We start from the raw sequence: 56,489 nt of genomic DNA, 5'->3' as shown, positions 1-56,489 counted from the left end.
GGGTCGAAGGCGTCGTGAGCGAGATCAAGCTTGTACTTGCGGACATGCCCTCCCCTAGCCCCTCCCGCAAGCGGGAGGGGGACTGGTGACCCTCACCCCGCAATGGCTCGATGAACTCCGCTCGCGCATCACGCTGTCGACGCTCATCGGCCGCACGGTGAAGGTCACCCGCGCCGGCCGCGAATATAAGGCGTGCTGTCCGTTCCATAACGAGAAGACGCCGAGCTTCACGATCAACGACGAAAAGGGCTTCTACCATTGCTTCGGGTGCAGCGCCCACGGCGATGCGATCCGCTGGATGACCGACCAGCGCGGGCTGTCATTCATGGACGCGGTGAAGGAACTCGCCGCCGAGGCGGGCATGGAGGTCCCCGCCCCCGACCCGCGCGCCGCGAAAAAGGCCGAGGAGCAGGCGAGCTTGCGCGATGTGACGCAGGCGGCGGCCGACTGGTTCGTGCAGCAGCTCGGCAGCAGCAACGGCGCGCCCGCGCGCGAATATCTGACCAAACGCGGGATTTCGGAGGCGACGCGCAAGGCGTTCGGCTTCGGCCTGGCGCCCGAGAGCCGCAGCGCGCTGAAGGAAGCGCTCAAGAAATTCCCGACCGCGATGCTCGTCGAGGCGGGCATGCTGATCGCGGTCGACGATAAGGAGCCCTATGACCGCTTCCGCGGCCGGCTGATGATCCCGATCCGCGACGCGCGCGGGCGGGTGATAGCGTTTGGCGGGCGCATATTGGGCGACGGCGAGCCCAAATATCTGAACTCGCCCGACACGCCGCTCTTCGACAAAGGGCGCACGCTCTACAATCTCGACAAGGCCTCGCCCGCGTCGCGGCAGACGAACAGGATCATCGTCGTCGAAGGCTACATGGACGTCATCGCGCTCGCCGAGGCGGGGATCGCCGATGCCGTCGCGCCGCTCGGCACCGCGCTCACCGAGAATCAGCTCTCGATGCTGTGGCGCATGGTGCCGGTGCCCGTCCTCTGCTTCGACGGCGACAGCGCGGGGCAAAAGGCGTCGATGCGCGCCGCGATGCGAGCGCTCCCCCTGCTCCGCCCCGGATTCAGCCTGTCCTTCGCGACGCTGCCCGCGGGGCAGGACCCCGACGATATCGTTCGCGCGCGCGGCGCGGCGGGGTTCGCCGAAATCCTGGGCGAAGCGCAGCCGCTCGTCGAACGCCTCTGGGCGCACGAAGTCGCCGCCGGCCCGCTCGCAACGCCCGAGGAACGCGCCGCGCTCAAGACCCGCCTCCTCGCGCACGCCGATGCGATCGAAGATGCCGACGTGCGGCACCATTATCGCGAGGCCTTCCGCGAACGGCTCGACGCGCTCTTCGCGCGGGCGCGCCCCGAGCGCGGGCCGCGCCAGCCGTGGACCCAGAACGTGCCGCGCGGCGGTTTCGGCGGAAGCGGGCGCCGCTTCGCCCCCGATCCGCGATTGCAACCTCCGGCGGACGAAACGCGTTCCATCGGGCAAGCCGGGATCGCGGCGCCGCTGATCGCGGCGCTCATCGGCGGGTTGCTGCGCTATCCGGCGGTTATCCGGCGCCACGACGAGGAACTGGCGCGCCTGTCGATCGGCGATCCCGCCGACGCCGAATTGCTCGACGCGATGCTTGACATCGCGATGCGGCAGGAAGGGCTTGATTGCGAGGGGTTGCTTGCCATATTGGAGCCAATGAAAGTGTATAATAGGGCGACGACATTGCTCCGAGCCGATGGAATGCACTTCTCATTCAATCGCTCGCCGAAGAAGAATGAGGCCATCGATCATAATCGGGCGCAGAGGGAACTTTCGGAGTTCATCTCTCTGGTGAACACGCAGGCAGAGCTGAAAATGCGCCGCTTGCAGGCCGATGAGATCGCCAGGGCCAGACTCGACGACCAATCTATCGCGGAGCAGAACCGGCTGCGGGCGATGGATGAAGACCTGATGCACCGGCTCCAGGCGCTGCGCGAAAGCGGCGCCTAGAACCGAAACCCCTTATTGCCCCAAGGCAAGGAACAAGAATGGCCACCAAGAACACCGCCGCCGAAACCGATACCGACGCCCCGCTGATCGACCTCAATGAGGCCGACGTCAAAAAGCTGATCGCGCGCGGCAAGAAGCGCGGTTACCTGACCTATGACGAGCTGAATGCGGCGTTGCCGCAGGACGAGATGTCGTCCGAGCAGATCGAGGATATCATGTCGGCAATCTCCGACATGGGCATCAACATCGTCGAAAGCGACGAGGATGTGCAGGAAGAAGCCGAGCAGGAAAGCGACGACGAAGTCGATGTTTCGGCCGGCACGGGTTCGGTGTCGAACCCCGCGATCGAGAAGAAGAAGGAAACGGTCGATCGCACCGACGATCCCGTTCGCATGTACCTGCGCGAAATGGGCGCAGTCGAGCTGCTCAGCCGCGAAGGCGAAATCGCGATCGCGAAGCGCATCGAGGCGGGCCGCGACACGATGATTCTCGGGCTTTGCGAAAGCCCGCTGACTTTCAACGCGATCATCGACTGGTCGAACGCGCTCAACAATGGCGACATGCAGCTGCGCGAGATCGTCGATCTCGAAGCAATGTTGTCGAAGGACCCGGCGCCGGAAAACCTCGACGAGGAAGGTGCCGAGGATGATGGCGAGATCAGCGAGAAGACCGCCGGCGTCTCGTTCAAGGACGAGGACGAGGTCGAGGAAGAACCCTCGGCCGACGGCGACGACGAGGACGGCGAGGGCTCGTCGGGCAAGCGCGAGAATTTCGAGGAAGACGAGGAAGACAACACGCTCAGCCTCGCCGCGATGGAAGAGCTGCTGAAGCCCGACGCGCTCGAAAAATTCGCGAACATCACCAAGAGCTTCAAGGCCTTTTCGAAGCTGCAGGAAGCGCGCCTCGAATCGCTCTCGGGCGGCGAGGAATTTCCCGCGGCGTCGGAGAAGAAATATCACAAGCTGCGCGAGGAGCTCACCGCGCAGGTCGAAAGCGTGCAGTTCCACGGCACCAAAATCGAATATCTGGTCGACCAGCTCTACAGCTACAACCGGCGCCTGACCGCGCTCGGCGGCCAGATGCTGCGCCTTGCCGAGCGCCACAAGGTGCCGCGCAAGTCGTTCCTCGACAATTATGTCGGACGCGAGCTTGAGGAAAACTGGCTCGATCAGGTGTCGGGGCTCGACAAGAAATGGGCGGCTTTCGCAGAGAATGAGGCGAGCGCGGTCGATCGCATCCGCATCGAGATCAGCGAAATCGCGCAGGCGGCGGGCATGAGCCTCGTCGAATTCCGCCGCGTCGTGAACATGGTCCAGAAGGGCGAGCGCGAGGCGCGCATCGCCAAGAAGGAAATGGTCGAGGCGAACCTGCGCCTCGTGATCTCGATCGCCAAGAAATATACGAACCGCGGGCTGCAGTTCCTCGACCTCATCCAGGAAGGCAATATCGGCCTGATGAAGGCGGTCGATAAGTTCGAATATCGCCGCGGCTACAAGTTCAGCACCTATGCGACCTGGTGGATCCGCCAGGCGATCACCCGCTCGATCGCCGATCAGGCACGCACGATCCGCATCCCGGTCCATATGATCGAGACGATCAACAAGCTGGTGCGCTGCAGCCGCCAGTTCCTCCACGAGAGCGGCCGCGAGCCGACGCCCGAGGAAATGGCCGAGCGTCTGTCGATGCCGCTCGAAAAGGTCCGCAAGGTGATGAAGATCGCCAAGGAACCGATCAGCCTCGAAACGCCGATCGGCGACGAGGAAGACAGCCACCTCGGCGATTTCATCGAGGACAAGAATGCCGTCATCCCGGTCGACGCCGCGGTGCAGTCGAACCTCAAGGAAACGGTCACCCGCGTGCTGGCGTCGCTCACCCCGCGCGAGGAACGCGTGCTACGCATGCGTTTCGGCATCGGCATGAACACCGACCACACGCTGGAGGAAGTCGGCCAACAGTTCAGCGTGACGCGCGAGCGTATCCGCCAGATCGAGGCGAAGGCGCTCCGCAAGCTGAAGCACCCGAGCCGCAGCCGCAAGATGCGCAGCTTCCTCGACCAATAACCCTTCGGGCCTTTTGAAACGTCAAACGCCCCGCCTTCACCGGCGGGGCGTTTCCTTTTGCATCTGGGATCATAGCCTTAACCCGATGGTGCGCTGCACAATTTTTTGCGGCACCTTCTTTGAATCGTCATCAAGGCGCCCCAGATAGCCGTGCCTTCGCGAGACAGAGGGCTTCATGATCGGCTCAGGCACAACCCATTAAATGACAACCATGCCCACTCGTTGGGAAAAATTTCACGAAAACTAACGGGAAGCCTGTCGGGGCAAGGCAGGAAAAGGCCGGAAATTCGAGGGACTGCGCGAATTGGCACGACCTTTGCGATGCATCCGGCATCGGCACGGGGCCAGGCCCGCAGCCAAAGGGAAAGACGAAAAGATGGAAAACGAAACCACCAACCTCTTCCGCCGCCGTGACACCTTTTTCGGAATCTGCGAGGCCGTTGGCCAGGATTTTGGCTTCAACCCCCTGTGGCTCCGCCTCGCCTTCATCGCGCCGCTCTTCTTCTTCCCGGTGCAGACCTTCATGGCCTATTTCGCACTTGGCCTCGTCGTGCTCGCGTCGCGGCTGATCTTCCCCGCGAAGAGCGCGGCACCAGCCCAGCCCGCGCTAAACGCGGTCGAAGCCGAAGCGCCGAAGGCCGAAAAGGCCGAGGAACTCGCGCTCGCAGCTTGAGCGGTACCGGCCGGGCACCCTCTCCCCGTCTGGCCCCTCCGCTCCGATGGCGCCCCGGCGCCATAGATGGGGCCGGCAAGCTCTCCCCGGTGCTTGCCGGCCTCCTTGCTTCCAGTGCAATTGTCCCTGACTGGAACAGGCAAAAATCAAATCGATCCGTCGCTTATAAACGCGACGTTTACGACGTTGCCCTATGATCGATCGCTGACATTCCATCGGCTTGGGCGCGGGTGCCCCTGCCCCAGCGAGGATCGAGCGTTGAGCCCATCGACACAGCCCCAGCTGCCGACGCGCGGCGTCGCCGAAATGCTCGATTCGCTGGTCGCCGGCGACGGCACCGGCGCGCATCCGCACGTCCGCTCCGGCGCGCTGTCGACCGGCGCCGAAGCGATGCGAAACCTCGCCGACGCGGTGCATTTCCTCTGCCTCCTCCACGGCCGCCATCCGGGCGTGATCGACAATGCCGCGCGCAAGGCGGTGGACCCCGCCTCGCGGCAATGGATGAACGAAGCGGCTGACGCCTTCGTCGTCGAACGCGCCTTTCTGTCGAAAATCGCCTCGGCGGTCGGTCCGGTCCCGAGCACGCAGGGCCAGGCCCAATGCGAGGCCGCGGTCGCCGCGCAGCGCAAGGCGATCGACATGCTCGCCGAATCGGATCGCCATGGCTGCGCGGTCGGCGCCGCAATCGCACTAACCCTCGACTGGCGCACGATTCGCGTCCTACTCGATATCAGCGCGCAGCGGCTCGACATCGCGCCGCCGACGTGCACCTTGCCCGACCTGCGCGACACTGCCCGGCTTGCGGGCACGGTGGCCGACGGCAACCCCGCCGTTGAGCGCGCGATGGTGTTCGGCGCGCAGCAACTGATTACCCAGCACAGCGGCCTGTGGGACCTGATGTCGGTCCGCGCCGCGAGCCGCGTCCACCCCTGATCCGCTCGGCGTGCGGTTCCCGCGCGCCCGAGTCCGCTTGCACCGCTTCCCCGCCGCCGCTATGCCCGCTTGACGTTCACGTTAAGGGAAAGGCTGCGACGCATGCGTTTCGAAGGTACCAGCGCCTACATCGCCACCGACGACCTGAAGGTCGCGGTCAACGCGGCGACCTTGTTGCGCCGCCCGCTGCTCGTGAAGGGCGAACCCGGTACCGGCAAGACCGTGCTGGCCGAGGAGATTGCGAAGGCGTTCGACGCGCCACTGATCACCTGGAACATCAAATCGACGACCAAGGCGCAGCAGGGCCTCTATGAATATGATGCCGTGGCGCGCCTGCGCGACGGCCAACTCGGCGAGGAACGCGTCCACGATATTCGCAACTATATCCGCAAGGGCAAATTGTGGGAGGCGTTCACCTCGCCCAAACTCCCCGTGCTGCTGATCGACGAGATCGACAAGGCCGACATCGAATTCCCGAACGACCTGCTGCAGGAACTCGATCGCATGGCGTTCCACGTCTATGAGACCGACGAGACGATCGTCGCCAAGGAACGCCCGATCGTCGTCATCACGTCGAACAATGAAAAGGAACTGCCCGACGCCTTCCTGCGCCGCTGTTTCTTCCACTATATCAAATTCCCCGACCGCGACACGATGGCCGAAATCGTCGAGGTTCACTTTCCCGGCATCCAGAAAACGCTGGTCAGCCGCGCGATGGATATCTTCTACGAGGTTCGCGAAGTGCCGGGGCTCAAGAAGAAGCCCTCGACGAGCGAGCTGATCGACTGGCTGAAGTTGCTGCTCAACGAGGACATGCCGCTCGAAGTCCTCCAGAACCGCGACGTCGGAAAGGCGATCCCGCCGCTCCACGGCGCGCTGCTCAAGAATGAGCAGGATGTAATGCTCTTCGAAAAGCTTGCGTTTATGGCGCGCCGTCAGGGTAGCTGAGACAGCTCGACCAAACCCAGAGTCCGCGCGTGTTGAGCGAAGTCGAGACACGCAACCGCGGCGCCAGACGTATCTCGACTTCGCTCGATACGAACGTGTGAGTGCTGATTAAAGCTGGTACGCCACCTCGACGTCGCCCCAGCGGCGGCCGCCGATCACTGCGGGCATATAGACGTTCCGCACGGTCAGGTAATTGATGCCGTCGCCCTCCTGGCGATAGACCGTCATGAAGAACGGCGCGCTGCTGCGCTTCGCCGCGGCGTCGGTCTCGTCATAGAGGATGCGGCCGTTGCGGCAGTGCGCGGTATCATGCTCGATGTCGCCGGTCGGCGCGCGCGAGCATTCGGTGATATGTGTCGGCAGGAATCCGTTCATGTCGCCCGCCGACGACATCTTGATTTCGGGATGGCTCGCGACGATGCGGTCGAACAGCGGACGCCAATTGGCATCGGCCCAGTCGCAAAGGCTGGTGCGGAAGCGTTCGGGATTCGAATTCGGCACGCGAACATAATCGGTGTCGAAAAGCTGCTCCATCGTCAGTTCACCGCGCGCGAGGGCTGCTTCGGCCAACCCGACGAATTCGTCGCGCACCTTCGCAGCGAGTTCGACGATCGCCGAATCCTGCGGGCTGACTCCCGCCGAGATGACCGCGTTGAACATGCGGTTCGACACATGCTCCATCGACAGGATCGAATCGCGCGTGCCGTCAAGGGTCGCGCTGTTGTCGCGTACGGAGGCGACAACGCTGTCGAGCGCCTCGCGCACCTTCGCGCCATTCGCATGGACCATCGCGCTCGACTGCGCGATGCGGTCGCTCTGGTCGTCGAGCAGGGCGACAAGGTGCGTCGCGTCGTGCAGTGCGTCGGTGATCGTTTCGAACTGCGCCTCGGCGCGGCTCGACTGTTCGACGCCGGTCTGGATCTCTGCGACGAGCCCGCTCGCTTCGGCCGCAAGGCTGCCGATGCTGCGGCGGATTTCGTCGGTGGCGCCGCGCGTATTCTGGGCGAGCTTCTTCACCTCGGCCGCGACAACGGCGAAGGTGCGCCCCGCATCACCCGCGCGCTCGGCCTCGATCGCGGCATTGAGGGCGAGCATGTTGGTGGTCTTCGCAATCGACTCGATCGATTGGCTGACCTGCTGCACCTGCTCCATCACGGCAGCGAAATTGGTGACGTGCGTGCCGAGCCGCGCGATGAGATCGATGACCGAGCGGAATTCGGTGACCGCCAGGTTGACGCGCTCGGCGCCCGCATCGAGCTGTTCGCACGCGCGCGCCGAAAGCAATTTCGCCTCGTCGGTCGAATCGGCGATCTGGCGCTGGTCGGCCTCGAGGCTGACGACATATTCCTCGAGCCGGCCAAGCTCGCCGATCTGCCGCTCCATCTGCTCGGTCGCACGCTTGATCCGCCCCGCGGCGTCGCTGCACCCGACGGCCAGCTCCCCGCAGTCGCTGGCAACCGACTGGTCGAGGATCTGCGCGCCCGGATTGATCGGATCATATTTCATTGGCTTGCCCACGTCCCTGCATAATCGAGGAGATATGACGGGCAATGGTTAACGGGGCGTCAATCGATAGGTCGACGTTCGACTATTTCGGTGGACGCGTCTTCCTCCGATCGCCCATCGGCCCCTTTGGTTGTCAGCTTGGTCGTTTTCGTCCGGCGCCATAGGACGGAGTCTGTATCGAACATGATCGAAATCGTGCCGGAAACCTCTTGCTTCGACCGCTTGGCAAATGCCGGACAGCTTTCCGTTTACGTAAAGCAGTTGCGCCCGACACCGCGACGCGATACGCCTCGCCCATGTTTTTCGGCTTTCTCGACGAGCTTCGCGCCGCGGGTATTCCCGCCAGCCTGAAAGAGCATCTGATGCTGCTCGAGGCGCTCGACCGCGAGGTGATCGATCGCAGTCCCGAGCAATTCTATTATCTGTCGCGCGCGATCTATGTGAAGGACGAAGGCCTGCTCGACCGCTTCGACCAGGTGTTCAACAAGGTCTTCAAGGGTATTATTTCGGATTACGGCCAGAACCCGGTCGACGTCCCCGCCGACTGGCTGAAAGCCGTCGCGGAGAAATTCCTGACGCCCGAGGAGATGGCGGCGATCGAATCGCTCGGCGACTGGGACAAGATCATGGAGACGCTGAAAGAGCGGCTCGAGGAACAGCAGAAGCGCCACGAGGGCGGCAGCAAGTGGATCGGCACCGGCGGCACCTCGCCCTTCGGCAACTCGGGCTATAATCCCGAAGGCGTGCGCATCGGCGGCGAGAGCAAGCACAAGCGCGCGCTGAAGGTCTGGGAAAAGCGCGAGTTCCAGAACCTCGACAACACCAAGGAACTCGGCACGCGCAACATCAAGATCGCGCTGCGCCGCCTGCGCAAATTCGCGCGCGAGGGTGCGGCCGACGAGCTCGACATTCCGGGCACGATCGACGGGACGGCAAGGCAGGGCTGGCTCGACATCCAGATGCGCCCCGAACGGCGCAACGCGGTCAAGCTGCTGCTCTTCCTCGACGTCGGCGGATCGATGGACCCGTTCATCAAGCTGTGCGAGGAGCTCTTCAGCGCGGCGACCACCGAATTCAAGAATCTCGAATTCTTCTATTTCCACAATTGTCCGTACGAGGGCGTGTGGAAGGACAATAAGCGCCGCTGGTCGGAACGCCACCAGATGTGGGACATCCTTCACAAATATGGCCATGATTACAAGGTGATCTTCGTCGGCGACGCATCAATGTCGGCCTATGAAATCACCCATCCGGGCGGCAGCGTCGAACATTTTAACGAGGAATCGGGCGCGGTCTGGCTCCAGCGCATCACCCACGTCTATCCCGCCGCGGTGTGGCTGAACCCGGTGCCCGAGGCGCATTGGGGCTACACCCAATCGGTGAAGCTGATCAAACAGCTGATGAACGACCGCATGTATCCGCTGACGCTCGCCGGGCTCGACGACGCGATGCGCGAACTGACCCGCAAGCATTGAGCCTCCCTTGGCCGGTTTCAGGGACAGGTTGCGCGGCTGGTTCGGAAAATACCGGATCGAAGATCCGCGCCCGATAGCCGCCGACGCGCCCTATACCTTCTACCTTCCGTCCGAAAACGAGTTGCTTTCGGTTGCGCCGGGCGATCGCGTCAAGATCATCTTCGAATCGATTCCGCCGAGTGCCGAATGGGGCGCCGAGCGAATGTGGGTCATCGTGACCGGGGTCGATGGCGACGAGCTGACCGGCACGCTCGACAATGAACCGGCTGACATGCCGCAATTGAAACCTGGCGACATCGTGCAGTTCAAGCGCGGGCACATCATCGATATCGATTGGGCGGACGATCGCGCGGTTCCCTCGCCAACCGTACCCGAACGGCGCTGGTACTGGGAGCGCTGCTTCGTCGACGACCAGATTCTCGATGGCCGGCTCAAGGTTGAATATCTTTATCGCCAAGAGCCCGACCCGCCAGCCGAAGACGATTCCTACCCCGACAGCGGCTGGCGCTTTCGGTGCGACACGCGCGGCCTGACCGACGCCGAGTATGACAATCCGAGCTTCAGCTACATCGCCCTCGGCAAGGTGCTGAACCGCGACGACAGCTGGCTTCATCTGATCGATGCGCCAGCTGGCAGCGCGTTTCTCCGCGATTGGGCCACGGGCGAATTTGTGCCGACCGAATTCACCGCCACCGAGTGAAATCTCTCGAATTCGCTCGGCCCTCGGGCTAGTCCCCGACGATGATCGATCTCCCCCTCGTCACCATCCTGTTGCTGACCGGTTTCATCAACCTGATCGGCGCGCTCGCCTATGCCGCGCGCATCGCCGGCGTCCGCACGCGGCGCATCGCGATGTCCTTCGCGCTGTTCAACATCCTCGTGCTCTTTTCGCGCACCTCGAACAGCTTTCTGGGGCCGTTCCTCGCCAAGCGCATTGAGACGCGCATCCACGACGGCAGCGGCGGGCATCTGTTCCTCGACATGCAACTGGTGCTCGCCGCGGCGAGCGTCACTACGCTGATCGGCATATTGCTCGTGCCCACCGGGCAGCGCATGTTCGCCGCCGCCATCGGCTGGTATCAGGACAACCGGTCGACGACGAAACTCGCGATCAAGGCTGCCAGCCCCAGCGGCCTCAGGACCTTGGGCCGGTCGCTGACGCTCCCAAGCCTGTCGCACCTCAAAAGCTGGACGATGCCGAAGGGCATCGGTTGGGGCGTGCTGATCGCCAACTGCCTTGCGCAATCCTTGCTCGCCGTCGGCGTCGTCGCGTCGCTTTATGCCGGCTATCTGGCGCCCGAATTTCGCGTCACCGCGTCGCAGCTGTCGGCGCTGATCAACGGCTTTGCGACGATCCTGCTGTTCGCTTTCATCGACCCGCAATTGTCGGTGATGACCGACGATGCGGTCGAGGGCAAGGTCGACGAGGCCGACTTCCGCCGGGCAATCACCTTCATCTCGTTGAGCCGCCTCGCGGGTACGGTGCTCGCGCAGGCGCTGCTGCTACCCGCCGCGCTGCTGATCGCGTGGGTCGCCGTCTATGTCTGACGCACCGCGCGGTCAGTCGCGTTTCCACACCGTTCGGATGCGGCTGGAGGCGATGGCGGTCGAACCGGGGCCGCGCGGCTGGTTCCTCGAATTTCTGGTGTTCGGGTTCAAGCAGGGGTGGGCGTGCCTGTTCGGCGGGCTGATGCTCGCGCTGCTGCTCGGCACACATCTGTTCTGGCCCGACGACGCGCCGCTGCACCGCTATGACGCGATCACCATCGGCGCAGTGCTGATCCAGCTTGGCATGCTCGCCTTCCGGCTCGAGTCGCCCAGAGAAGCGCTGGTCATCCTGATCTTCCACATCGTCGGCACGGTGATGGAGCTGTTCAAGACCGCCGCGGGGTCGTGGCAATATCCCGAGGCGAGCCTGTTCCACATCGGCGCGGTCCCGCTCTTCTCGGGCTTCATGTATGCCGCGGTCGGCAGCTATATCGCGCGCGTCTGGCGCATCTTCGATTTCCGCTACACGGGCTACCCGCCGGTGTGGACCAGCTATGCGCTCGCCGCCGCGATCTATGTCAATTTCTTCGCGCACCATTGGTTGTACGACGTCCGCTGGTTCCTGTTCGCGGCGACCGCGTTGCTGTTCTGGCGCTGTCAGGTGTGGTTCCGCCCGCTCCACGTCCACCGCCGCATGCCCTTGCTCGTCGGCTGGGGGCTGGTCGCGCTGTTCATCTGGTTTGCCGAGAATATCGGGACGTTTGCGCGCGCGTGGACCTATCCCAGCCAGGACGACGGGTGGCATATGGTGGGGCTGGAGAAGCTCGGCAGCTGGTATCTGCTGATGATCATCTCGTTCGTGCTGGTGAGTTTGGTGCAGCGACCGAGGGGGCCGGGTCACACATAGCGCGGTCGCCTTACTCTCCCCTCCCTGAAGAAGGGAGGGGAACTTACCCGAACGGCTTGTCGATGGACGGCGGCGGCTCGCTGAAATATTTCGGCCCGCTTTCGGTCATATAGAAACAATCCTCCAGCCGGATCCCGAACTCGCCGGGTATATAGATGCCGGGTTCATTCGAGAAACACATGCCGGGTGCCAGTTTTGTCGTTTCGCCGCGCACCAGATTGACCGGCTCATGCCCGTCGAGCCCGATGCCATGACCGGTACGGTGCGAGGTGCCGGGCAGCTTGTAGCCCGGCCCCCAGCCTAGGCTTTCGTAATAAGCGCGCACCGCATCGTCGACCTTGCCCGCGGGCGTCCCAAGCTTCGCCGCCGCGAAGGCGACGTCCTGCCCCTTGCGCATCTGGTCCCACACCTGTCGCTGGCGCGGGGTGGCTTTGCCATAAACGAAGGTCCGCGAGATATCGGATTGATAGCCGTGAACGGTGGCGCCGCAGTCCATCAGCACGACCTCGCCGTTCTTCACCGCCTGCGGCTTGCCGCTGCCGTGCGGATAGGCGCTCGCTTCGCCGAGCAGGATCAGCTCGAACTCGCTGCGCCCGCCGAGCGCGGTCGTCGCCGCGGCCATAATTGCGCCGATGTCGGCAGGGGTCATCCCCGCCTCGACGCGCGGGGCGGTGTGACGATAGGCGGCGAGCGTGATGTCGCTCGCGATCTGCATCAGCGCGATTTCGGCGGGCGATTTGTGCATCCGGCAGCCGCGTACCACCGGCGCGCCGTTGACGACCGTTGCGTTCGGCATCGCTTTCTCGAGCCCGTCGACCGCGAAATAGCGCACCGTTTCCTCGACGCCGATGCGGCCCTTGGTCAGCCCGCGCTTGCCCAGCCAGGCGGCGACTGCGGCGAGCGGATTGTCGTCCTCGTTCCATGTCAGCACCTCGGCTTCGACCCCCAGGCTTTCGCGTACCGAAGGTTCCTCAAAGAAAGGCGTGACGACCGCCAGCTCACCCTCGCGCGTCAGCACCGCAGCGGTCAGCCGCTCGCTGCGCGACCAGCGCACTCCGGTGAAATAGATCAGGCTCGACCCGGGTTCGATCAGGAGAGCGCCGATATCGTTCGCCGCCATCAACTCCTTCGCCTTCGCGATTCGCGCCAGACGTTCTTCGCCCCCGATCGGCACGGCCTTCGCCGCGAGATTGGGCAGACCGGCGGTATCGGCGGCCAGCACCATCACGGGCAAAGTCGCTGCCAACCCGCCGATTGCCGCGGCGCCGAGAAATTGCCGTCGGTGCATCATCGTCCCCTTCGTCAATAAATAAGCAGGTCGGCGACCTCAGCACGCCACCCCGCTTCGTCGGGCAGCGCCAGCGCGTCGAGGTCGCCCGGCGCCGCGCCCGCGTCATCGACCCACTCACGCAGGCCCGGCCCGCCGTTGATCACGTCGATCGCGAGCACATCGTCGGTATATTCATATTTGAAATCCTTGCCGCGCCAGATCGGATAGTCGGGGTAGAGCGAACGGATCGCCTTGAACCCCAGCGCCTGTACGCGCCACGGGCGGAAAGCCGCATGGTCGTACCACGCCCCCTCGGCATGGATATGGATTCCACTGTTGAGCCGCTTCATATGCTTGTGGAAGGTGGGTTCGAACCAGATGTCGCGCAGCTTGCATCCCGCCAGCCATTCGGGCGCGAGCCGGCGCATTTCGGCGATCACGGCCTTGGCGTCGATGTCGGGGGCGCCGAAGAGTTCGAGCGGGCGCGTCGTGCCGCGGCCCTCGCTGAGCGTCGCGCCCTCGACCATCACGGTGCCTGCATAAGCGCGCGCCATGTTCAGGTTCGCGGCATTGGGGCTCGGGTTGATCCAGACGCGCTCCATAGGCCAGCCGAAGCCGGGCCCCTCGGGCTGCCACCCGTCCATCGGGATGACTCGATAGTCGACGTCGAGCCCGAAGTGGCGGATAAACCAATGCCCCATCTCACCCATCGTGAGGCCATGTCGCATTACCATCGGGCCCGCGCCGACGAAGCTTTCCCAGCCAAGTAAAAGTCGTGTGCCTTCGACGGGGCGGCCCGCAGGGTTCGGGCGATCAAGCACCCACACCGCCTTCCCATGCTGCGCCGCGGCTTCGAGGATGTAGAGCAGGGTCGTAACGTACGTATAGATGCGGCAGCCAAGGTCCTGCAGATCGACGAGCATCACGTCAAAAGTGTGCATCGACTGGCCGCTCGGTCGCCGCACCTCGCCATAGAGGCTGAACACCGGCATGCCATAGGTCGGATCGGTGAAGTCGGGCGACTCCATCATATTGTCCTGAAGGTCGCCGCGCACGCCATGCTGCGGCCCGAACACCGCAGTGATGTCGATCCCCGCTGCGACGAGCGCGTCGAGGCTGTGCATCAGGTCCGCTGTTACCGAGGCGGGATGCGCGAGCAGCGCGACGCGCTTGCCTTCGAGCGGTTTGCGGAGCGCCGGGTCGGCGAGCAGGCGATCGATACCGAAAAGCGTCGTCATGCCCGCCCGCGTGCCTCAAGCGTGACCGCAAAGCAATCGGGATGGTGGAAGTCGGGCTTGCCCGGCGGGTGGGCGAGCGCCCAATAGCTTTTGGTGCCGTCGAGTTCCTCTATCACCGCCGAGAGCGCGAGCTTTGCACCGACATCGGGGAAGATGCCGGGTTCGACCCGCAGCGCATAGGCCTGCTCATCGCGCTCGGCGGTCATTTCCCACGGCGCGAGCTCGTCGGTGCGCAACAGCGAGCGATAATCGTCGAACTGGTAACAAGCCCAGCGCCCGTCGGGGCCGTAGTTGAACTCGGTATAGTCGGGCTGGCCTTCCTCGGTCAGGAACGCCTCGAAACAGGTGTTTTCCCACAATCCGTCGGTGGCGCCGTCGGCGATGACGAGTTCGCCTTCGCCAAGGGGGAGCACGAGATCGGCGATCGCGCCATCGACAATATAGCGAAGCGCGAACCCCTCCTCGAACGACAGGCTGACCTCGACCGCGACCGACCGCACCGCCTTGCCCGGCGTATCGGGGTGGCAGATCAGTTCCTTGCGCATGCTATCCAAATATCAAACCCCATGTTATGCGCCCGCCCGCTATGACCAGTTACAAATCCGACCTGCTGCGCCTTCTCGACGAGCGAGGCTATATCCATCAGACGACCGACGCGGAAGGGCTCGATGCGCTCGCGGTCGGACAGGTCGTCCCCGGATATATCGGTTTCGACGCAACCGCGCCGTCGCTGCACGTCGGGAGCCTTGTCCAGATCATGATGTTGCGCCGCCTGCAACAGACGGGGCACAAGCCCGTCGTGCTGATGGGCGGCGGGACGACGCGGATCGGTGACCCCACGGGCCGCGACGAGAGCCGCAAGATGCTGTCGGACGAGACGATCGCCGCGAACATCGCGTCGATCTTCAGCATCTTCCAGCAGTTTCTCATCTTCGGCGATGGTCCGACCGACGCGGTGATGGTCGACAATCAGGACTGGCTCGGCAAGCTCGGCTATATCGAGCTGCTGCAGGAAGTCGGCACGCACTTCACGATCAATCGCATGATGACCTTCGATTCGGTCAAGCTGCGGCTCGAGCGCGAACAGCCGATGACCTTCCTGGAATTCAATTACATGATCCTGCAGGGCTATGATTTCCGTCACCTGTCGAAGGCGATGGGCGTCCGGCTGCAAATGGGCGGGTCGGACCAGTGGGGCAATATCGTCAACGGCATGGAACTCGGTCGCCGCATGGACGGCGCCGATCTTTATGGCCTCACGACTCCGCTGCTCACCACCGCCGCGGGAGCAAAAATGGGCAAAACCGCCGCTGGCGCGGTGTGGCTCAACCCCGAACAACTGTCCCATTTTGACTATTGGCAATATTGGCGCAACTGCGACGACCGCGATGTCGGCAAGTTCCTGAAGCTCTTCACCGACCTGCCGCTCGCCGAGATCGCGCGATTGGAAGCGCTCGGGGGCGCCGAGATCAACGAGGCGAAGAAAATCCTTGCGAACGAGGCGACCGCGATGTGCCGCGGTGCCGAGGCTGCGAAGATCGCGGCGGAGACCGCGGCGCAAACCTTTGAAAAGGGGCAGATTGGCGGCGACCTTCCGCAAGCCGTCGCGCCCGCCGAAGGGATCAGCGTCGTCGATGCCCTGCGCGAGCTCGGCTTTGCCGGTTCGAACAAGGAGGCGCGCCGCAAGCTCGAAGAGGGCGCGGTGAAGGTCGACGGAACCGTCGTCCGTGACCCGCAACACCGGATCCAGCCCGGCGAGAATGCCGTTCCGCTGAGCCTTGGATCAAAAAAACATGGCCTTGTTGTTCGGTAGGCCGCAAAAAAGCGTTTACCACTTCTTCAGCAATCGGATGGATCGTCATGCCCAAATCAACAAGGTCCACGAATATGCGCAAGATCGACACCAGCAAGGCCCATTATGTCGGCCTCGACCAGCGGATCGCTCCGCGTAGCGACGTCTATTGCCGCCTGCCCTTCGTCATGCCCGACGGACGGCAGGAAATGTGCACCTGCGTCAACATCAGCGCCGACGGTATGTTGATGCGCTTTGAACGCGGGCTGGAGATCGGCGACCTCGTCGTGTTTCGCATGCCGATCGTCGGCCGCATCGCGGCAAAGGTCGTCTGGTCGATCGGCGGCAAGACGGGTGTCCAGTTCGACAAGTCGATCTCGGTCGAGGATTATCTGCCGATGATTCGCGCCATGGGTGCCAGAGGCGACGTCAACTAACCGCTCCTGAGCAACGGCACCGCCGCGTCGCGTTCGAACAGATAGAGGCAGAGGCGCACCGCTTCGGCCCGCGCGCCTTCCATCCCGCCATCGCGCTCGACGAACAGCCGCGCGTCGTCGTGCGCGACGGGCAATAGCCGCACCAGCTGTTCGGGCGTCGCGAGGCGGTAGTCGGCGTCGCCCGATTGTTTGAGCCCGAGCAGTTCGCCACCGCCGCGCAGCTCCAGATCCTTCTCGGCAATCACGAAACCATCGTTGGTGTCGCGCATCAGCGCGAGCCGCTCGCGCGCGGTTTCGGACAGATTCTGCGACCGGAGCAGCAGGCATACCGACTTGGCCGCGCCGCGCCCAACACGGCCACGCAGCTGGTGGAGCTGAGCGAGCCCGAAATTCTCGGCATGCTCGACGATCATCAGGCTCGCCGCCGGCACGTCGACCCCGACCTCGATCACCGTCGTTGCGACCAGGACGCCGATTTCGCCCGCCTGGAAGCGCGCCATGACCTCGTCCTTCTCGGGCCCCTTCATCCGGCCGTGGACAAGCCCGACGCGCGCCTCACCCAGCCGCTCGCGAAGCAACGCCGCGCGATCCTCGGCCGCCGCCAGTTCGCTCCCTTCGCTCTCGGCGACAAGTGGACAGACCCAATAGGCCTGCGCGCCGGTGGCGAGGTGGCGATCGAGCGAGTCCACCACATCGTCGAGCCGGTCGAGCGAGATGACGCGCGTATCGACCGGGGTCCGCCCGGGCGGCATTTCGTCGATCTGCGACACATCCATTTCGCCATGATTGGCGAGTTGCAACGTGCGCGGGATCGGGGTCGCGGTCATAACGAGCAGGTGCGGCGGGCGCGCCGCCTTTTGCGTGAGCATCAGCCGCTGTGCGACGCCGAAGCGATGCTGTTCGTCGACGACGACGAGCGCGAGATTCTTGTACGTCACCGCCTGCTGGAAGATCGCGTGGGTGCCGACGAGGATGTCGATGCTGCCGTCGGCGAGCCCCATCAGCGTCGATTCGCGGGCCTTGCCCTTGTCGCGCCCGGTCAGGATCGCGATATTGACGGGAAGGCTAGCAAGCATGCGCTGCAAGGTCGCAAAATGCTGGCGCGCGAGAATTTCGGTCGGCGCGAGCAGCGCCGCCTGCGTCCCCGCCTCGACCGCCGCCAGCATCGCCCGCAGCGCGACGAGCGTCTTGCCCGACCCCACATCGCCCTGCAGCATCCGCAGCATCGGCGTGTCCCGCGCCATGTCGCCTGCGATCTCGCGCCCGACGCGTTCCTGCGCCCCGGTCAGCCCGAAGGGCAGCTTGAGCGCGTCGGTCAGCCGCCCATCGCCAATGATCGCCCTGCCCTTTCGCGTGCGAAGCCCCTGCCGGATCAGCATCAGCGCGACCTGACTCGCGAAGATTTCGTCATAGGCGAGGCGATCGCGGGCGGCCTCGTCGCGCGGACTCGCATGCGCGCGCTCCATTGCTTCGCGCCATGCGGGCCAGTTCCGGTTCGCCAGCAACGGTGCGTCGACCCATTCGGCGAGTTCGGGGCGCCGTTCGAGTGCGATTTGCGCGAGTTGCGACAGCCGCGCGTTGGTGAGCCCTTCGGTCAGCGGATAGACCGGCTCATGTTCGGCGATCCCCGCCTCGTCGCCCGGTTCGACGACCTGGTCGGGATGCACGATCTGGCGCATCTCGCCATAAAGGTCGAGCCGGCCCGACACGCGGCGTTTTTCGCCGAGCGGAAACAGCTTGCGCGCCAGCCCCGAGGTCCGCCCGAAATAGACGAGCCGGACGTGGTCGCCGGCGCTGTCAAACGCTTCGACACCGAACGGCGCACGCGGGCTACGGCCGGCGCGGTAATCCTGCGCGGTGAGTTCAACAATGATCGTTTGTCCGGCCTGCGCTTGATCGAGCCGCTCAACCGGAAAACGCGAGATCAGCCCCGTCGGCAGGTGGAACAGCACATCGACGACACGCTCCAGCCCCAGCCGGGTCAGCGGCTTGGCAAGCTGCGGTCCGACGCCTTTCAGGTCGGTGAGCGCGGCAAAGAGCGGATTGAGTATCTCGGGTCGCATGGCTACTGCGGCTATCTAGCGCGAGCCTTTCCAACTTGCACCATTCCTCTCCCCTTGCGGGAGAGGAAGCGAGACTTGCTCCGGGTCTGCCCGGAGCTTAGTCGCAGCTGGAGAGGGGTATGCGCTCGCCATGCGAGCGCGCACCCTCTTCCAACTTCGCCTAACCGCTGCCGCGGCAAGGCTTCGTATCCTTCTCCCGTTGAGGGAGAAGGACTAGAGAGAAACCGATGCAAGACCGCCTGAAACGCCTGAAATTTCGTGCCTGGCACCGTGGCACGCGCGAGGCCGATTATATGATCGGCGGCTTTTTCGATCGCTACGCGAGCGAATGGGGCAACGAGGAACTCGCCTGGTTCGAAATCGTCGTCGAGGAAGACGACGTCGACATCATGGCGTGGGCACTCGGCACCGGCCAGCCGCCTGCTCATCTCGACCACCCAACGCTCATCGCGGCGATGCGCCGTCTGGACTATATCCCACTGCCATGACGATGCCCGCCGCCGACATTTTTGCAACAATTGGATCGGCATCGGCGCCGCTGACGCTGGCGCGCGCCGCCGACGGCTTCCTGCCGCTGCTGCTCGCCGACCTTGCGCGCGCGAGCGACAAAAGGCTCGTCTATGTCGCGACCGACGATGCGGCGATGCAGGCGATCGCCGACGCCGCGCCCTTCTTTGCGCCCGACCTGATCGTCCACCGCTTTCCTGCTTGGGATTGCCTGCCCTATGACCGCGCGGGGCCTTCGATGCGCGTCAGCGCCGACCGGCTCGCGACTCTATCGGCGCTGCAATTGCCGCCGAAACGCGGCGAGTTGGTCCTCACTACGGTCGCCGCGATCACGCAGCGCACGCTGACGCCATTCCGCATCCGCCAGCTCGCGACGACGCTGGCGCCGGGGCAGCGGATCGACCGCGACGCGCTCGCCGAATTGCTCGTGTCGAACGGCTTCAGCCGCGTCGACACCGTCGCCGACCAGGGCGAGTTCGCGGTGCGCGGCGGCATCCTCGACCTGTTCCCGGCGGGCGAGGAAAATGGCCTGCGCGTCGATTTCTTCGGCGACGAGATCGAGAGCATTCGCCGCTTCGATCCCGCCGACCAGCGTAGCCTTGGCCCTGCCAAGGCGCTGCAACTGCTCCCCGCGTCCGAAACTTTGCTCGACGAGGCGACGATCAAGCGCTTCCGCTCCGGCTATCGCGACCTGTTCGGCGCGCAGGCGACGGGCGATCCGCTCTATCAGGCGGTCAGCGACGGCCGGCGGCAGGCGGGCATGGACCATTGGCTGCCCTTGTTCGAAGAACGGCTCGCGACCTTGTTCGATCACATCGATCCTGTGACCCCCGTGCTGCGTGGACATCGGACCGACGCGACTGCCGAGACGCGCTTTGCGGCGATCACCGACTATCATGCGAACCGCGTCGCCGCCGAGCGCGAGTCGCCCGGCAGCTATCGCCCGCTCGCGCCCGAAACGCTTTACCTGACCGAGACGGAATGGGCCGGGGCAGCAAGAGAGCGCCCGATCCATATCGTCACCCCCTTCGACGTGCCCCCGTCGGCGACCGTCGTCGACCTCGAAACCTTCGCCGCGCGCGATTTTACCCCCGAGCGCACCGCTGACGAAAATGTCTATACGAAAGTCGCCGACCACCTCGGCGACGAGCGTCGCAAGGGCCGCCGCACGATCATCGCCAGCTATTCGGGCGGTGCGCGCGATCGATTGTCGGGGCTGCTCCGCGATCATGGCGTCACCTCGCTCGCCCCCGTCGACAGCTGGCAGGATGCGCTCGGCACCGCTTCGGCGGAAAGCGGCGGCGCGACCGCGATGGTCGTCTTGCCGCTCGACCACGGCTTTGCGAGCGACGCGATCAGCCTGCTCACCGAACAGGATATCCTCGGCGAGCGGCTTGTCCGGCGCCAGAAACGCCGCAAAAGCGCCGACGCGTTCCTCGCCGAGCTTGCGACGCTGAGCGTCGGCGACCTCGTCGTCCACCTCGACCATGGCATCGGGCGATACGAGGGGCTGACGCAGATCCCGGTCGGGAGCAGCCCGCACGATTGCGTCGCGCTGACTTACGCCGGCGGCGACAAGCTTTACGTCCCCGTCGAGAATCTCGATGTGCTCTCGCGCTACGGCGGCGAGAGCGAGGGTGTCGCGCTCGACAAATTGGGCGGCGAGGCATGGCAGCGCCGCAAGGCGCGGATGAAGGAGCGCATCCGCGAGATCGCGGGCGAACTGCTCGCGACCGCGGCACAGCGCGCGCTGCGTTCGGGCGAGTTGCTCGCGCAGGACGCCGCCTACCCCGCTTTCGCCGACCGCTTCCCCTATCAGGAAACCGACGATCAGGACCGCGCGATCAGCGACGTGCTTGCCGACATGGCGTCGGGGCGGCCGATGGACCGGCTCGTCTGCGGCGACGTCGGGTTCGGCAAGACCGAAGTTGCTTTGCGCGCCGCGTTCGTCGCGGCGATGGCGGGGGTGCAGGTTGCCGTGGTCGTCCCCACCACCTTGCTCGCGCGCCAGCATTACACGAACTTCGTCGAACGCTTCAAAGGCTTCCCGATCGAAATCGGGCGCCTGTCGCGCCTCGTCCCCGCAGCCGAAGCGCAAAAGACGCGCGATGGGCTGGCGAGCGGACAGATCGACATCGTCGTCGGCACGCACGCGGTGATCGCGAAATCGGTCGAATTCAAGAATCTCGGCCTCGTCATCGTCGACGAGGAACAGCGGTTTGGCGTCGTGCACAAGGAGCGGCTGAAGCAGCTCAAGGCCGACGTCCATGTGCTGACGCTGACCGCGACGCCGATCCCGCGCACGCTGCAAATGGCGATGTCGGGCCTCCGCGAACTCAGCGTCATCCAGACGCCTCCGGTCGATCGCCTGGCGGTCCGCACCTACGTCGCGCCCTGGGATCCGGTGGTGATCCGCGAGGCATTGCTGCGCGAGCATGATCGCGGCGGGCAGAGCTTCTTCGTTACCCCGCGGATCAAGGACCTGCCCGACATCGAGGAATTCCTGCGCACGCGGGTGCCCGAAATCAAATATGTCGTCGCGCACGGCCAGATGGCACCGGGCGAGGTCGAGGAGCGGATGAGCGCTTTCTATGACCGCAAATATGATGTCCTCGTCTCGACCACGATCGTCGAAAGCGGGCTCGATATCCCGAGCGCCAATACGCTGATCGTCCACCGTGCCGACCGTTTCGGCCTCGCGCAGCTTTACCAGCTCCGCGGGCGCGTCGGCCGGTCGAAGACGCGCGCCTACGCCTATCTCACGACGATGGAGGGCGGCGCGATCACCGACACGGCCGAGAAGCGACTCAAGCTGCTCGGCGACCTCGATACGCTGGGCGCGGGGTTCCAGCTCGCGAGCCACGACCTCGACATTCGCGGTGCGGGCAATCTCGTCGGCGACGAGCAGTCGGGGCATATTCGCGAGGTCGGCTTCGAACTCTACCAGTCGATGCTTGAGGAGGCGATCCTCGTCGCCAAGGCCGAGGGCATGGGCGCCGCGCCGCCGCGCGAAGCGCTGTCGCCGGTCATCACCGTCGACGCGCCGATCCTGATCCCCGAGGATTATGTCCCCGACCTGCCGCTGCGCATGGCGCTTTATCGCCGCCTCAACGAGGCCGGGGATCGCCCCGCCCTCGATGCCTTCGCCGCCGAGATGATCGACCGCTTCGGCCCGCTCCCGCCCGAGACCGCGAACCTGATCCAGCTGATGGAAATCAAGGCCAATGCGAAGGCAGCGGGCATCGCCAAGCTCGACGTCGGCACCAAGGGCGCGCTCGTCAGCTTCCACGGCGACCAGTTCGCGAACGTCCCGGGCCTCATCGCCTATGTCGAACGGCTGAAGGGCCGCGCGCGCATCCGTCCCGACAACAAGCTGTCGATCAGTGGCGACTGGGTGAGCACCGGCGCGCGCCTCAACGGCGCGCTGCAACTATCGAAGGGGTTGGGGAAGCTGGCGAAGCAGGCGGGATGACCCGCGCGCCAGCGACGGCTATTCCATCAACCCGAGCAGCTGCTCCGACGGCACCGGTCCCGATTTCAGAAAGCCCTGCCAGGTCGCGACGCCGAGTTCGGACAGGCGCCCAAGCTGGCGTTCGTTCTCGATCCCCTCGGCCACGACGAGCAGGCCGAGCGCACGCGCAAGATCGACGATCGCGCGCACGACGATACGGTCGCGGTCGCTGCCGTCGATCGTACGCGTAAAACCGCTGTCGATCTTGAGATAGTCGATCGGGAGCCGCGCCAGTAGCGACAGGCTGGAATAGCCCGTGCCGAAGTCGTCGATCGCGATCGCGACACCCAGCGCCCGAATCTGCGCGAGCTGTTCGGCGGCGCTCGCCGGATCGCTGAGCATCGCCTGTTCGGTGAGTTCGAGGGTGAGCCGGTCGGGATCGACTTTCGCGGCCTTGGCCATCGCAGCAAAGCGGCCGGCAAATTCGGGATCGCCGAGATCCGCGGCCGTGATATTGAGCGAGACGCGCAGCTTGGCGAGCGCCCGCGGCCACCTCGCCATTTCGGCGAGCGCGACGCGGTGCGCATGTTCGGTGAGCTCGCACTCGAGGCGCGCGGCGCGCGCCGCGGTCACCAGGGGCCCCGCGCCGAGCAGCCCCAGTTCGGGATGCTGCCAGCGCAGCAACGCCTCGACCCCGATCATCTCGCCGGTCGCGACGTCATATTGCGGCTGATAGTGGATCACGACCTCGTTCCGCGACAGCGCGGCATGGACCATCACCCCGTCGCGCGCGGACGCCGGGCGCGCGAGCTGGTCGCACGCCGCGCGTAGCTGTTCGCCGACCGATTCGTCGCGGGTGATAAGCGCGGCCGCGATACGGATCGAGAGGCGCCCGTTCGGATCGCCGACGATCGGTTCGGCGAGCGCGACGTGCAGCGCGCGTTCCTGGGCCCGCAACGCGCCGAGCGACATCGGGGCCGATGGTACGATCAGGAAGCGCGGGCCGTCGAGCCGATCGACACACGATCCCGGCCCGAATTCGTCGCTCGCGAAATTTTCAAGCCGACGGCCGATTTCATCGAGCACCGAATCGCCCGTGGCAGTGCCCGCGCTGTTGTTGATGCGCGCCATCTGATCGACCTGAACCAGAAGGACGCCGGCGTCGGCATCGTGCCGCGCGTGCAAGGTTTCGAGTTTGCGGGCGCAGGCGGAAAGGGACTCGGTAAGGCGATTCATGGCGGTCCCTCTATCAGGCTTTGCTTGCCAAGCGCTTCCCTTTTGCACCACAATATGCGCGTGGCTGTCACATTATCCCAACACACCGCATCGACGGTGCCCTTGATCGACGGCATTGGCCGGAAAATCAGCTATTTGCGCCTGTCGGTCACCGACCGCTGCGACCTGCGGTGCCGCTATTGCATGGCCGAAGACATGGCCTTCCTGCCCAAATCGGCGGTGCTTAGCATAGAGGAAATGGGCGAACTTGCCGAGCGGTTCGTTCGGCGCGGTATCCGGCGTATCCGCCTGACCGGTGGCGAACCGCTGGTGCGGCGCGGGATCGACATACTCGCCATGCGCCTCGGCGCGATGATCGGGCATGGCCTCGACGAACTGACGCTGACCACCAATGCGATGCGGCTTGCCGACCATGCCCCGATGCTGGCCGCCGCGGGGGTACGCCGCATCAACGTCAGCCTCGACACGCTCGACGCCGCCGCCTTTCGCCATATCACCCGCGTCGGCGACCTCGCCGTGGCGCTCGCCGGAATCGATGCGGCGCGGCGCGCGGGGCTGGCAGTCAAGGTCAACATGGTCGCGCTCGCGGGGCTCAACGAAGACCAGCTCTTGCCCATGCTCGATTTTTGCGCCGCGACGGGCTGTGACCTGACGCTCATCGAAACGATGCCACTGGGCGAGGTCGAGGCGGACCGGAGCGATCATTATATCCCGCTCCACCAGTTCATCGCGCCGCTGCGCGAAGCGCGCGCGATCTACCCGGTAGACAAGCGCACCGGCGGCCCCGCGCGCTATTTCGCGGTCGAAGGCAGCCCGGTCACGCTCGGGCTGATCACGCCGCTCAGCGACAATTTCTGCGCGACCTGCAACCGCATCCGCCTGACCGTCGAGGGACGCGTCTATATGTGCCTCGGCCAGGACGATCATGTCGACCTGCGCGCAAGCTTACGCGAAGGCGGCGATGTCGACGGCTTGATCGATGCCGCTTTGGCTGGCAAACCGCGCGCGCATGACTTTCACATCGAACGAAGGTCCACACCGGCGGTCGCGCGTCATATGAGTGCAACGGGCGGCTGAAAAGCGGCCCCGTTATTCGAAGGCACGGGGGAACCGGACCAATATGCATCGCAAGATCGCGCTAGTCGCATCGAACGCGCCCGCCGCCATGGAGGCGGAGGCCGAACTGCGGCCGCTCTACGACTTTGTCGACCTGGCCGAAGCCGAGTTGCTCATCGCGCTCGGCGGCGACGGCTTCCTGCTGCACATGCTGCACCAGCTGCTCGACCAGCGGCGCAGCCTGCCGGTGTTCGGGATGAATCGCGGGACGATTGGTTTCTTGATGAACGAATTTCGCGTCGAGGGACTGATCGACCGGCTTGCCGCGGCGCGCCCCTTCCTGATCCATCCGCTGTCGGGCGATATCACGACGATCAGCGGCGAGCGGCATATCCTGCCCGCGATCAACGAGATTTCGCTGCTGCGCGAAACGCGGCAGGCCGCGAAGCTCGAAGTGATGATCAACGAACGGACGATGCTCGAGGAACTGGCGTGCGACGGCGTGCTCGTTGCGACGCCCGCGGGATCGACAGCCTATAATCTCAGCGCCAACGGCCCGATCCTGCCGCTCGAATCCGAAATGCTCGCGCTGACGCCGATCAGCCCTTTCCGCCCGCGGCGCTGGCGCGGCGCGCTCGTCCCCGAATCGACGAGCATCCGCTTCAATGTCCGCGAGGCGGCAAAGCGCCCGGTCAGCGCGGTCGCTGATCAGCGCGAAATCCGCGACGTGAAGACGGTGCTGGTCACCACCGACCGTAGCCGGCCGTTGACCTTGCTGTTCGATCCTGACCAGGGCCTCGACGAACGCATCGCGATGGAACAATTTATCGTCTAAAGGGGCTTGCAATATCGAACGCGCGGCGGCAAAGGGACCGCCTTGCCCGCCACGGCGGTCTATTCCTCGGTAGCTCAGCGGTAGAGCTCTCGACTGTTAATCGAGCGGCCGTAGGTTCGAATCCTACCCGGGGAGCCATTTCTTCAATCGCTGCCGTTAGCAAGCGACCACCCACCACTCGATATCGCTAGAGAAACTGCGGCAGCCTATTCGCTCGCGCGCGTTGCCCTTTGCGTTGTTTCGCGCAAACGGGGAATAGTTCAAAATCGAACTTTGAGCTGGGTATGGACAGCCTGACACAGCCGCATGGCCGAGCCGCGCTAGCCAAGCCGGGACAGCACCACGATCGATACGGACTCATGCTTTTCCTTCGCGAAGGCCGCAGGCTGGGTCGCCCGGGTTCAACCGGTCGATAGCGGCCCAAGGTGATGGGATCCCGAGTGCAGTTCACCCGAGGTTCCTTGTCTCGAGAATCTCCGGGATCCCGCTTGTCGGGCGAATTGATGAAGCGTGCGTCCCATACCCGCCCTTTGCCCAAAAACGCTGCCGGTCGGCGACCGGCCGATTTTGATTTAACAGGTCGCGCTAGGTCCTGGGTCTAGGACCGCGCCCCGGCAACGCCCGAACCGATCGGGACGGACGAGCCATAGACCGGCTGGAAGCGGCTTTTCGGCATGGTCTGGGCCGGTTTGCGCGAGCCTCCTTCCCATGGGGAGTTCGCCGCCGCTCTGCTCAAGATTTCGCACGCGTCCGTCTGGTTCCGAGCATTATTTCGCCCATATCGCCGTGGTGCCGGTAAGTGAGGATCAGGAGGTAAATCGACAGGAACAGCATGCCGCCGAATATCGCGATGAGGCCAAGCAAGCAGCCCCCAAGGGTGAAGTCATCGCGCCAGGCGGTCCACAGTCCGGACAAAAGCAGGAAGGTAAAGAAGTCGAAATTGAACTGCCCCGGCCAACCCATGGCCGCCATGTCGCCGAAGAAGACCGGCAGCAGATTCCATCCGTGCGCGGCGATCGTGATGCCGGTATTGATCAGAATCGACAGCAGACATGCGACAAGAAAAAGCCTGAACCAAAACATACCGCCCTCCCGGTTTCGCTTCGTGTCGGCAGACATATCCCGTTCGCGCGGGCTGACCATTACCTTTCGATTCGGGCAAAGGCGGCCGCGCCGGCAACCGTCAATGTAGGCGCGGCCTTTGGAGGCTCGCCAATCGCCGTCCTAAGATCACTGGCGTTTGCAACCGCTCCGGAAAAAATGGCCTCCATGCTGCGAACGCACAACGCAACCTGCTCGTCCGCCAGGTCATAATAGACCTGCTTGGCTTCGCGCCGCGTCTTCACCATTTCACCCCGGCGCAGTTCAGCGAGCTGCTGGCTGAGGGCCGGCTGGCCTATGGACGTCGCCGTATCGATTTCGCTGACGGTCCGCTCGCCGCGGAGCAGGCACGACAGGATCATCAGCCGCTGCGGCTGCGCATAGATCCGCAGCTTTTCCACCGCCTTGTCCGCGAGCGCGCGATCCTCGTAGATCGCGCTCATGATGCTTCGATCGTGCGGCAGAACCAGCCGAGGTCGTCGCCTTCCATCACCCTTTCGGACGGCGGCGCCAGAAATGCGTCGCCCGGTCGCCAGCCTTCGGGCGTCAGCCGCTTGCCATCGGCTGTCTGCTGGAGCGCGGCAACGGTGCGCAATATCTCGTCGATAGACCGACCGACGGTGTGCGGATATATGTTGATCGCGCGGACGATGCCCTCGGGATCGATGATATAGGTCGCCCGGACCGCGGCGCTGTCCTGCGCGGCCGCATCGATCATGCCATACGTACGCCCGATCACCATGCTGGGGTCCTCGACGATCGGAAAGCCGATCACGACCCCGAAATGCGCCTCGATCGCGCGCACCCAGGCGAGGTGCGAGTAAAGGCTGTCGACCGAAAGCCCAAGAAGCGAACATTCCAGCTTGTCGAAATCCGCCTGCCGCTTCGCAAAAGCGATGAACTCGGTCGTGCACACCGGCGTGAAATCGGCGGGGTGCGAAAAGAACACGAGCCAGCGCCCGCGATAATCCGCCAGCGCCAGCTGCCCCTGCGTCGATCGCGCGGTAAAATTCGGTGCGGCATCGCCCAACCCAATCGGCCGGGGCGCGTCGGTCGTCTCGATCATTTCATCATCCATTCCTGCACTCCAAGCCTTGCCTCGCAGCCCCGCTTGACGCAATCACTCTATTCAATTACATAATTTATGTAAATCTGATTTTTAAGGATCGGCAAATGGCGGACGAAGTTATCGAAATGGCTGGCGCCCAGATCGCGGCAACCCAAGCACAAGCATTCGAAATCAAAGCCTTTTTCGACGATGCGACGAACACGATTTCCTATGTCGTCAACGATCGCGCGACGCGCCGCGCGGCGGTGATCGACTCGGTTCTCGACTATGATCCGGCGGCGGGGCGCACGTCGCACGAGTCGGCCGACGCGGTGATCGCCTACGTCGAGGCGCAAGGCCTGACGGTCGACTGGCTGCTCGAAACCCATGCCCACGCCGATCATCTGTCGGCAGCGCCTTATCTGCAGGACAAGCTCGGCGGAAAGATCGCCATCGGTGAGCATATCGTCACCGTGCAGCGCAATTTCGGCAAGCTGTTCAACGCCGGCAGCGACTTTCAGCGCGACGGGTCCGATTTCGATCAACTGTGGAAGGACGGCGACCAGTTCCGGATCGGGGAGATACCCGTCACGGTCCTCCACGTCCCCGGTCACACCCCCGCCGACAGCGCCTATGTCATCGGCGATGCGGTATTCGTCGGCGACACGATGTTCATGCCCGACTATGGCACCGCGCGCGCCGACTTCCCCGGCGGCGATGCGCGCCAGCTGTTCCGCTCGCTGCGCCGTATCCTCGACCTGCCCCCGCAGACGCGCCTGTTCATGTGCCACGACTATCTGCCCGAGGGGCGCGACAATTATGTTTGGGAAACCACCGTCGCCGACGAGCGCGCGCACAATATCCACGCGCACGACGGGGTAAGCGAGGACGAATTCGTCGCGATGCGCGAAGCGCGCGACATCGCGCTGTCGATGCCGCGGCTGATCATGCCGTCGATCCAGGTCAATATGCGCGCGGGCCATATGCCCGAACCCGAAGACAATGGCATCCGCTACCTCAAGATCCCCGTGAACGCCGTATGATCGCGTCCTTTCCCCAGGCGATGCCGATACAAGGACTGGCCGGCGGCCTGCTCATCGGTATCAGCGCCGCGATCCTGCTGCTCGGCAACGGCCGCATCGCCGGGGTCAGCGGGCTCGGCGCGCGAGCGCTCGGTATCGCGGATACCGGGGCGCCGCGCGCGATGGCGGCCGCATTCATCATCGGCCTGCCGGTCGGCGCGGCGCTCGTCGCACTGCTGCTCGGCGGGGTCGAAACACGCTACCCCGCCGCGACGTGGCAGGTCGCCGTCGGCGGACTTCTCGTCGGCTATGGCACGCGGCTCGGTTCGGGTTGCACAAGCGGCCACGGCGTGTGCGGCATGGCGCGGCTTTCTCCGCGATCAATCGCTGCAACGCTCCTGTTCATGGCCAGCGGCATTACGACCGTCGCGCTGATGCGGACGGGCGGCCTGTTGTGAGTCGCCTGCTCGCCGCACTCGTCGCGGGTACGATCTTCGGCGCCGGCCTTGCCTTGTCGGGCATGGCCGATCCGCAGCGTGTCCGCGCCTTTCTCGACATGTTCGGCCAATGGGATCCGACGCTGGCCTTCGTCATGGCGGGCGCGCTGGCGCCGATGGCGCTGGCCTGGGCGGTGCAGCGCCGCGCCGCGCGCCCGGTGTTTGCCGACAGCTTCGATCTGCCTGCGACGCGCGGCATCGACGCGCCGCTCGTCGTCGGCGCGATGCTGTTCGGGATCGGCTGGGGGCTGAGCGGGCTTTGCCCCGGCCCCGCGGTCGCGGGGCTTGCGCTCGCGCCCGCCCAGGCTGGCATCGCGGTTGCGGCGATGATCGCAGGCATGGTGCTGCACCGCCTGACCCGCCGCTGAAGAAGAAGACGGAGAGGACCTATGGACATCAGGACAATCGACGCGCGGCTGAGTGTCAGCCCGCAAATCCGCCCCGAGGACGTCCCCGCGATCGCCGCGGCCGGCTATCGGTCGATCATCTGCAATCGCCCCGACGGCGAAGAAGCGGGCCAGCCGCCCGCCGCCGCGATTGCCGCCGCGGCGCAAGCGAGCGGCCTTGCCTTCACCCACCTGCCGGTTGTGCCGGGCCAGACGAGCGACACCGACGCCGCCCTGATGGCAAACGCCCTCGCCAACCTGCCCGCGCCCGTGCTCGCCTATTGTCGTTCGGGCAGCCGTTCGGAAAAGCTGGCCGCTATGGCGGCGCTCCGGGCGGCCCCGGATACGCCCGGCGACTTTGACATCGTCATCGTCGGCGGCGGCGCTGCGGGGATCGCGACGGCGGCGAGCATCCTGCGGCGCAATCGCGACGTCAAACTGGCCCTCATCGAGCCATCGGACGACCATTATTACCAGCCCGGCTGGACGATGGTCGGCGCCGGCGTTTTCGATGCGCCCTACACACACAGGCGCGAGGCCCGCCTGATCCCGAAGGGTGCCGAATGGATCAAGGGCGCGGTCGCCCAATTCGATCCCGACGCCAACCGCGTCGAACTCGATGACGGACGCCGCATCGCCTATCGCGTGCTGATCGTCTGCCCGGGCATCAAGCTCGACTGGGACGCGATCCCCGGCCTCGCCGCAACGCTCGGCCGCAACGGCGTGACGTCGAACTATCGCTACGACCTCGCGCCCTACACGAACCGGCTTGTCCGCCAGTTCCAGGGCGGCACCGCGATCTTCACCCAGCCGCCGATGCCGATCAAATGCGCCGGCGCTCCGCAAAAGGCGATGTACCTCTCCTGCCACCGCTGGGAAAAGGCAGGCGTCCTCGATGCAGTCGAGGTCCAGTTTCACACCGCCGGCGCGGTGCTTTTCGGTGTCGAGGCCTATGTCCCGGCGCTGATGGATTATGTCGAACGCTACGGCATCGACCTCAATTTCGCGTCGCAACTCGTCGCGATCGACGGCCCTTCGCGCACCGCCACCTTCGAACAGCGCCGCGGCGACGACGTGACGCGGATCGAGCGGCATTTCGACATGATCCATGTCGTGCCGCCGCAGGTGGCACCGGACTTCATTCGTTCGAGCCCGCTCGCCGCGCCGTCGGGCTTCGTCGCCGTCGACGAGGCGACGCTGCAGCATCCCGCCTATGCCAATATCTTCGCGCTCGGCGACGCCTGCGCCGCCCCCAATGCAAAGACGGCGGCCGCCGCCCGCAAACAGGCGCCGGTCGTCGCCGTCAACGCGCTCGCCGCGCTTGCCGGCAAGCCGCCGGTGGCGGATTATGACGGCTATGGCAGCTGTCCGCTGACGGTCGAGGCCGGCAAGATCGTGCTCGCAGAATTCGGCTATGGCGGCAAGCTGCTGCCAAGCTTTCCGTCGTGGCTGATCGACGGCACAAGGCCGTCGCGCCTGTCGTGGCTGCTCAAGGACACCATCCTGCCGCCCGTCTATTGGCACGGAATGCTGAAGGGCCGCGAGTGGATGGTGAAACCGCACCCGATCGCGGCGAACGGCTGAGCCGGTGATCGACGCGCTTCATTACGGGCTCGGCGGCGTGTCGGGCGTGCTGGTCGGCTTCGTGCTCGGGCTCGTCGGCGGCGGCGGGTCGATCCTCGCCGTGCCGCTACTCCTGTACCTCGTCGGGGTGAAGGACCCGCATGTGGCGATTGGCACCAGCGCTTTTGCGGTCGCCGCGAATGCCGCGATCGGATTGTGGAACCACGCACGCGCGGGCACAGTCAACTGGCGCTGCGGATTCATTTACGCCGCGGCCGGCGTCGTCGGTGCCTTCGGCGGATCGACCGTCGGCAAAAGCATCGACGGGCACCAGCTTCTCTTTCTTTTCGCGCTGCTGATGATCGCCGTCGCGATCCTGATGTTCCGCGGCCGCGGCAACGAAGGCATCGAGGGCGCGATGTGCAGTCGCGAGAATGTGGGCAAGGTCGCGAGCTATGGCCTCGGCACCGGCGCCTTCTCGGGCTTTTTCGGGATCGGCGGCGGCTTCCTGATCGTCCCCGGCCTGGTGGCATCGACCTCGATGCCGATCCTGCGCGCGATCGGGACCTCGCTGGTCGCGGTCACGGCATTCGGGCTTACGACCTCGTTCAACTATGCACTGTCGGGGCTCGTCAACTGGCCGCTGGCCGGCGTGTTCATCCTCGGCGGCATCGCGGGAAGCGCGATCGGGACGCGGGCCGCGCGGGCATTGTCGGCGGACAAGGGCAGGCTCAAAATGATTTTCGCCGGCTTCGTGATGATCGTCGCCTTTTACATGCTGTGGAAGAGCTGGGCCGAACTGGCGGGATAAGGGGAAGAGACATGTTCAAAAGCATCGAGGCGGGTCTTGCGCCGGGACCGCGCACCAGTGCGCTGGTCGATCCACTGTTCCGCCTGCTGACTAGCCTGATCTTCATCATCGGCGGCCTCGGCCACTTCGGCCAGCATCGCATGATGCTCCAGCGGATGGGGGAATCGCCGTGGGCGGGCACCGTGCGCATGATCGGCGACCCATCGGTGCTGCTGTGGCTTTCGGGTATCGCCTTCGTCGCCGCCGGTGTGACGCTGGCGTTGGGGTTCCTGACACGAGCCTCGGCGCTCATCCTGTTCGCAACGCTGGTCCCGGTCACCGTCGCGGTGCACCTTGTCCCCGATCCGTCGCACGTCGGCCCTTTGTTTAAGAATATCGCGATCCTCGGCGCGCTCCTCCTGATCTGGGCGCGCGGACCCGGCGCTTTCGCCTGGGACAATCGGACCACTCCCCGCGGCGGCGAAAAATGATACTATTCCAACCAGCACCTCCTCTGGGAGAACGACGATGATCGAACAGGACTGGGCGATCCTGCTTGCCCGCATTCAATTTGCCTTCACCGTCAGCTTTCATTTCCTGTTTCCGGCCTTCACGATCGGTCTCGCAAGCTTCCTCGCCGTGCTCGAAGGGCTGTGGCTGAAGACCGGCAAGGGCGTCTACGCGAACCTCTACCGCTATTGGCTCAAGATTTTCGCGGTCGTTTTCGCGATGGGCGTCGTGTCGGGCATCGTCATGTCCTATCAGTTCGGCACCAACTGGTCTGTCTTTTCAGACAAGGCCGGCCCGGTCATCGGACCGCTGATGGCCTATGAGGTGCTGACCGCCTTCTTCCTCGAGGCGGGTTTCCTTGGCGTCATGCTGTTCGGCATCAACAAGGTCGGCCGCAAGCTGCACTTCGTCGCGACGCTCGCCGTCGCGCTCGGCACCTTCATCTCGGCCTTCTGGATCCTGTCGGTGAACAGCTGGATGCAGACGCCCGCGGGCTTCGAGATGGGCGCGAACGGACAATTCCTTCCTGGCGATAGCTGGCTGCCGATCATCTTCAACCCCAGCTTCCCCTATCGCCTCGTGCATACCGTCCTCGCGGCCTATCTGACGACCGCCTTTGCGGTGGGCGGTGTCGGCGCTTGGCACCTGCTAAAGAACCGGCAGAATCCCGGCGCGCGCAAGATGTTCTCGATGGCCATGTGGATGGCCGCGATCGTCGCGCCGATCCAGGTCGTCGCGGGCGATTTCCACGGTCTCAACACATTGGAGCATCAGCCGGTCAAGGTGATGGCAATGGAAGGCCATTATCAGAGCCACCCCGATGGCGCGCCGCTCATCCTCTTCGGCATACCGAACAGCAAGGAAAAGCGCGTCGATTATGCCATCGAAATCCCGAAGGCCTCTTCGCTCATCCTGAAGCACGACCCCAACGCACCGCTGAAGGGCCTGGATACGGTTCCCGACGCCGACGAACCGCCGGTCGGCATCGTCTTCTGGGCGTTTCGCATCATGGTCGGCCTCGGCATGGCAATGGTCGGGATCGGCCTTTGGAGCCTCTTCGCGCGCGTGCGCCGCCGACTCTACGATATGACATGGCTGCATCGTGCCGCCGTCGCCATGGGACCGAGCGGCTTCATCGCCGTCCTCGCCGGCTGGGTCACCACCGAGGTCGGTCGCCAGCCCTTCACCATCCACGGCCTGCTGCGCACCGCCGACAGCGCATCGCCGCTCGACGCGCCTGCGGTCGCGGCATCGCTGCTCGCGTTCGTCGTCGTCTATTTCGCAGTGTTCGGCATGGGCATCTGGTACCTGCTGCGCCTGATGAAAAAACCACCCGAAGCGCATGAGGCCGCGCTCGACGGAATGCCGATCCGCTCGGCCGGGATCACGCCCGCCGCCGCTGTCATCGAAGGAGAAGGCGCATGACCGACCTGACGATTATCTGGGCCGGTATCATCGGCTTCGCGATCATCGCCTATGTCGTGATGGACGGCTTCGATCTCGGCATCGGCATCCTCTTTCCCTTTTTCAAGGTGGGCAAAGATCGCGACGCGGCGATGAACAGCATCGCGCCGGTGTGGGACGGCAACGAGACCTGGCTCGTCATGGGGGTCGGCGGCCTCCTCGCCGCCTTCCCGCTCGCCTATGCGATCATCCTGCCTGCGCTCTATGCGCCGATGATCGCCATGCTGCTCGGCCTCGTCTTTCGCGGCGTGGCGTTCGAGTTTCGATGGCGCGATCCGGCGCACCGGGAATTTTGGGACCGAGCATTCACGCTGGGTTCGATCGTCGCGACCTTTGCGCAGGGAATTGCGCTCGGTGCGCTGCTTCAGGGCATCACCGTGGAGGGCCGCGCCTATGCGGGCGGATGGTGGGAATGGCTGTCGCCGTTCAGCCTGCTGACCGGTGCCGGGCTGGTCGTCGGCTATGCCCTCCTCGGCGCATGCTGGCTCAACTGGAAGACCGAAGACGCGCTCCAGCGCCAGGCCGTGACCTATGCCGGACGCCTTGGCATCCTGCTCCTCGCCATGATCGGCGCGATCAGCCTCGCCACGCTGACGCTGGAGCCGCAATATCATCAACGCTGGCTGAGCTTCCCCGGCGTGCTCGCGACCGCGCAGGTGCCGCTCGCGACGGTGATCGTCACCTTCCTCTTTTATCGCAGCCTGCGCCTCAAGCGCGACGCCCAACCCTTCCTGTGGGCGCTCGCACTGTTCGGGCTCTGTCTTGTCGGCCTTGGGCTTTCGATCTGGCCCGACGTCGTCCCGGCGCGCGTCACGATCTGGGAAGCCGCAGCACCGCACCGCAGCCAGGTGTTCATGCTGGTCGGGGCGGCGATCATGGTGCCGATCATCCTCGCCTATACTGCCTGGTCCTACTGGGTGTTCCGCGGCAAGGTTGGGCCGGACGGATATCATTGAAGTGGCTCGCCTGAAGGAGATAGGCTGGTTTGTAGCCATATGGGCAGCCAGCGTCTTGGTGCTGGCTGCGGTCGGACTTTTGATAAGAACGATACTGCGTGCCTGATAAATCGAGAGACAGTTCAAAACCTTTTTACAAATTTTTCGAAGCCGGCCGATACCCATCAGGGCACGGCAATTCGCGCGATCACCAAAAGCGCTTGGTATCGAACAGCTCGTCATACGCACGTTCCGCGCGGTCGATCATTTCCTTCTTGCCTATTTCATTCGCAAGAAGCGCAGCTGCTCCATCTTGGTCGGCGATTCCAAGTTTTTTCAGCAGAACCGGGGCAGCAGCGAGGTCGTTGAGCTTCCCAAGACGATCCTGCAGCCCTTCTAGCGCCGCGACAAAGCGCCTGCGCCTCCGCTCCTCGCGCTTTCTATCAAACAGGGAAGCGAAAAACTCACTCGCGTAGCGCAGCTTTTTCGCATCTTTGCGGAGCTCGTGCCGTGTTTCGTCGTCGGCGGAGGCAAGCGCCTTACCCCGGCGTTTGATCTTGCGCCGGAGGCGCGCGAGCGCGTTTGCAGCAAAGACGCGAGCCGGGTCGCTTCCATCGACCTCTCCACCATCGCCGTCAGTCCAGCGGCTCTGTTCCAGCCAATGCGCGACGTTCAACATCAAAATGCGGGCCCGGTGACCCGCCAGTGTCTCGATCAAATGGTCATAGGATTTCTCGCGAGCGGCAGCGATGCGATCGCGCAGCGCTCCCGATGGCGCCCGTTCGAGAAGCACGTCGATGTCGCGGGCCTCCCCAAAGCAGGCGGCAAGCCATTTAAGCTCCTCGCGCAGGGCCGCGCCATCGTCTCCGGTCATCGGCTTGAAAACTGAAAACGCCGAGCGCATCCGGCGGATTGCGACACGCGCCTGATGCAGCGCATCGGGGTTGCGGCTCGAAAGCAACAGGTTTTCGTTGAGCCGAAATTGGCGAACGCCTGCCTGGACGATCCGCTTGAATGCCTCTGCGGCGCGCATATCCGCTTCCAGCGCAATAGGCTCGGCCTTGACGCTGGCCCGATCGGGCTCTGCCAGCCGGTAACCACGTTCCGATTTGGTCAGCACGCCGAGGCGTATTGGAGCGATGGCGTCGATCTTGCGCGCAAGGCCGAAGAGCGCCGCCGGGTCACCCAACTTCAGTTCGAGCTCGATCTCGCAGACGGGGTCCGACCGGTCGCCTACGTTGACATCGCCGCGGTCGAGAACGACCTCGATCGTCGTTCCGTCCTCTTCGACAACCCATTTGCACCGCTCGACCTTCACAACGAACCGGGGCGTAACCTCGCCGGCGTCGTCGCCGACGACGGTGGGCAGCGGGGTCGCATAGTCAAGTACGGGAGCGTCGTCGTCCACCGCGCGCTCCCATTCGGTGCGGGCGAAGAGCCCGGCCGACCTTCCTCCACCGGCTTTGATCGTCTGAATGCGCGTATTGCCGGTGCGGCGGATGCGAAGTGAAAAGCCGGCCTTCGCAAGCGCATTTTCGTCGGTATCGAAATAGGTCGAGACCTGCTCTGCGACCTTCGCCTTTTCACCGAACAGCTTCGACGAAACGATTCGGTCCGCGTCGGCAAGGGACAATTCAAGCTTCAGTTCGATTTCGTCGACCATGGAAAGTCGGTCCCGTTGAGTAAAGCTGTGTTCGGCCAGATATCCGTCAAAAGGATTAACATTACTATCGTCGATCTAGCACGAACCGTCACCGAAACGAAATGGCGGCGCCAAGGAACGACCAAAGGTTTGATGAAACTATTTCAAGTGGGCCGCAACTGCCCCGCCCCTCCAACCAGGACACGGATGGTGCAGGCGCCCCCGCACCTTGGCAGGCTCCACAGGCGGCGCGCACCATGCCCGCCGTCCGGTTCCCTTTCGCCCGGCCGGTTGCTATGCCTCGACCCTCGCCTGCGCTGCCATCGCCTAGGAACATGTCTTGCGGCACCTTGCCCGGTTCGATCTCAACCTGCTGCGGATTTTCGACGCGATTTTTGCGAAGGGCGGCGTTTCGGCGGCGGCGCGCCACCTGAACCTGTCGCAACCGGCGATCAGCCACGCGCTGGCCCGGCTGCGCGCACAATTCGACGACCCGCTCTTCGTGCGGCAGGGCAACCGCCTTGTCCCGACGTCGGCGGCGCGGGCGATCGCCGGCCCGGTGCGCGAAGCGCTGCGCGGGCTCGACGCCGCGCTCGATGCGGCGACCGCGTTCGATCCCACGCAAACGGCGCGCGAGTTCCGAATCGGGGTTCGGCTCTCGGGCGAGATGCCGCGTTTTTCCTCGCTGGTCGCGCGCGTGCGCGCCGAGGCGCCGCATGCCGCGCTCGCCAGCGTCACCTTCCGGCGCCGCGAGCTCGTCACGATGCTCGCGAACGGCGATCTTGACCTTGCGCTCGATGTCGCGTTGCCCGCCGATGGCCAGCTGTGCCGCCACTATCTCGGCGCCGAGAAGATCGTCGTCGTCGCGCGCAAGGGGCACCCGTGCGTCGACGGCGCAATCGACCTCGACACCTATCTGGCGCTCGACCATATCATCGCGACGGCGCGTCCCTATGGCCCCGGGATCGAGGATATGACGCTCGACCGCATGGGCCTCGCGCGGCGCGTCGCCGTCCGCTGCCAGCACGCCATCACCGCATGGCAGATCGTCGCCGCGTCCGACATGCTCTTTGCGCTCCCCAAATCGCACGCCGCGGTGCTCGACGCGATGTGGCCGATGCAACTTCTCGACCTGCCGCTGCCCGTCGAACCCGGCGGCAGCTATCTCTATTGGCATCAGGCGGCTCAGGCCGATCCCGGGCTCGGTTGGCTGCGTGCGATCATCGTCGATGAGTTGGGCAAACCGGCATAGCATCTATTCGGTCGGCGAATATAGATTATTCAACCCTATCATTATCCTTGATGGCATAGCGCCGCTACCTTCTCCGGCGAAAACCTGCTGGAGACGCAAATGACCGAAATCGAACTTCAGGCCGAACTCAACGACCTGCGCATGTCGAAGGAAGCGCAGCCGCTCTTCGACGCGGTGAAACGCCACATCGCCGACAATGTCGATCCAATTACCGAAGAGTTCTTCCGGCTCGGCGAAGGCCGCGCCGACCGCTGGAGCTGGGCACCGGGACAACTCGAACTGCTCGAGGGCGCGAAGAACAAGGCGAAGGCCGCGGGCCTGTGGAATTTCTTCCTGCCGCACGGCGACACCGGAACCCCGCTCACCAATCTCGACTATGCCTATATCGCCGCCGAACTCGGCAAATCGCCGCTCGCCTCCGAATCGCTGAACTGCTCGGCGCCCGACACGGGCAATATGGAAGTGCTCGAAATGGTCGGCACACCGGCGCAAAAGGAGCGCTGGCTCAAACCTCTTCTGAACGGCGAAATCCGCTCGGCCTATGTGATGACCGAACCCGGCGTCGCCTCGTCCGACGCAAGCAACCTCGAGACGAGCGCAGTGCTCGACGGCGACGAGTGGGTCATCAACGGCGAGAAATATTTCATCAGCGGCGCGGGCGACCCGCGGTGCAAGATATTGATCTGCATGCTCAAGACCAATCCCGAAGCGTCGCGCAAGGGCCAGCATTCGCAAATCCTGGTGCCGATGGACACGCCGGGCGTGCAGGTGCTGGGGCCGATGCGCGTGTTCGGTGCCGACCATGCGCCGCAGGGGCATATGCACATGCGCTTCGACAATGTCCGCGTCCCGCGCGAGAATATCCTGCTCGGCGAGGGGCGCGGTTTCGAGATTTCGCAGATGCGCCTAGGCCCGGGCCGCATCCACCATTGCATGCGCACGATCGGCAAGGCCGAAGTCGCGCTCGACCTGATGGTGAAGCGCGGCAATTCCCGCACCGCTTTTGGCCGCCCGCTGTCGCAGCTTGGCAAGAATCTCGAGGTGATCGCGCGGGCGCGCGTCGAGATCGAGGCGATGCGGCTGATCGTGCTCAAGGCCGCAAAGGCGATGGACCTGCTCGGCAACCGCGAGGCGCGCGTCTGGGTCAGCATGGCGAAGGCGATGGTGCCCGAGCGGGCCTGCCAGATCATCGACCAGGCGATCCAGATCCACGGCGCCACCGGCATCTCGCATTGGACGCCGCTCGCCGAGCTCTACGCCGATGTGCGCCACCTGCGCTTCGCCGACGGGCCCGACGAGGTTCATTATATGGTGGTCGGCCGCGACGAGCTCGCGCGCCACTGATCGGGCGGGCGGCGGTCACGCACCGCCGCCCCGCCATCATCCCGGAAGCCCATGTCCCTCGGCCAGCGCGAGGGCGCCGAGCAGGCCGGTGTTTTCGCCGAGTGCCGGCGCGACGATGATATCCCCGGGCGTCCCCGCGAAATAGCCTGCCGCGGCATTCGCCGCTTCTGCGCGCACGCGGTCCAGCAGGCCGGGCGTTCCCATCACGCCGCCGCCGAGGATGATGCGCGCGGGTTCGAGGATCGCCTGAAAGGTCTGCGCCGCCTGCGCGAGATACCAGGCGATGACGCTGTGCCCGATATGATCGTCGGGCAGCTCCGATAGCGACGCGCCCCAGCGCGCGATGATCGACGGGCCCGCAGCTAGCCCTTCGAGGCAGTCGCCGTGGAACGGGCAATGGCCCGCGAAACCCGCGTCAGCAGGGTGGCGCGGCATGCGGACATGACCCATCTCGGGGTGACTAAGGCCGTGGATCAGCCGCCCGCCGACCACCGCGCCGCCGCCGACGCCGGTGCCGACGGTGAGGTACAGGGCCGAATTCATGCCCTGCCCCGCGCCCCATTTCCATTCGGCGAGCGCGGCGCCGTTGACGTCGGTGTCGATCGCGACCGGGCAGCCGAAGGCGCGCGCGAAGGGGCCGGCGATATCGGCGTCGTTCCAGTGCGGCTTGGTGGTGCGGGTAATATGGCCCCATTTGGGCGATGCGCGATCGAGGTCGAGCGGGCCGAAACTGGCGATGCCGACCGCGGCATAGGCGGCGCCCTGCGCGCGCAGCCAGTCGATCGCGGCGGGGATCGTTTCGTCGGGACGCGTCGTGTCGATACGGGTGCGCGCGTGGATCCGGCGCGTCGCGTCGCCCACTCCCACGATGAACTTGGTGCCGCCCGCTTCGATCAGCGCGACCTTCTCAGGCATGCCCTATCCCCTGTCTTCGGGGGGGCGATAGCGCGCTTCGACACGGGCTGCCACCGCTTCGACGGCGTCGATTGCTGATCAGCGCGCCGTAACGCCCGTCCAGTCCAAGTCAAAGCGCGCCAGATATTTGCGCAGCCGGTCGGCATCGTTGGTCGATTTGCGTTCCGCGCGTGATGCGGAAAACAGCGATCGGCCCGCCGCGGACAGGCTACCGCTCTGCCCGCAAACAGCGACGACATAGGCGAGTTGCACCCGGTCGAACGGATCGATCGTCCGAAGCCGGCTTTCCGGCAACAGATCGTCGAGCACATCGCCGCGCGCCTCGCCTCCCGACCACAAGGATTGCAGCCTGCCGGTTTCGGACGCGACCGCTGCCGAATCGATCCGGCCCGCCGGGCTGAGCGTCGCCATGCGGGTGACGCTCGCGGCCAGGTCGCGGAAATTGCCTTTCCAAGGGGCGGCCGGGCTCTCCGCAAAGGCCAGATATTTGTCGCGCGCCTCCTTGTTGAAGGTGACGCGCGCACCCTCGCGCTCGGCGAAACGCTCCAGCTCGTAATCGAGATTGGGGGCGATATCCTCGCGGCGCTGCGCCAGCCCCGGCAGGCTGAATGTCCAGAGGTTGAGCCGCGCGAACAGATCCTCGCGGAACCGCCCGGCGTCGACCTCGGCCACCAGATCGCGATTGGTGCCGGCAATCAGCTGGAATTCGCTGCGCGCTTCGCTGTCGGCACCGACCGGAAGGAAACGCCCTTCCTCGATCGCGCGCAGGATCATCGCCTGTTCGTCGAGGCCGAGTTCGCCGATCTCGTCGAGGAAGAGCAGCCCCTTGTCGGCGGATTTGAGCAGGCCCGGGCGGTCCTGCGCCGCGCCGGTAAAGGCGCCCTTGCGGTGACCGAACAGCGCCGACATCGCGCTGTCACCCTTCAGCGTCGCGCAATTCACCTCGACAAAGGGACCGGCAATCTGGTGGCGCAGCTTCTTAAGCTCATAAATCTTGCGCGCCAGCTGGCTCTTGCCTGCACCGGTGGGCCCCATCAGCAGGATCGGCGCGCGGCTGCGCACCGCGACCTGCTCGATTTCTTCGATCATCCGGTTGAACGCCGCATTGCGCGTCTCGATGCCGCTCTTCAGGAAGCTCGCGCTCTCGGCGCTGGCTTCGGCAAAGCGTGTCGCGATGCTGTCGTAACGCGAGAGGTCGAGATCGATGGCGTTCCAGGTACCGATCGGCTGCGGCGCGCCGCGTTGCGGCTGCGTCTGAAGCAGCCGCCCCGGCAGGTAGCGTGCCTCGGTCAGCAGAAAGAGACAGATTTGCGCGACATGCGTCCCCGTCGTGATGTGAATCAGATAGTCCTGGTTGTCGGGATCGAACGGAAAAGCGCGCGCGAAGTCGAGCAGCTTCCCATAGACTTCCTCGAAATCCCACGCGTCGTCGAAGTCGAGCAGTTGCGGAACCACCTCGGTCTCGGGTGACACGTCGCGAATATCGGCGGCGACATAGTCGGCAAGCCGGCGATGATAGCTACCGTGCAAAAGGATGAAGCGGTCGACCCGCAGATCCTCCTGCATGCAGATGCTAACCGTCGGCCGCCATTTGCTCCAGCGCGACGGTCCGAATTTGGCGGCATCGAGCGTCGAGCCGAGGAATCCGATAACGGTGACGGGTTTCATGAGAAATTTATACAATAGGATAAACTACGATACAATATAATCGTATTTTCTCCCTGCCCCGGCCAAGCAAGAATTGACCACCCCATTTTTATCTTTTTAAAAACAGTGTTTTGATGAAATTCCGTCGATCGCTTTTTCGATTGGCACGCCTCCTGCACCACTGTCGGCGTCGGGGCTCACGTCCCCCGGCACAAGTGGAACGAAGGGGCGGCCGGAATGGGCTGGCCGCCCCCGAGGGTCCGGCAAGCGATTTCAAAGGAGTTGGACGATGGCCAACAAGAACCTGTTTTCCACCGCGCTCGCGCGCTTCCTGCCGCAGACCGACGCGGTGAACGACGCCGGCGGCGCGGCCTATGCCTATGGCCCGGAAGCGAAGCTCGCGCAGCTTGCGGCGACCGGAACGCTGTCGGACGGCTATTATTCGGGCGCCGATGCGCAGCTCGCCGACGTTCTGGCGGCGGCGCAGGCGGTCTCGCCCGATTTCGTCGCCAAGGCCGCGATCTATGCCCGCAAGTCGGGCGCGATGAAGGATATGCCGGCGCTGCTCGCCGCGTACCTCACCGTCGCCGATCCCGACCTCGCGGTGCGCGTCTTCGGCCGCGTGATCGACAACGGCCGCATGCTGCGCAACTTCGTGCAGATCATGCGATCGGGTCAGGTCGGTCGCCGGTCGCTCGGCTCGCGCCCCAAGCGGCTCGTCCGCGAATGGCTGGAACAGGCCTCGATGCCGCAGCTCATGGCCGCGGCAACGGGCAATGATCCCAGCCTCGCGGATATCGTCCGCATGGTCCACCCGGCGCCGGCCTCGGCCGAGCGGCGCGCCTTCTATGGCTGGCTGATCGGCAAGCCCTATGATGTCGCGGCGCTGCCCGAGGAAATCGCGGCGTTCGAGGCTTGGAAGCGCGACCCCGCGGGGCCGCTGCCTCCGATGCCGTTCGAATGGCTGACCGCCTTTCCGCTGACTGCGGAAAATTGGGCGGAGCTTGCCGGCCGGATCGGCTGGCAGGCGCTGCGCATGAACCTGAACACGCTGGCGCGCAACGGCGCGTTCGACGTGAAAGGCGTGACCGAGAAGGTCGCGGCGCGACTGTCCGATGCCGATACGATCGCCCGGGTCCGCCCGGCGCCGTATCAGCTGATGGTCGCGATGGGTCAGGTCGGCGACGCGGTTCCGCTGCGCGTCCAGGCCGCGCTCGAAGAGGCGCTCGAACTGTCGGTTGCGACGGTTCCGGTGCTGGCGGGCAAGGTTGTGGTATGTCCGGACGTCTCGGGCTCGATGAGCTGGGCGGCGACCGGATACCGCAAGGGCGCGACCTCGGCGGTTCGCTGCATCGACATCGCAGCGCTCGTCGCGGCGGCGGTGCTGCGCACCAACCGGCAGGCGCGGGTGATGCCGTTCGATGTCGACGTCGTCGACATGGCGCTCGATCCCAAGGCGCGCGTCGCGGTCAACGCGGCGCGGCTGGCGGCGATCGGCGGCGGCGGCACCAATGTCTCGGCTCCGCTCGCGCGGCTGAACGCCGAGCGCGCGACGGTCGATACGGTGGTGATCGTGTCCGACAACGAAAGCTGGATCGATCCCTCGCGCCACGGCGCCACGGCGACGATGAACGAGTGGAACAAGCTGAAGACCCGTAACCCGGGCGCAAAGCTGATCTGCATCGACATCCAGCCCTATGGTACCACGCAGGCGCGTGACCGGAAGGACATCATGAATGTCGGTGGCTTCACCGACGCGGTCTTCGATGCAATGGCCCGCTTCGCCACCGGCGAAACGCGCGACTGGGTCGAGATCGTGAACGAAACGGAGGTATAATGGGAAACGTCACGGCGAATGCCGGAAGGACTACATCGACCCTTAATCGCCAGGTCGCGGGTTCGAATCCCGCCGGGTTCCTCTATGGACCCGTAGCTCAGGGGTAGAGCAGGACCGTCTTTCCAAATCCTCGTCGCCGTTACGTTCTTCGCTTTTTTTTGCAGAATTGCAGCGGATGCCGGTGGGACTACATCCTCGACAGAGGTCCGACGAGTAAAGCGCCCAGACCCTTGAAGGCTTCTGGGAGATGCGGGTTCGAATCCCGCCGCTGGAACGTAGCTTAAGGACCGCTGTCTCACCAACTCTCGCCGCTGCGAGACTGTCAAACGCCGGCGGATGCCGGGCGGGACTACATCTTGCCACGATGGCCCTTTGGGCAGTCTCGTCCTTCTTTCTCGCCGCCGGCACCTTATTCATGCTGGCAAATGCCGGTGGGACTACATCGGTCAGGCCGAAAGGCCCGCGGTTCGACTCCGCACCGGAGAAATCCGGATGTCTCGCCATAAACTCGTTGCCAGCACCCGAAACATGTCGGCGAATGCCGGCGGGACTACAGGGTCAGAGCGTCCGCTTCGTCGCGGAAGGCCGGCGGTTCAAGTCCGCCCCCGGCATGCCGGAGTAGCTCAGGAAAAATGTCTCGCCACGCCTTGTCGCCGGCACCATGAAGAACAGCAAGAAGGAGGTCAGCCATGACCCAGACGACCTATGAAGTGATGAATGTCGAGGGCGGACGCCCGGTCAAGATGTGGACGCGCGGCGTGCCCGTGGAAGACATGGCGCGCGCGCAGCTGACCAAGGCGGCGAAAATGCCGTTCGTGTTCAAGCATGTCGCCGCGATGCCCGACGTTCATGTCGGCATCGGCGCCACCGTCGGATCGGTGATCCCGACCAAGGGCGCGGTGATCCCGGCCGCGGTCGGCGTCGATATCGGCTGCGGCATGATGGCGGCGCGCACCACGCTGATGGCACACGACCTGCCCGACAATCTGGAGGGCATCCGCAGCGCGATCGAGGCGACGGTTCCGCACGGCCGGTCGGTCGGGCGCAGCAAGCGCGACACGGGCTCGTGGGGCGATCCTCCGGCCGCAATCGTCGACGCCTGGGCGACGCTCGCCGAACGCTTCGGCCATATCGTCGCCAAGCATCCGCGGCTGAAAAACACCAACAACCTGACGCATCTGGGAACGCTCGGAACGGGAAACCATTTCATCGAGCTGTGCCTCGATACCGACGCGCGGGTGTGGGTGATGCTGCATTCGGGGTCGCGCGGCGTCGGCAATGCGATCGGCACCTACTTCATCGAACTGGCGAAGAAGGACATGCGCAAGTGGTTCATCAACCTGCCCGATGAGGACCTCGCCTACTTCCCGGAAGGGACCGACCATTTCGACGATTATGTCGAGGCGGTGGGCTGGGCGCAGGACTTTGCGGCGCTGAACCGGCGCATGATGATGGCGAATGTCATCGCCGCGCTCCGGCTCCAGATCGCCAAGCCCTTCGAGGCCGAGGCTGAGGCGGTGAACTGCCATCACAATTATGTGACGCGCGAGAATCATTTCGGCGAGAATGTGCTCGTCACCCGCAAGGGGGCGGTGCGCGCGGCGAAGGGGACGATGGGAATCATCCCGGGTTCGATGGGTGCAAAATCGTTCATCGTGCGCGGGCTGGGCAACGCGGAAAGCTTCGATAGCTGCAGCCATGGCGCGGGCCGTGTCATGAGCCGCACCGCAGCGAAAAAGCTCGTCACGCTCGACGAGCATATCGCCGACACCGCGGGCGTCGAATGCCGCAAGGACGAAGGCGTCATCGACGAGACGCCGAAGGCGTACAAGCCGATCGAGGCGGTGATGGCGGCGCAGGCCGACCTCGTCGAGATCGTCCATACGCTGAAGCAGGTGGTGTGCGTGAAGGGGTGATCCCCTTCACGCCGCCCTCATAGGAGACGTGCCGTGAAGAAAATCCTTTGCTGCAAGGCCTGCGAGGGGCGCCTGACGTCAGCACTGACACTTGTTTCGAGCAAGGCCCCGGCATCATCCCGCCCGAGCAAGAGGAAGGCAAGCCCCTCACCCCGCGCGGGACGGTTTTCAAGAGCTGGGAGCCGATTGAACGATCCTATGGCGATCAGACAGCGCTGCTCGAATTCGCGCCGCAATATTGGTTAAACCCGGAGGACATTGGCGAGACCGTCCGCAACACGCGCGATCCGCATCGTCTCAACGGCTGTTGTGGGCTTGATGGCTGCGATGGCCCCAATCAGATATGTGGGTGCGGCGCGCAGATCGGTACATTACGCACCGATTGCTGGACACCGCACCTGTTCGTCCCCGATCCGACAACCACGAACTGGATAGAAGAATAATGATCATCATCGACGGATCGGAAGGCGAAGGTGGGGGACAGGTGCTGCGCTACGCGTGCGCGCTGGCACTGCTGACCGACACGCCGTTCACGATCGAGAACATCCGCGGCGGGCGCGAGAAGCCGGGGTTGATGCGCCAGCATGTGACCGCGATCGAGGCCGCGTGCGTGATCGGCGGCGCCGAATGCTCGGGGCTGGCGGTCGGGTCGAACAGCATTTCCTTCCGCCCCGGGCGCGTCACGCCCGGCGACTATCATTTCGCGGTCGGCACCGCAGGGAGCACGGGGCTCGTCCTCCAGACGATCCTCGTGCCGCTGATGACCGCCGACGCGCCGTCGCGGCTCGTGATCGAGGGCGGGACGCACGCGATGGCGGCGCCGCCGTTCGACTTTATCGAGCGCACGCTGCTGCCCGTCATCAATCGCATGGGACCGACGGTTTCGGCGCGGCTTGTCCGCCACGGCTTTTTCCCGCGCGGCGGCGGGCGGATCGAGGTCGATATTGTGCCCGCACCGCTGCGCCCCGTCGAATGTATCGAACGCGGCGCGCGGCGCGGCGTCTCGGTGACCGCCATCGTCGCGGGCATTCCCGTCGACGTCGCCGAACGCGAGCTCAGGACCGCGCGAAAGACGCTGCCCGAATGGCCCGAAGGGGCCTTTGTCACGCGGCAGGTCCCGGCCGAGCAAGGTCCGGGCAACGCACTGCTGGTCGAGGCCGAATTCGAGCATGTCACCGAGATCATATCGGGCTTCGGCAAGCTCGGCCTTCCCGCCGAGCGGCTTGCGCAAACCGCCGCCAAGCGCATGGCGGGCTATCTCGCGAGCGATGCGTTCGCGGGCCCCTATCTGCAGGACCAGATGCTGCTGCCGATGGCGTTCGCGCGCGGCGGCGCGTTCACGACGGTCAAGCCGAGCGAGCATATGCGAACCGCGGCCAGCCTGATCGAGCGTTTCACCGGCACGCGGTTCCGCGTGTCGGACCGCGACGACGGCCGTCATCTGGTCGAGGTGATCGCCTGATTTGCCCCGGCGGGGGCCTTGCAGCGCAGCAAGGCCCCCGCCTTCTTCGATTCATCTTGGCGTGCTGCTCCTTAGCGGCCTAAGCATGTTCGCGACCAAGGAGATGTGAACGCCGATGTCCGACGCCCGACAAGAAAGCCATCCCGAAATCCGCGAAGCCGTGCGCCGCCTGTGTGCCGGGTTTCCCGGCGAATATTGGCAGGCGCTCGACCGCGACCGCATCTATCCGACCGAATTCGTCCGCACGCTGACCGAAGCCGGTTTCCTCTCGGTGCTGATCCCCGAAGAATATGGCGGGTCGGGCCTCGGCCTCGGTGCCGCGACCGCGGTGCTCGAGGAAATCCACCGTTCGGGCTGCAACGGCGGCGCGTGCCATGCGCAGATGTATACGATGGGCACGCTGCTGAAACATGGCTCCGAAACGCAGAAACAGGCCTATCTGCCCGCGATTGCCAGCGGCGACCTGCGGCTGCAGGCGTTCGGGGTCACCGAACCGACCGCGGGGACCGATACCACGCGCATCCGCACTTTCGCCAAACGGGTCGGCGACAATTATATCGTCAACGGCCAGAAGATTTGGATCAGCCGCGCCGAACATTCGGATCTGATGGTGCTGCTGTGCCGCACGACGCCGCGCGAGGAATGTTCAAAACCGTCCGACGGGATGAGCGTGCTGCTCGTCGACATGCGCGAGGCGCAGGGCAAGGGGCTGACGATCCGACCGGTGCGCACGATGCTCAACCATGCGACGACCGAGCTTTTCTTCGACGATCTCGAAGTCCCCGCCGCGAACCTGATCGGCGAGGAGGGCAAGGGCTTTCGCTACATCCTGTCGGGCATGAACGCCGAACGCATCCTGATCGCATCCGAATGTATCGGCGACGGCCGCTTCTTCGTCGACCGCGCGTCGGTCTACGCGAAGGAGCGCGAAGTGTTCGGCCGGCCGATCGGCGAAAATCAGGGCGTGCAATTCCCGATCGCGCGTGCGTGGGTCCAGATCGCCGCCGCCGCTGAGATGGTCGACAAGGCGGCGCGCCTGTTCGACGCGGGCGCCGATTGCGGGACCGAGGCCAATATGGCGAAGATGCTGGCGTCGGAGGCGAGCTGGTACGCCGCCGACATGTGCATCCAGACCCACGGCGGTTTCGGCTTTGCCGAGGAATATGACATCGAACGCAAGTTCCGCGAGACGCGGCTGTATCAAGTCGCGCCGATCAGCACCAATTTGATCCTGAGCCATGTCGCGACGCACGCGCTTGGCCTGCCCAAAAGCTTCTGAGGCGGTATGGACGATTATTCCGCCTGGGTGGGCCGCAGCGAGACGCGCACCGATATCGCGGCCCCCGCACCGCTTGTCGGCCTCGCCGCGCTGCTCGACCATGATGTTTCGCCATGGACGCCGGGCATCGTCCCGCCGCTCGGCCACTGGCTTTATTTCCTGCCCGACGCGCGCCAGTCGGCAATCGGCGCCGACGGCCACCCGCGCCGCGACGAGCATGGCCTGCTCCCGCCGACGCCGTTGCCGCGACGCATGTGGGCAGGTAGCCGGATCGCATTCCTGTCGCCGATCGCGGTCGGCGCGGCGCTGACCCGCCGCACCACGATCGACGCGATCAGGCCGAAACGCGGCGCGAGCGGCGATCTGCTGTTCGTCACGTTACGTCACGATATCGCAGCCGGCGGCGTCCCCGCGATCCGCGAGGAGCAGGACATCGTGTTTCGCGAAGCCGCAACCGGACCCGCGGCGCCGCTGCCGCCGGTTGCGCCGACCGGTTCCCAACCGGCCGATGCCGTCCGCAGCATCGCGCCCGATCCGGTGCTTTTATTCCGCTACTCGGCGCTCACCTTCAACGCGCACCGGATTCACTATGACCGCGACTATGCGCGCGACGTCGAAGGCTATGCAGGGCTTGTCGTCCACGGGCCGCTGATCGCGACGCTGCTGATGGATCATGCCCTGCGTTCGGGCCTTGCTCCGCGGCGCTTCGCCTTCCGCGCCGAAGCACCGCTGATCGACGGCACCCCCTTCGATCTTTGCCTCGTGCGACAGGATGGCGGCGCTCGCCTGTGGGCCCGCGATGCGACGGGCCGCGCGACGATGCGCGCCGAGGTCGATCTGTAGGGTACGGTCCCCGGCCCCGCTATTCGCGGTCGATCGCCCCGGTATCGAGCAGCGGCGCCGCATCGACATCGCCGGCGCCGAGCAGGTCGGCCAGACGCTCGGTGCCGGCCAATATCATCGCCTGCTCCCATCCGGGCAGCGCGGCAAATCCCGCCTCGAACTTTTCCTGCAACATATCGGGCGCCTCGACGAGACGGCGGCGACCCAACGCGGTCGCCTCGAGGTGGATTCGTCGCTTGTCCTGTGCGCTGCGCGTCCGGCTCGCGAGCTCGAGCGCCACCAGGCGGTCGACGATCGCCGTGATGGTCGCGTGGCTGAACTCCAGCCGCTGCGCGACCAGGCCGGGCGTGACCTCGTCGCCCGCATCGATTTCACGCAAGACCAGAAGCTGCGACGGCGTAAGGCCCGTGGCCGCGGCGAGCCGCCGCGTGCCGCTTTCGGTCGCCCGCAGCACGCGCCGCAGGGCCTTCAACGTCGCATTGGCAATATCGGGCTCCATCGCGCCTTGTTAGCCGCCAGGCACGCGCACGCCAAACGCATTATCGGTAATCGCCACTGCTGACACAGCTCTGCAATATATTTCGATATATGAAATAAAATTGCGACTCCGGGTTGAATGATCGGCAGCTAGCCCTATATTTTGCGCCATCAACGGGCAGCTCGGATCGGCAGACGGGTCGATTGCGCGCGAATTTTATTTCAGGAGATGAAAGATACTAGATCGGCAAACAGACGACGAGTCCTTGCCTCCAGTGAAAGATCGGGACGTGGCCGCGGCCCCGGCGGTCGACGTGCAATTCCGCCGGCCGCGCTCGGGCGACGGACCGGCGGTGACGGCGCTGATCGCCGCCTGCCCGCCGCTCGATCGCAACAGCCGCTATTGCAACCTGCTCCAGTGCGAACATTTCGCCGACCATTGCGTCATCGCCGAAAAGGCGGGGCGGATCGTCGGTTGGGTATCGGGCTATCGCCCGCCTTCGGACCCCAAGGCCTTTTTCGTGTGGCAGGTCGCCGTGTCGACCGAAGGACGCGGAAAGCAGCTCGCGAGCCGCATGATCGCCGACCTGCTCGCCCGGCCCGCACAGGACGGCGTGACCCACATGATCACCACGATCACCGCCGACAATCAGGCGTCGTGGGGATTGTTCCGCGGCCTCGCGCGCCGCTGGAATGCCGAACTCGAACGCAGCGCGCTGTTCGAACGCGAAGCGCATTTCGCGGGCGCGCACGCCACCGAATATCTGGCCCGCATCGGGCCGATCGACCGTTCGAAGACAGACGTAGAACAGGGATAATATGATGATTACGACACCCCAGCCGTCCGGCGCGATTCCGGACAGGAATATCTATGAGCGCCGCGAATCGGCGGTGCGCAGCTATGCCCGATCGATGCCGCGCCAGTTCGGCAAGGCCGAGGGCGTGTGGATGCACGACGACCAGGGCGGGCGCTATCTCGACTTCCTGTCGGGCTGCTCGACGCTCAACTATGGCCACAACCACCCGATCCTGAAGCAGGCGTTGCTCGACTATATCGGCGCCGATGGCATCGCGCACGGGCTCGACCTGCACACCGATGCGAAGCGCGATTTCCTCGCGACGTTCGAGGAACTGGTCCTGAAGCCGCGCGGGCTCGACCATCGCGTGATGTTCACCGGCCCCACGGGTACCAACGCGGTCGAGGCCGCGATCAAGCTCGCGCGCAAGGTGACGGGCCGCGAAATGGTCATCGCCTTCACCAACGGCTTCCACGGGATGACGCTGGGCGCGCTTGCCTGCACGGGCAACGCGACCAAGCGCGGCGGCGCCGGCGTGCCGCTCAGCCACGTCGCGCACGAACCCTATTATGATTATTACGGCCCCGAGGTCGACACCGCCGAGTTGCTCGAACAGCGCCTCGCCGACCCGTCGAGCGGGCTCGACGCCCCGGCGGCGATCCTCGTTGAGACGGTGCAGGGCGAAGGCGGGCTCAATGCCGCGTCGCCTGAATGGCTGCGCCGGATCGCCGACATCGCCAAGGCGCATGGCGCGCTCCTGATCGTCGATGACATCCAGGCCGGCTGCGGCCGCACCGGCGGCTTCTTCAGCTTCGAGGATATGGGCTTCACCCCCGATATCGTGACGCTGGCGAAATCGCTGTCGGGCATGGGCCTGCCCTTTGCGCTGACCTTGCTGCGCCCCGAACTCGATCAATGGTCGCCGGGCGAGCACAACGGCACCTTCCGCGGCAACAACCACGCCTTCGTCACCGCGACCGCGGCGATCCGCCATTTCTGGAGCACGGGCGATTTCCAACGCGACATCGAACGCCGCGGCGAGCTGCTCGCGATGCGGCTCGGCCGTATCGCCGACGAACATGGCTTTGACGTGCGCGGCCGCGGCATGATGCGCGGCGTCAACGTCGGTTCGGGCGAGCTTGCCTCGACCGTGACCGCCGCCTGCTTCGACGCAGGCCTCATCATCGAGACCAGCGGCGCGCATGACGAGGTGATCAAGGTGCTCGCCCCGCTCATCATCGACGACGCCGTCCTCGGCGCCGGGCTCGACATTCTCGAAACCAAGATCCGCGAGGCGATGGCCGCCGACTACGCCGTCGCCGCCGAATGACACAGGAGATATTTACATGATCATTCGCAACCTAGGCGATATCCGCAAATCCGACCGCAATGTCCGCTCGGACGGCTGGGCGAGCGCCCGCATGCTGCTGAAAGACGATGGCATGGGCTTTTCCTTCCATGTCACGACGATGTTCGCGGGCACCGAGCTCAAGATGCATTATCAGAACCATCTCGAAGCCGTCTTCGTGCTCAAGGGCACCGGGACGATCGAAGATTTGGGCACGGGCGAAATCCACCGGCTGGAACCGGGCGTGATGTATGCGCTCAACGACCATGACCGGCATATTGTGCGCCCCGAAACCGACATCCTGACCGCGTGCGCCTTCAACCCGCCGGTCACCGGCAAGGAAGTGCACGACGAAAGCGGCGCCTATCCGGCCGAGGCCGACCTCGTCGCCGCCGACTGACATCATAAAACAGAAAGGGAGGCGTCCGATGCAAGACCTCTACCCCTCGCGCCACGCCGCCGAAGCCGAAATGCGGCCGCGGCAGGACCCCGTGGTGCATAATGAATGGAGCAACGACGCGCCGATCAGCGCGCGTCAGGCCGCGCAGTTCGACCGCGACGGCTATATCGTGCTCGAGGACCTTTTCTCGGCCGACGAAGTTGCTTACCTGCAAAAGGCGGCGGGCCAGCTGCTCGCCGATCCGGCGGCACTCGACGACGATACGATCGTGACCGAGCCGCAAAGCAAGGAAATCCGCTCGATCTTCGAGATTCACGCGCAGAGCGCGGTGATGGCGCGGCTCGCCGCCGATGCGCGTCTCGCCGATGTGGCGCGCTTCCTGCTCGGCGACGAGGTCTATGTCCACCAGTCGCGCCTCAACTATAAGCCTGGTTTCACGGGCAAGGAATTCTACTGGCACAGCGATTTCGAGACCTGGCACGTCGAAGACGGCATGCCGCGGATGCGCGCGCTGTCGATGTCGGTGCTGCTCGCCGAAAACACGCCGCACAACGGGCCGCTGATGGTGATCCCGGGGTCGCACCGCACCTATCTCACCTGCGTCGGCGAAACCCCCGACGACCATTATCTGAGCTCGCTCAAGAAACAGGAATATGGCGTCCCCGACGAGGAAAGCCTCGCCGAACTTGCGCACAAACACGGCATCGTAGCGCCGACCGGCAAGCCGGGCACTGTGATCCTGTTCGACTGCAACCTGATGCACGGATCGAACGGCAATATCACGCCCTTCCCGCGTGCCAACGCGTTCCTCGTCTATAACGCCGTCTCCAACCGGCTCGAAAAGCCGTTCGGCGTTGACAAAGCGCGCCCCTGGTTCCTCGCGCACCGCGGCGAACCCGCACCGCTGGCGGTCGAACGCGGGCCGCTGGTCGAGGCAGTTCCGGCATGACGGGGCATAGCGTCGAAAAGATCGGCGGCACCTCGATGGCCGCGACCGCGACCCTGTTCGACAATGTGCTGATCGCGGGCCGCTCGGGCGCCGATCTCTATAACCGCATCTTCGTCGTCTCGGCCTATGCCGGGATGACCGACCTGCTGCTCGAGAACAAGAAGAGCGGCGCGCCGGGGGTCTATGGCCGCTTCGTCGCCGACGAGGATACGGACGGCTGGCGCGAGGCGATGGAGGATGTCCGCCGCGCGATGCACGAACGCAACGCCGGCATGTTCGCGCGGCCCGAAAGCCGCAACGAGGCCGACGCCTTCGTCGATACGCGCATCGCGACCGTCGCGGCGTGCCTCGAAGATCTTGCGCGGCTGCGTGCCCACGGCCGTTTCTGCGTCAAGGAGCAGTTGATGACCGTGCGCGAACTGCTCGCCGGCATCGGCGAAGCGCACAGCGCGCATAGCACAGCCTTATTGCTGCGCGACCGCGACGTGAACGCCCGCTTCGTCGACCTGACATTATGGGACCAGGACGACCTGCGCAGCCTCGACGCGCGGATCGGTGATGCTTTCGCCGCGATCGACCTTGCGACGACATTGCCGATCGTCACCGGCTATGCCGGCTGCGAGGGCGGCATGGTGCGCCGCTATGCGCGCGGCTACACCGAAATGACCTTTTCGCGGCTCGCCGTCCTCACCGGCGCGCGCGAGGCGATCATCCACAAGGAGTTTCACCTGTCGAGCGCCGACCCCAAGCTGGTCGGCGAAGGCAAGGCACGCAAGATCGGGCGCACCAATTACGACGTCGCCGACCAGCTCGCGAACCTCGGCATGGAAGCGATCCACCCCGGTGCCGGACGCGGCCTTCGCCAGACCGACATCCCGCTGCGCGTGCGCAACACCTTCGATCGCGAGGATGGCGGCACGCTCGTGACGGGCGACTATGTCTCCGACGTGCCGCGCGTCGAAATCATCACCGGGATCCGCCAGATGCAGGCGCTGACATTTTTCGAACAGGATATGGTCGGCGTGAAGGGTTACGATATGGCGATCCTCGACGCGCTGACGCGCCACCGGCTGTGGATCGTCAGCAAATCGTCGAACGCCAACACGATCACCCATTATCTGTCGGCAAGCCCCGAAGCGGTGAAAAAGGTGATCGCCGATCTGCAGAAAGATTATCCCGAAGCCGCAATCTCCGCGCAGCCCGTGGCGATGGTCGCCGCGATCGGCAGCGATATTTCGCGCCCAGGGCTGGTTCCCGATGCGCTGCGCGCGCTCGATGACGCGGGCATCGGCATGATCGCGCTGCAGCACCAGATCCGCAACGTCGATGTCCAGTTCATCGTCGAAAGCCGCGATTTCGACGCGGCGGTGCGCGTTCTGCACAAGGCGCTGGTCGAGGAAATGGGCGCGAATGCGGAGGGCCGGCGCGCCGCGTGATGCGCGGCGGCCGGGCGCGGCCGACAATGTTCGCAACGATCCTGCCCGTGCGGAGCCTGCTGGTCGCGATTTTCGTGATGATGGCAGGCAGCGGTTTCCTCTCGACGCTTGTCGGCCTCAGGCTCGAACGCGCGGGCAGCGGCACGATGGTTATCGGCCTTGTCGCGACAGCCTATTTCGCCGGGCTCGTCCTCGGCGCGTTGCGCGCGGGCGAGGTTGTGCGCCGCGTCGGGCATATCCGCGCCTTCGCCGCCTTCGTCGCGCTTCTGTCGGCCAGCACGCTGACCTATGCGCTGTTCCAGCATCCCGCGCTGTGGGCGGCGCTGCGCCTCGTCGACGGGCTGTGCGTCGCCGGCGTCTTCATCTGCGTCGAAAGCTGGCTCAATGACCGCGCCGAACCGGCGACGCGCGGCACCGTGCTCGCTTGGTACATGGTCGCGCTCTATTCGGGGCAGGCGCTCGGCCAGCTCATCCTGCGGTCGGGGAATACAGCGCCGCAAATCCCGTTCGAGCTCGCCTCGATCCTGATTTCGCTCGCGATCATCCCCGTCTGCCTGACGCGCAGCGCCGCGCCGCTGCTCGAGGGTGCGGCTTCGCTCCCGCTCAGGCGCCTGTTCGAGGCATCGCCGCTCGGCGTCGCGGGCGCGGGGATCACCGGCCTCTTGCTCGGCGCCTTTTACGGCCTTGCCGCCATTTATGCGCGGCGGATTGGGCTCAGTCTCGGCGACACCGCGACTTTCATGATGACCGTGATCCTCGGCGGGGTCGCGCTGCAATGGCCGCTCGGCCGCCTGTCCGACCGTTACGACCGCCGCCGCGTCATCATCGCCTGCTTTGCCGCCACACTGGGCATCAGCCTCGCGCTCGCCATGGCGCCGACGGGCGCGCTGCTGCTCGGCCTTGGCGCGCTGTTCGGCGGGCTCAGCTTCGCGCTCTATCCGCTGTGCGTCGCCTTCGCGAACGACCGCCTGCTCCCGTCCGAGCGCGTGACCGCGAGCGGGCAGCTCGTCCTCCTCTATTCGGTCGGCGCGGCGCTCGGCCCGTTGGGCGCCGCCGCGGCGATGACGCTGGCGGGCGCGGGCGGGCTGTTCCTGTTCATCGCGCTCGGCGCGGCCGCGATGCTCGCTTTCGGGCTATGGCGGCTTGCAACCAGCGCGCCGGTGCCGGGCGCCGCGCAGCAGGATTTTCAGATCCTGCCGCGCACCACGCCCGTCGCGGCGCTGCTCGACCCCGCCGGCCCCGACCTTCCCGCCCCCTCGACCGAATCCCATCCGCAAACAGGTGACACATGGAAAAGCCCGTAACGATCCACGCCCCGGGGCACCCGCCCCCCTTCCCCGAACCCTCGCCGCTGCACCGCGCGGTCGGCGCATCGGCGCTCGGCAATGCGGTCGAATGGTTCGACTATGGCATCTACGCCTATGGTGTGACCTATATCTCGGCGGCGCTGTTTCCCGGCGATACCGAGGAAGCGGTGCTGTTCGCGCTCGCGACCTTTGCCATTTCCTTCCTCGTTCGGCCGCTCGGCGGGCTGTTCTGGGGACCGCTCGGCGACCGCATCGGGCGCAAGTCGGTGCTGGCAATGACGATCCTGCTCATGGCGGGGGCAACCTTCGCGGTCGGGCTTATCCCCTCCTACGAGAGTATAGGCTTCTGGGCTCCGACGCTGCTGATCCTGCTCCGCATGCTCCAGGGCTTTTCGACGGGCGGCGAATATGGCGGCGCGGCCACCTTCATGGCCGAATATGCGCCCGACGACCGGCGGGGCTTCTATGGCAGCTT

53 protein-coding genes and 2 tRNA genes (1 of these 55 running past the window's edge) are annotated in these 56,489 nt (G+C 64.9%); 42 read left to right on the top strand and 13 right to left on the bottom strand.

Annotation, left to right across the window (positions count from 1 at the left end):
• The 6 genes from ATE71_RS15890 to ATE71_RS15865 form a co-directional block, all read left to right on the top strand.
• A protein-coding gene (locus ATE71_RS15890) for an endonuclease domain-containing protein (RefSeq protein WP_058804305.1) crosses the window boundary here: on the top strand, positions 1 to 89 show its 3' end. 301 nt of this gene lie to the left of the window's left edge; 89 of the gene's 390 nt are visible here — the last part of the coding sequence; the start codon falls outside the window, past its left edge; the stop codon is at positions 87 to 89.
• A complete protein-coding gene (gene dnaG, locus ATE71_RS15885) occupies positions 86 to 1,972 on the top strand; it encodes a DNA primase (RefSeq protein WP_058804288.1) in 1,887 nt (628 codons plus the stop codon). The genes ATE71_RS15890 and dnaG overlap by 4 nt, the downstream gene beginning before the upstream one ends.
• 38 nt (positions 1,973 to 2,010) lie before the next feature.
• Positions 2,011 to 4,032, top strand: a complete 2,022-nt coding sequence (gene rpoD, locus ATE71_RS15880; RefSeq protein WP_058804287.1) for an RNA polymerase sigma factor RpoD — start codon at positions 2,011 to 2,013, stop codon at positions 4,030 to 4,032.
• Positions 4,033 to 4,408: 376 nt separating this feature from the next.
• Positions 4,409 to 4,705 (top strand): PspC domain-containing protein, encoded by a 297-nt coding sequence (locus ATE71_RS15875; protein ID WP_058804286.1) that lies wholly within the window; start codon positions 4,409 to 4,411, stop codon positions 4,703 to 4,705.
• A 258-nt stretch (positions 4,706 to 4,963) separates the two neighbouring features.
• A complete protein-coding gene (locus ATE71_RS15870; RefSeq protein ID WP_235588043.1) occupies positions 4,964 to 5,638 on the top strand; it encodes a DUF6975 family protein in 675 nt (224 codons plus the stop codon).
• 102 nt (positions 5,639 to 5,740) lie between these two features.
• On the top strand, positions 5,741 to 6,586 hold the full coding sequence (locus tag ATE71_RS15865; RefSeq protein WP_054730929.1) for an AAA family ATPase: 846 nt from the start codon (positions 5,741 to 5,743) through the stop codon (positions 6,584 to 6,586).
• 108 nt (positions 6,587 to 6,694) lie between these two features.
• On the opposite strand, the gene ATE71_RS15860 is transcribed toward ATE71_RS15865, so the two are convergent.
• Positions 6,695 to 8,092, bottom strand: coding sequence for a methyl-accepting chemotaxis protein (locus tag ATE71_RS15860; protein ID WP_058804285.1), 1,398 nt, complete (start codon positions 8,090 to 8,092; stop codon positions 6,695 to 6,697).
• A 296-nt stretch (positions 8,093 to 8,388) separates the two neighbouring features.
• Between ATE71_RS15860 and ATE71_RS15855 the strand changes: the two genes are divergently transcribed.
• From ATE71_RS15855 to ATE71_RS15840, 4 genes are read left to right on the top strand one after another with little or no spacing between them, the layout of a single operon-like run.
• The gene (locus tag ATE71_RS15855; protein WP_058804284.1) at positions 8,389 to 9,567 is read left to right on the top strand and encodes a vWA domain-containing protein; all 1,179 of its coding nucleotides are present in this window, start codon (positions 8,389 to 8,391) and stop codon (positions 9,565 to 9,567) included.
• 7 nt (positions 9,568 to 9,574) lie between these two features.
• The gene (locus ATE71_RS15850) at positions 9,575 to 10,267 is read left to right on the top strand and encodes an immunity protein Imm33 domain-containing protein (RefSeq protein WP_058804283.1); all 693 of its coding nucleotides are present in this window, start codon (positions 9,575 to 9,577) and stop codon (positions 10,265 to 10,267) included.
• Positions 10,268 to 10,308: 41 nt separating this feature from the next.
• Positions 10,309 to 11,115: a lipid II flippase Amj family protein gene (locus ATE71_RS15845; protein WP_082665256.1), complete on the top strand. Its 807-nt coding sequence runs from the start codon at positions 10,309 to 10,311 to the stop codon at positions 11,113 to 11,115.
• Positions 11,108 to 11,962 carry a DUF817 domain-containing protein gene (locus ATE71_RS15840; protein WP_058804282.1) on the top strand — a complete coding sequence of 285 codons (855 nt, stop codon included), beginning with the start codon at positions 11,108 to 11,110 and terminating at the stop codon, positions 11,960 to 11,962. Before ATE71_RS15845 ends, ATE71_RS15840 begins: the two co-directional genes overlap by 8 nt.
• 43 nt (positions 11,963 to 12,005) lie before the next feature.
• On the opposite strand, the gene ATE71_RS15835 is transcribed toward ATE71_RS15840, so the two are convergent.
• The 3 genes from ATE71_RS15835 to ATE71_RS15825 are packed head-to-tail and all read right to left on the bottom strand — an operon-like array spanning position 12,006 to position 15,015.
• The gene (locus tag ATE71_RS15835) at positions 12,006 to 13,250 is read right to left on the bottom strand and encodes a M24 family metallopeptidase (protein WP_058804302.1); all 1,245 of its coding nucleotides are present in this window, start codon (positions 13,248 to 13,250) and stop codon (positions 12,006 to 12,008) included.
• Between the two features lie 14 nt (positions 13,251 to 13,264).
• Positions 13,265 to 14,470, bottom strand: a complete 1,206-nt coding sequence (locus ATE71_RS15830; protein WP_058804281.1) for an exo-beta-N-acetylmuramidase NamZ domain-containing protein — start codon at positions 14,468 to 14,470, stop codon at positions 13,265 to 13,267.
• The gene (locus tag ATE71_RS15825) at positions 14,467 to 15,015 is read right to left on the bottom strand and encodes a DOMON-like domain-containing protein (RefSeq protein WP_058804280.1); all 549 of its coding nucleotides are present in this window, start codon (positions 15,013 to 15,015) and stop codon (positions 14,467 to 14,469) included. Before ATE71_RS15825 ends, ATE71_RS15830 begins: the two co-directional genes overlap by 4 nt.
• 41 nt (positions 15,016 to 15,056) lie before the next feature.
• On the opposite strand from ATE71_RS15825, the gene tyrS reads away from it, so the two are divergent.
• Both tyrS and ATE71_RS15815 read left to right on the top strand, forming a co-directional pair.
• A complete protein-coding gene (gene tyrS / locus ATE71_RS15820) occupies positions 15,057 to 16,283 on the top strand; it encodes a tyrosine--tRNA ligase (RefSeq protein ID WP_058804279.1) in 1,227 nt (408 codons plus the stop codon).
• A gap of 74 nt (positions 16,284 to 16,357) precedes the next feature.
• Complete coding sequence (locus ATE71_RS15815; protein ID WP_039576180.1) at positions 16,358 to 16,699, top strand: PilZ domain-containing protein; 342 nt, start codon at positions 16,358 to 16,360, stop codon at positions 16,697 to 16,699.
• On the opposite strand, the gene recG is transcribed toward ATE71_RS15815, so the two are convergent.
• Positions 16,696 to 18,762, bottom strand: coding sequence for an ATP-dependent DNA helicase RecG (gene recG, locus ATE71_RS15810; protein WP_058804278.1), 2,067 nt, complete (start codon positions 18,760 to 18,762; stop codon positions 16,696 to 16,698). The two genes, ATE71_RS15815 and recG, sit on opposite strands and share 4 nt — an antisense overlap.
• Before the next feature lie 227 nt (positions 18,763 to 18,989).
• Between recG and ATE71_RS15805 the strand changes: the two genes are divergently transcribed.
• Both ATE71_RS15805 and mfd read left to right on the top strand, forming a co-directional pair.
• A complete protein-coding gene (locus ATE71_RS15805) occupies positions 18,990 to 19,250 on the top strand; it encodes a succinate dehydrogenase assembly factor 2 (protein WP_058804277.1) in 261 nt (86 codons plus the stop codon).
• Positions 19,247 to 22,741, top strand: coding sequence for a transcription-repair coupling factor (gene mfd, locus ATE71_RS15800; protein WP_058804276.1), 3,495 nt, complete (start codon positions 19,247 to 19,249; stop codon positions 22,739 to 22,741). The genes ATE71_RS15805 and mfd overlap by 4 nt, the downstream gene beginning before the upstream one ends.
• Positions 22,742 to 22,759: 18 nt before the next feature.
• Here mfd and ATE71_RS15795 read toward each other — a convergent pair whose 3' ends face one another.
• Positions 22,760 to 23,956, bottom strand: a complete 1,197-nt coding sequence (locus ATE71_RS15795; RefSeq protein WP_058804275.1) for a GGDEF domain-containing phosphodiesterase — start codon at positions 23,954 to 23,956, stop codon at positions 22,760 to 22,762.
• A gap of 54 nt (positions 23,957 to 24,010) precedes the next feature.
• Here ATE71_RS15795 and moaA point away from each other — a divergent pair, with 54 nt between their 5' ends.
• The 3 genes from moaA to ATE71_RS15780 all read left to right on the top strand — a co-directional run bounded on the left by moaA (position 24,011) and on the right by ATE71_RS15780 (position 25,985).
• Positions 24,011 to 25,033, top strand: coding sequence for a GTP 3',8-cyclase MoaA (gene moaA, locus ATE71_RS15790; RefSeq protein WP_058804274.1), 1,023 nt, complete (start codon positions 24,011 to 24,013; stop codon positions 25,031 to 25,033).
• A 43-nt stretch (positions 25,034 to 25,076) separates the two neighbouring features.
• Positions 25,077 to 25,847, top strand: a complete 771-nt coding sequence (locus tag ATE71_RS15785; protein WP_058804273.1) for an NAD kinase — start codon at positions 25,077 to 25,079, stop codon at positions 25,845 to 25,847.
• Between the two features lie 63 nt (positions 25,848 to 25,910).
• A tRNA-Asn gene (locus ATE71_RS15780) sits at positions 25,911 to 25,985 on the top strand.
• Between the two features lie 594 nt (positions 25,986 to 26,579).
• On the opposite strand, the gene ATE71_RS15775 is transcribed toward ATE71_RS15780, so the two are convergent.
• The 3 genes from ATE71_RS15775 to ATE71_RS15765 are packed head-to-tail and all read right to left on the bottom strand — an operon-like array spanning position 26,580 to position 28,026.
• Entirely contained in the window at positions 26,580 to 26,990 is a 411-nt protein-coding gene (locus ATE71_RS15775; protein WP_235588040.1) for a hypothetical protein, read from the bottom strand.
• Positions 26,990 to 27,391: an ArsR/SmtB family transcription factor gene (locus tag ATE71_RS15770; RefSeq protein WP_201022969.1), complete on the bottom strand. Its 402-nt coding sequence runs from the start codon at positions 27,389 to 27,391 to the stop codon at positions 26,990 to 26,992. The genes ATE71_RS15775 and ATE71_RS15770 overlap by 1 nt, the downstream gene beginning before the upstream one ends.
• Complete coding sequence (locus ATE71_RS15765; RefSeq protein WP_201022968.1) at positions 27,388 to 28,026, bottom strand: peroxiredoxin; 639 nt, start codon at positions 28,024 to 28,026, stop codon at positions 27,388 to 27,390. The genes ATE71_RS15770 and ATE71_RS15765 overlap by 4 nt, the downstream gene beginning before the upstream one ends.
• 116 nt (positions 28,027 to 28,142) lie before the next feature.
• On the opposite strand from ATE71_RS15765, the gene ATE71_RS15760 reads away from it, so the two are divergent.
• Genes ATE71_RS15760 through ATE71_RS23070 form a run of 9 tightly spaced genes read left to right on the top strand, consistent with a single transcriptional unit; the run spans position 28,143 to position 35,290 of the window.
• A complete protein-coding gene (locus ATE71_RS15760) occupies positions 28,143 to 29,039 on the top strand; it encodes an MBL fold metallo-hydrolase (protein WP_414893026.1) in 897 nt (298 codons plus the stop codon).
• Complete coding sequence (locus ATE71_RS15755; RefSeq protein ID WP_058804271.1) at positions 29,036 to 29,476, top strand: YeeE/YedE family protein; 441 nt, start codon at positions 29,036 to 29,038, stop codon at positions 29,474 to 29,476. Before ATE71_RS15760 ends, ATE71_RS15755 begins: the two co-directional genes overlap by 4 nt.
• Positions 29,473 to 29,883, top strand: a complete 411-nt coding sequence (locus tag ATE71_RS15750; RefSeq protein WP_058804270.1) for a DUF6691 family protein — start codon at positions 29,473 to 29,475, stop codon at positions 29,881 to 29,883. Before ATE71_RS15755 ends, ATE71_RS15750 begins: the two co-directional genes overlap by 4 nt.
• 21 nt (positions 29,884 to 29,904) lie before the next feature.
• Positions 29,905 to 31,485: a bifunctional protein tyrosine phosphatase family protein/NAD(P)/FAD-dependent oxidoreductase gene (locus ATE71_RS15745; protein ID WP_058804269.1), complete on the top strand. Its 1,581-nt coding sequence runs from the start codon at positions 29,905 to 29,907 to the stop codon at positions 31,483 to 31,485.
• Positions 31,486 to 31,492: 7 nt separating this feature from the next.
• Entirely contained in the window at positions 31,493 to 32,275 is a 783-nt protein-coding gene (locus tag ATE71_RS15740) for a sulfite exporter TauE/SafE family protein (protein WP_414893024.1), read from the top strand.
• Between the two features lie 11 nt (positions 32,276 to 32,286).
• A complete protein-coding gene (locus ATE71_RS15735) occupies positions 32,287 to 32,745 on the top strand; it encodes a DoxX family protein (protein WP_058804267.1) in 459 nt (152 codons plus the stop codon).
• Positions 32,746 to 32,782: 37 nt separating this feature from the next.
• Complete coding sequence (locus tag ATE71_RS15730) at positions 32,783 to 34,189, top strand: cytochrome ubiquinol oxidase subunit I (RefSeq protein ID WP_058804266.1); 1,407 nt, start codon at positions 32,783 to 32,785, stop codon at positions 34,187 to 34,189.
• Positions 34,186 to 35,184 carry a cytochrome d ubiquinol oxidase subunit II gene (gene cydB, locus ATE71_RS15725; protein ID WP_058804265.1) on the top strand — a complete coding sequence of 333 codons (999 nt, stop codon included), beginning with the start codon at positions 34,186 to 34,188 and terminating at the stop codon, positions 35,182 to 35,184. The genes ATE71_RS15730 and cydB overlap by 4 nt, the downstream gene beginning before the upstream one ends.
• A 1-nt stretch (position 35,185) precedes the next feature.
• A complete protein-coding gene (locus ATE71_RS23070; RefSeq protein WP_152998812.1) occupies positions 35,186 to 35,290 on the top strand; it encodes a DUF2474 family protein in 105 nt (34 codons plus the stop codon).
• Between the two features lie 81 nt (positions 35,291 to 35,371).
• Here the strand turns inward: ATE71_RS23070 and ATE71_RS15720 are convergent, their stop codons facing one another.
• Complete coding sequence (locus tag ATE71_RS15720; RefSeq protein ID WP_058804264.1) at positions 35,372 to 36,826, bottom strand: CHAD domain-containing protein; 1,455 nt, start codon at positions 36,824 to 36,826, stop codon at positions 35,372 to 35,374.
• A 319-nt stretch (positions 36,827 to 37,145) separates the two neighbouring features.
• Here ATE71_RS15720 and ATE71_RS15715 point away from each other — a divergent pair, with 319 nt between their 5' ends.
• Both ATE71_RS15715 and ATE71_RS15710 read left to right on the top strand, forming a co-directional pair.
• Positions 37,146 to 38,057: a LysR family transcriptional regulator gene (locus ATE71_RS15715; protein ID WP_058804263.1), complete on the top strand. Its 912-nt coding sequence runs from the start codon at positions 37,146 to 37,148 to the stop codon at positions 38,055 to 38,057.
• A gap of 99 nt (positions 38,058 to 38,156) precedes the next feature.
• The gene (locus tag ATE71_RS15710) at positions 38,157 to 39,401 is read left to right on the top strand and encodes an acyl-CoA dehydrogenase family protein (protein ID WP_058804262.1); all 1,245 of its coding nucleotides are present in this window, start codon (positions 38,157 to 38,159) and stop codon (positions 39,399 to 39,401) included.
• Between the two features lie 36 nt (positions 39,402 to 39,437).
• Here ATE71_RS15710 and ATE71_RS15705 read toward each other — a convergent pair whose 3' ends face one another.
• A complete protein-coding gene (locus ATE71_RS15705) occupies positions 39,438 to 40,316 on the bottom strand; it encodes an ROK family protein (protein WP_058804261.1) in 879 nt (292 codons plus the stop codon).
• 78 nt (positions 40,317 to 40,394) lie between these two features.
• Positions 40,395 to 41,984, bottom strand: coding sequence for an RNA repair transcriptional activator RtcR (gene rtcR / locus ATE71_RS15700; protein WP_058804260.1), 1,590 nt, complete (start codon positions 41,982 to 41,984; stop codon positions 40,395 to 40,397).
• 268 nt (positions 41,985 to 42,252) lie between these two features.
• On the opposite strand from rtcR, the gene ATE71_RS15695 reads away from it, so the two are divergent.
• From ATE71_RS15695 to ATE71_RS15665, 7 genes are all read left to right on the top strand, one after another.
• Positions 42,253 to 43,800: a vWA domain-containing protein gene (locus tag ATE71_RS15695; RefSeq protein WP_058804259.1), complete on the top strand. Its 1,548-nt coding sequence runs from the start codon at positions 42,253 to 42,255 to the stop codon at positions 43,798 to 43,800.
• Positions 43,801 to 44,339: 539 nt separating this feature from the next.
• Positions 44,340 to 44,412, top strand: a tRNA-OTHER gene (locus ATE71_RS15690).
• Positions 44,413 to 44,489: 77 nt separating this feature from the next.
• Positions 44,490 to 45,716: an RtcB family protein gene (locus tag ATE71_RS15685; protein WP_058804258.1), complete on the top strand. Its 1,227-nt coding sequence runs from the start codon at positions 44,490 to 44,492 to the stop codon at positions 45,714 to 45,716.
• Positions 45,717 to 45,763: 47 nt separating this feature from the next.
• Positions 45,764 to 46,159, top strand: a complete 396-nt coding sequence (locus ATE71_RS15680) for a hypothetical protein (RefSeq protein ID WP_058804257.1) — start codon at positions 45,764 to 45,766, stop codon at positions 46,157 to 46,159.
• Positions 46,159 to 47,178 (top strand): RNA 3'-terminal phosphate cyclase, encoded by a 1,020-nt coding sequence (gene rtcA, locus ATE71_RS15675; protein WP_058804256.1) that lies wholly within the window; start codon positions 46,159 to 46,161, stop codon positions 47,176 to 47,178. The genes ATE71_RS15680 and rtcA overlap by 1 nt, the downstream gene beginning before the upstream one ends.
• Before the next feature lie 115 nt (positions 47,179 to 47,293).
• On the top strand, positions 47,294 to 48,457 hold the full coding sequence (locus ATE71_RS15670; RefSeq protein ID WP_058804255.1) for an acyl-CoA dehydrogenase family protein: 1,164 nt from the start codon (positions 47,294 to 47,296) through the stop codon (positions 48,455 to 48,457).
• A 6-nt stretch (positions 48,458 to 48,463) separates the two neighbouring features.
• Positions 48,464 to 49,300: an FAS1-like dehydratase domain-containing protein gene (locus ATE71_RS15665; protein WP_058804254.1), complete on the top strand. Its 837-nt coding sequence runs from the start codon at positions 48,464 to 48,466 to the stop codon at positions 49,298 to 49,300.
• Positions 49,301 to 49,319: 19 nt separating this feature from the next.
• On the opposite strand, the gene ATE71_RS15660 is transcribed toward ATE71_RS15665, so the two are convergent.
• The gene (locus ATE71_RS15660) at positions 49,320 to 49,799 is read right to left on the bottom strand and encodes a MarR family winged helix-turn-helix transcriptional regulator (RefSeq protein WP_058804253.1); all 480 of its coding nucleotides are present in this window, start codon (positions 49,797 to 49,799) and stop codon (positions 49,320 to 49,322) included.
• Positions 49,800 to 50,139: 340 nt separating this feature from the next.
• On the opposite strand from ATE71_RS15660, the gene ectA reads away from it, so the two are divergent.
• The 7 genes from ectA to ATE71_RS15625 all read left to right on the top strand — a co-directional run.
• On the top strand, positions 50,140 to 50,595 hold the full coding sequence (gene ectA, locus ATE71_RS15655; RefSeq protein ID WP_058804298.1) for a diaminobutyrate acetyltransferase: 456 nt from the start codon (positions 50,140 to 50,142) through the stop codon (positions 50,593 to 50,595).
• Between the two features lies 1 nt (position 50,596).
• Positions 50,597 to 51,904 (top strand): diaminobutyrate--2-oxoglutarate transaminase, encoded by a 1,308-nt coding sequence (gene ectB, locus ATE71_RS15650; protein ID WP_058804252.1) that lies wholly within the window; start codon positions 50,597 to 50,599, stop codon positions 51,902 to 51,904.
• A gap of 16 nt (positions 51,905 to 51,920) precedes the next feature.
• Positions 51,921 to 52,322, top strand: coding sequence for an ectoine synthase (locus tag ATE71_RS15645; RefSeq protein WP_058804251.1), 402 nt, complete (start codon positions 51,921 to 51,923; stop codon positions 52,320 to 52,322).
• A gap of 28 nt (positions 52,323 to 52,350) precedes the next feature.
• A complete protein-coding gene (gene thpD, locus ATE71_RS15640) occupies positions 52,351 to 53,271 on the top strand; it encodes an ectoine hydroxylase (RefSeq protein WP_058804250.1) in 921 nt (306 codons plus the stop codon).
• Positions 53,268 to 54,707 carry an aspartate kinase gene (locus tag ATE71_RS15635; RefSeq protein ID WP_058804249.1) on the top strand — a complete coding sequence of 480 codons (1,440 nt, stop codon included), beginning with the start codon at positions 53,268 to 53,270 and terminating at the stop codon, positions 54,705 to 54,707. The genes thpD and ATE71_RS15635 overlap by 4 nt, the downstream gene beginning before the upstream one ends.
• A gap of 26 nt (positions 54,708 to 54,733) precedes the next feature.
• Positions 54,734 to 56,011: an MFS transporter gene (locus tag ATE71_RS15630; RefSeq protein WP_058804297.1), complete on the top strand. Its 1,278-nt coding sequence runs from the start codon at positions 54,734 to 54,736 to the stop codon at positions 56,009 to 56,011.
• The coding region (locus ATE71_RS15625; RefSeq protein ID WP_152998811.1) for an MFS transporter at positions 55,996 to 56,489 on the top strand (494 nt) is incomplete at its 3' end. The genes ATE71_RS15630 and ATE71_RS15625, both read left to right, overlap by 16 nt.

The sequence above is a fragment of the Sphingopyxis sp. H115 genome (assembly GCF_001468465.1).
Lineage (GTDB): Bacteria > Pseudomonadota > Alphaproteobacteria > Sphingomonadales > Sphingomonadaceae > Sphingopyxis.
Note: the sequence above shows the minus strand (reverse complement) of the source record. Positions and strands in the feature narration are given on the sequence as shown.

What these genes read in the sequence shown, in the direction of transcription:
- rpoD (WP_058804287.1), top strand. Translation starts at nt 2,011, where the DNA reads ATGGCCACCAAGAACACCGCCGCCGAAACCGATACCGACGCCCCGCTG.
- ATE71_RS15875 (WP_058804286.1), top strand. Translation starts at nt 4,409, where the DNA reads ATGGAAAACGAAACCACCAACCTCTTCCGCCGCCGTGACACCTTTTTC.
- ATE71_RS15865 (WP_054730929.1), top strand. Translation starts at nt 5,741, where the DNA reads ATGCGTTTCGAAGGTACCAGCGCCTACATCGCCACCGACGACCTGAAG.
- ATE71_RS15860 (WP_058804285.1), bottom strand. Translation starts at nt 8,092, where the DNA reads ATGAAATATGATCCGATCAATCCGGGCGCGCAGATCCTCGACCAGTCG.
- ATE71_RS15855 (WP_058804284.1), top strand. Translation starts at nt 8,389, where the DNA reads ATGTTTTTCGGCTTTCTCGACGAGCTTCGCGCCGCGGGTATTCCCGCC.
- ATE71_RS15845 (WP_082665256.1), top strand. Translation starts at nt 10,309, where the DNA reads ATGATCGATCTCCCCCTCGTCACCATCCTGTTGCTGACCGGTTTCATC.
- ATE71_RS15840 (WP_058804282.1), top strand. Translation starts at nt 11,108, where the DNA reads ATGTCTGACGCACCGCGCGGTCAGTCGCGTTTCCACACCGTTCGGATG.
- ATE71_RS15835 (WP_058804302.1), bottom strand. Translation starts at nt 13,250, where the DNA reads ATGCACCGACGGCAATTTCTCGGCGCCGCGGCAATCGGCGGGTTGGCA.
- ATE71_RS15830 (WP_058804281.1), bottom strand. Translation starts at nt 14,470, where the DNA reads ATGACGACGCTTTTCGGTATCGATCGCCTGCTCGCCGACCCGGCGCTC.
- ATE71_RS15825 (WP_058804280.1), bottom strand. Translation starts at nt 15,015, where the DNA reads ATGCGCAAGGAACTGATCTGCCACCCCGATACGCCGGGCAAGGCGGTG.
- tyrS (WP_058804279.1), top strand. Translation starts at nt 15,057, where the DNA reads ATGACCAGTTACAAATCCGACCTGCTGCGCCTTCTCGACGAGCGAGGC.
- ATE71_RS15815 (WP_039576180.1), top strand. Translation starts at nt 16,358, where the DNA reads ATGCGCAAGATCGACACCAGCAAGGCCCATTATGTCGGCCTCGACCAG.
- recG (WP_058804278.1), bottom strand. Translation starts at nt 18,762, where the DNA reads ATGCGACCCGAGATACTCAATCCGCTCTTTGCCGCGCTCACCGACCTG.
- ATE71_RS15805 (WP_058804277.1), top strand. Translation starts at nt 18,990, where the DNA reads ATGCAAGACCGCCTGAAACGCCTGAAATTTCGTGCCTGGCACCGTGGC.
- mfd (WP_058804276.1), top strand. Translation starts at nt 19,247, where the DNA reads ATGACGATGCCCGCCGCCGACATTTTTGCAACAATTGGATCGGCATCG.
- ATE71_RS15795 (WP_058804275.1), bottom strand. Translation starts at nt 23,956, where the DNA reads ATGAATCGCCTTACCGAGTCCCTTTCCGCCTGCGCCCGCAAACTCGAA.
- moaA (WP_058804274.1), top strand. Translation starts at nt 24,011, where the DNA reads ATGCGCGTGGCTGTCACATTATCCCAACACACCGCATCGACGGTGCCC.
- ATE71_RS15785 (WP_058804273.1), top strand. Translation starts at nt 25,077, where the DNA reads ATGCATCGCAAGATCGCGCTAGTCGCATCGAACGCGCCCGCCGCCATG.
- ATE71_RS15775 (WP_235588040.1), bottom strand. Translation starts at nt 26,990, where the DNA reads ATGGTCAGCCCGCGCGAACGGGATATGTCTGCCGACACGAAGCGAAAC.
- ATE71_RS15770 (WP_201022969.1), bottom strand. Translation starts at nt 27,391, where the DNA reads ATGAGCGCGATCTACGAGGATCGCGCGCTCGCGGACAAGGCGGTGGAA.
- ATE71_RS15765 (WP_201022968.1), bottom strand. Translation starts at nt 28,026, where the DNA reads ATGGATGATGAAATGATCGAGACGACCGACGCGCCCCGGCCGATTGGG.
- ATE71_RS15760 (WP_414893026.1), top strand. Translation starts at nt 28,143, where the DNA reads ATGGCTGGCGCCCAGATCGCGGCAACCCAAGCACAAGCATTCGAAATC.
- ATE71_RS15755 (WP_058804271.1), top strand. Translation starts at nt 29,036, where the DNA reads ATGATCGCGTCCTTTCCCCAGGCGATGCCGATACAAGGACTGGCCGGC.
- ATE71_RS15745 (WP_058804269.1), top strand. Translation starts at nt 29,905, where the DNA reads ATGGACATCAGGACAATCGACGCGCGGCTGAGTGTCAGCCCGCAAATC.
- ATE71_RS15735 (WP_058804267.1), top strand. Translation starts at nt 32,287, where the DNA reads ATGTTCAAAAGCATCGAGGCGGGTCTTGCGCCGGGACCGCGCACCAGT.
- ATE71_RS15730 (WP_058804266.1), top strand. Translation starts at nt 32,783, where the DNA reads ATGATCGAACAGGACTGGGCGATCCTGCTTGCCCGCATTCAATTTGCC.
- cydB (WP_058804265.1), top strand. Translation starts at nt 34,186, where the DNA reads ATGACCGACCTGACGATTATCTGGGCCGGTATCATCGGCTTCGCGATC.
- ATE71_RS15720 (WP_058804264.1), bottom strand. Translation starts at nt 36,826, where the DNA reads ATGGTCGACGAAATCGAACTGAAGCTTGAATTGTCCCTTGCCGACGCG.
- ATE71_RS15710 (WP_058804262.1), top strand. Translation starts at nt 38,157, where the DNA reads ATGACCGAAATCGAACTTCAGGCCGAACTCAACGACCTGCGCATGTCG.
- ATE71_RS15705 (WP_058804261.1), bottom strand. Translation starts at nt 40,316, where the DNA reads ATGCCTGAGAAGGTCGCGCTGATCGAAGCGGGCGGCACCAAGTTCATC.
- rtcR (WP_058804260.1), bottom strand. Translation starts at nt 41,984, where the DNA reads ATGAAACCCGTCACCGTTATCGGATTCCTCGGCTCGACGCTCGATGCC.
- ATE71_RS15695 (WP_058804259.1), top strand. Translation starts at nt 42,253, where the DNA reads ATGGCCAACAAGAACCTGTTTTCCACCGCGCTCGCGCGCTTCCTGCCG.
- ATE71_RS15685 (WP_058804258.1), top strand. Translation starts at nt 44,490, where the DNA reads ATGACCCAGACGACCTATGAAGTGATGAATGTCGAGGGCGGACGCCCG.
- rtcA (WP_058804256.1), top strand. Translation starts at nt 46,159, where the DNA reads ATGATCATCATCGACGGATCGGAAGGCGAAGGTGGGGGACAGGTGCTG.
- ATE71_RS15670 (WP_058804255.1), top strand. Translation starts at nt 47,294, where the DNA reads ATGTCCGACGCCCGACAAGAAAGCCATCCCGAAATCCGCGAAGCCGTG.
- ATE71_RS15665 (WP_058804254.1), top strand. Translation starts at nt 48,464, where the DNA reads ATGGACGATTATTCCGCCTGGGTGGGCCGCAGCGAGACGCGCACCGAT.
- ATE71_RS15660 (WP_058804253.1), bottom strand. Translation starts at nt 49,799, where the DNA reads ATGGAGCCCGATATTGCCAATGCGACGTTGAAGGCCCTGCGGCGCGTG.
- ectB (WP_058804252.1), top strand. Translation starts at nt 50,597, where the DNA reads ATGATGATTACGACACCCCAGCCGTCCGGCGCGATTCCGGACAGGAAT.
- ATE71_RS15645 (WP_058804251.1), top strand. Translation starts at nt 51,921, where the DNA reads ATGATCATTCGCAACCTAGGCGATATCCGCAAATCCGACCGCAATGTC.
- thpD (WP_058804250.1), top strand. Translation starts at nt 52,351, where the DNA reads ATGCAAGACCTCTACCCCTCGCGCCACGCCGCCGAAGCCGAAATGCGG.
- ATE71_RS15635 (WP_058804249.1), top strand. Translation starts at nt 53,268, where the DNA reads ATGACGGGGCATAGCGTCGAAAAGATCGGCGGCACCTCGATGGCCGCG.
- ATE71_RS15630 (WP_058804297.1), top strand. Translation starts at nt 54,734, where the DNA reads ATGTTCGCAACGATCCTGCCCGTGCGGAGCCTGCTGGTCGCGATTTTC.